66 protein-coding genes, 2 tRNA genes, 1 CRISPR repeat array and 1 riboswitch (2 of these 70 cut by a window edge) are annotated in these 55,145 nt (G+C 46.1%); of the genes, 57 read left to right on the top strand and 11 right to left on the bottom strand.

Going from position 1 to position 55,145, the window contains the following annotated elements:
• The 3 genes from AS006_RS08170 to AS006_RS08180 form a co-directional block, all read left to right on the top strand.
• Window positions 1-455: the 3' portion of a thiamine pyrophosphate-dependent enzyme gene (locus AS006_RS08170; protein WP_101513867.1), read on the top strand. It extends 289 nt beyond the left edge of the window; 455 of the gene's 744 nt are visible here — the last part of the coding sequence; the start codon falls outside the window, past its left edge; it ends in the stop codon at window positions 453-455.
• A 1-nt stretch (window position 456) separates the two neighbouring features.
• Window positions 457-1,011 (top strand): 2-oxoacid:acceptor oxidoreductase family protein, encoded by a 555-nt coding sequence (locus AS006_RS08175; RefSeq protein WP_101513868.1) that lies wholly within the window; start codon window positions 457-459, stop codon window positions 1,009-1,011.
• A 38-nt stretch (window positions 1,012-1,049) separates the two neighbouring features.
• Window positions 1,050-1,127, top strand: a tRNA-Asp gene (locus AS006_RS08180).
• Between the two features lie 15 nt (window positions 1,128-1,142).
• On the opposite strand, the gene uvrB is transcribed toward AS006_RS08180, so the two are convergent.
• Window positions 1,143-3,137: an excinuclease ABC subunit UvrB gene (uvrB, locus tag AS006_RS08185; protein ID WP_101513869.1), complete on the bottom strand. Its 1,995-nt coding sequence runs from the start codon at window positions 3,135-3,137 to the stop codon at window positions 1,143-1,145.
• A 116-nt stretch (window positions 3,138-3,253) separates the two neighbouring features.
• Here uvrB and AS006_RS08190 point away from each other — a divergent pair, with 116 nt between their 5' ends.
• The 14 genes from AS006_RS08190 (at window position 3,254) to AS006_RS08255 (ending at window position 18,199) form a co-directional block, all read left to right on the top strand.
• Complete coding sequence (locus AS006_RS08190) at window positions 3,254-5,161, top strand: transketolase (RefSeq protein ID WP_101513870.1); 1,908 nt, start codon at window positions 3,254-3,256, stop codon at window positions 5,159-5,161.
• Window positions 5,162-5,235: 74 nt separating this feature from the next.
• Window positions 5,236-5,793 carry an elongation factor P gene (gene efp, locus AS006_RS08195; protein ID WP_015919446.1) on the top strand — a complete coding sequence of 186 codons (558 nt, stop codon included), beginning with the start codon at window positions 5,236-5,238 and terminating at the stop codon, window positions 5,791-5,793.
• Between the two features lie 16 nt (window positions 5,794-5,809).
• Window positions 5,810-6,163 (top strand): Asp23/Gls24 family envelope stress response protein, encoded by a 354-nt coding sequence (locus AS006_RS08200; protein WP_101513871.1) that lies wholly within the window; start codon window positions 5,810-5,812, stop codon window positions 6,161-6,163.
• 24 nt (window positions 6,164-6,187) lie between these two features.
• The gene (gene nusB, locus AS006_RS08205; protein ID WP_101513872.1) at window positions 6,188-6,616 is read left to right on the top strand and encodes a transcription antitermination factor NusB; all 429 of its coding nucleotides are present in this window, start codon (window positions 6,188-6,190) and stop codon (window positions 6,614-6,616) included.
• A gap of 11 nt (window positions 6,617-6,627) precedes the next feature.
• Window positions 6,628-8,256 carry a formate--tetrahydrofolate ligase gene (locus tag AS006_RS08210; RefSeq protein WP_233185702.1) on the top strand — a complete coding sequence of 543 codons (1,629 nt, stop codon included), beginning with the start codon at window positions 6,628-6,630 and terminating at the stop codon, window positions 8,254-8,256.
• 13 nt (window positions 8,257-8,269) lie between these two features.
• Window positions 8,270-9,085 (top strand): bifunctional 5,10-methylenetetrahydrofolate dehydrogenase/5,10-methenyltetrahydrofolate cyclohydrolase, encoded by an 816-nt coding sequence (locus AS006_RS08215; protein ID WP_101513874.1) that lies wholly within the window; start codon window positions 8,270-8,272, stop codon window positions 9,083-9,085.
• Window positions 9,082-10,263, top strand: coding sequence for an exodeoxyribonuclease VII large subunit (gene xseA, locus AS006_RS08220; RefSeq protein ID WP_101513875.1), 1,182 nt, complete (start codon window positions 9,082-9,084; stop codon window positions 10,261-10,263). Before AS006_RS08215 ends, xseA begins: the two co-directional genes overlap by 4 nt.
• A complete protein-coding gene (locus AS006_RS08225; protein WP_199167540.1) occupies window positions 10,264-10,488 on the top strand; it encodes an exodeoxyribonuclease VII small subunit in 225 nt (74 codons plus the stop codon). It begins immediately after the preceding gene.
• Window positions 10,454-12,280: a 1-deoxy-D-xylulose-5-phosphate synthase gene (gene dxs / locus AS006_RS08230; protein ID WP_101513876.1), complete on the top strand. Its 1,827-nt coding sequence runs from the start codon at window positions 10,454-10,456 to the stop codon at window positions 12,278-12,280. Before AS006_RS08225 ends, dxs begins: the two co-directional genes overlap by 35 nt.
• On the top strand, window positions 12,277-12,606 hold the full coding sequence (locus AS006_RS08235; RefSeq protein ID WP_015919454.1) for an Asp23/Gls24 family envelope stress response protein: 330 nt from the start codon (window positions 12,277-12,279) through the stop codon (window positions 12,604-12,606). Before dxs ends, AS006_RS08235 begins: the two co-directional genes overlap by 4 nt.
• Before the next feature lie 16 nt (window positions 12,607-12,622).
• The gene (locus tag AS006_RS08240; protein WP_199167542.1) at window positions 12,623-14,209 is read left to right on the top strand and encodes a DAK2 domain-containing protein; all 1,587 of its coding nucleotides are present in this window, start codon (window positions 12,623-12,625) and stop codon (window positions 14,207-14,209) included.
• The gene (locus tag AS006_RS08245) at window positions 14,206-15,822 is read left to right on the top strand and encodes a tetratricopeptide repeat protein (RefSeq protein WP_101513877.1); all 1,617 of its coding nucleotides are present in this window, start codon (window positions 14,206-14,208) and stop codon (window positions 15,820-15,822) included. Before AS006_RS08240 ends, AS006_RS08245 begins: the two co-directional genes overlap by 4 nt.
• Before the next feature lie 2 nt (window positions 15,823-15,824).
• Entirely contained in the window at window positions 15,825-17,030 is a 1,206-nt protein-coding gene (locus AS006_RS08250) for a 2,3-bisphosphoglycerate-independent phosphoglycerate mutase (RefSeq protein ID WP_101513878.1), read from the top strand.
• A complete protein-coding gene (locus AS006_RS08255; protein WP_101513879.1) occupies window positions 17,027-18,199 on the top strand; it encodes a ComEC/Rec2 family competence protein in 1,173 nt (390 codons plus the stop codon). The genes AS006_RS08250 and AS006_RS08255 overlap by 4 nt, the downstream gene beginning before the upstream one ends.
• Here AS006_RS08255 and AS006_RS08260 read toward each other — a convergent pair.
• The 4 genes from AS006_RS08260 to AS006_RS08275 form a co-directional block, all read right to left on the bottom strand.
• Window positions 18,117-18,572, bottom strand: a complete 456-nt coding sequence (locus AS006_RS08260) for a Fur family transcriptional regulator (protein ID WP_101513880.1) — start codon at window positions 18,570-18,572, stop codon at window positions 18,117-18,119. The two genes, AS006_RS08255 and AS006_RS08260, sit on opposite strands and share 83 nt — an antisense overlap.
• 21 nt (window positions 18,573-18,593) lie before the next feature.
• A complete protein-coding gene (nusA, locus tag AS006_RS08265) occupies window positions 18,594-19,628 on the bottom strand; it encodes a transcription termination factor NusA (RefSeq protein ID WP_101513881.1) in 1,035 nt (344 codons plus the stop codon).
• Between the two features lie 12 nt (window positions 19,629-19,640).
• On the bottom strand, window positions 19,641-20,093 hold the full coding sequence (gene rimP / locus AS006_RS08270) for a ribosome maturation factor RimP (protein ID WP_101513882.1): 453 nt from the start codon (window positions 20,091-20,093) through the stop codon (window positions 19,641-19,643).
• Window positions 20,094-20,150: 57 nt separating this feature from the next.
• Window positions 20,151-20,241: transfer RNA gene (locus AS006_RS08275), tRNA-Ser, on the bottom strand.
• Between the two features lie 81 nt (window positions 20,242-20,322).
• A CRISPR array of direct repeats spans window positions 20,323-22,212; the repeat unit is 30 nt; unit sequence GTTTCCATACCTCTAAGGAAGTATTGAAAC.
• 646 nt (window positions 22,213-22,858) lie between these two features.
• Window positions 22,859-23,037, top strand: a riboswitch (Lysine riboswitch).
• An 89-nt stretch (window positions 23,038-23,126) separates the two neighbouring features.
• Here AS006_RS08275 and AS006_RS08290 point away from each other — a divergent pair.
• From AS006_RS08290 to AS006_RS08340, 11 genes are read left to right on the top strand one after another with little or no spacing between them, the layout of a single operon-like run.
• The gene (locus AS006_RS08290) at window positions 23,127-24,104 is read left to right on the top strand and encodes an aspartate-semialdehyde dehydrogenase (protein ID WP_101513883.1); all 978 of its coding nucleotides are present in this window, start codon (window positions 23,127-23,129) and stop codon (window positions 24,102-24,104) included.
• 4 nt (window positions 24,105-24,108) lie between these two features.
• A complete protein-coding gene (gene dapF, locus AS006_RS08295; RefSeq protein ID WP_101513884.1) occupies window positions 24,109-24,822 on the top strand; it encodes a diaminopimelate epimerase in 714 nt (237 codons plus the stop codon).
• Window positions 24,807-25,691, top strand: a complete 885-nt coding sequence (dapA, locus tag AS006_RS08300) for a 4-hydroxy-tetrahydrodipicolinate synthase (RefSeq protein ID WP_101513885.1) — start codon at window positions 24,807-24,809, stop codon at window positions 25,689-25,691. The genes dapF and dapA overlap by 16 nt, the downstream gene beginning before the upstream one ends.
• A complete protein-coding gene (dapB, locus tag AS006_RS08305; RefSeq protein WP_101513886.1) occupies window positions 25,688-26,338 on the top strand; it encodes a 4-hydroxy-tetrahydrodipicolinate reductase in 651 nt (216 codons plus the stop codon). The genes dapA and dapB overlap by 4 nt, the downstream gene beginning before the upstream one ends.
• A 1-nt stretch (window position 26,339) precedes the next feature.
• Complete coding sequence (dapD, locus tag AS006_RS08310) at window positions 26,340-27,041, top strand: 2,3,4,5-tetrahydropyridine-2,6-dicarboxylate N-acetyltransferase (RefSeq protein WP_199167544.1); 702 nt, start codon at window positions 26,340-26,342, stop codon at window positions 27,039-27,041.
• Window positions 27,042-27,055: 14 nt separating this feature from the next.
• Window positions 27,056-28,267: an aspartate kinase gene (locus tag AS006_RS08315; protein ID WP_101513887.1), complete on the top strand. Its 1,212-nt coding sequence runs from the start codon at window positions 27,056-27,058 to the stop codon at window positions 28,265-28,267.
• Between the two features lie 36 nt (window positions 28,268-28,303).
• Window positions 28,304-29,464 carry a diaminopimelate decarboxylase gene (lysA, locus tag AS006_RS08320; protein ID WP_101513888.1) on the top strand — a complete coding sequence of 387 codons (1,161 nt, stop codon included), beginning with the start codon at window positions 28,304-28,306 and terminating at the stop codon, window positions 29,462-29,464.
• Window positions 29,465-30,541, top strand: a complete 1,077-nt coding sequence (locus AS006_RS08325; RefSeq protein WP_101513889.1) for a M20 family metallopeptidase — start codon at window positions 29,465-29,467, stop codon at window positions 30,539-30,541. It abuts the gene before it with no gap.
• Complete coding sequence (locus AS006_RS08330) at window positions 30,538-30,966, top strand: Fur family transcriptional regulator (protein WP_233185703.1); 429 nt, start codon at window positions 30,538-30,540, stop codon at window positions 30,964-30,966. The genes AS006_RS08325 and AS006_RS08330 overlap by 4 nt, the downstream gene beginning before the upstream one ends.
• Window positions 30,963-31,355: a hypothetical protein gene (locus AS006_RS08335; RefSeq protein WP_199167546.1), complete on the top strand. Its 393-nt coding sequence runs from the start codon at window positions 30,963-30,965 to the stop codon at window positions 31,353-31,355. The genes AS006_RS08330 and AS006_RS08335 overlap by 4 nt, the downstream gene beginning before the upstream one ends.
• On the top strand, window positions 31,352-32,629 hold the full coding sequence (locus AS006_RS08340) for a nucleotidyltransferase (RefSeq protein WP_255408731.1): 1,278 nt from the start codon (window positions 31,352-31,354) through the stop codon (window positions 32,627-32,629). Before AS006_RS08335 ends, AS006_RS08340 begins: the two co-directional genes overlap by 4 nt.
• On the opposite strand, the gene AS006_RS08345 is transcribed toward AS006_RS08340, so the two are convergent.
• The 6 genes from AS006_RS08345 to AS006_RS08370 all read right to left on the bottom strand — a co-directional run bounded on the left by AS006_RS08345 (window position 32,599) and on the right by AS006_RS08370 (window position 38,545).
• Entirely contained in the window at window positions 32,599-33,894 is a 1,296-nt protein-coding gene (locus tag AS006_RS08345; protein ID WP_101513892.1) for a 16S rRNA (cytosine(967)-C(5))-methyltransferase, read from the bottom strand. The genes AS006_RS08340 and AS006_RS08345 overlap by 31 nt on opposite strands.
• Window positions 33,891-34,583: a zinc metallopeptidase gene (locus AS006_RS08350; protein WP_101513893.1), complete on the bottom strand. Its 693-nt coding sequence runs from the start codon at window positions 34,581-34,583 to the stop codon at window positions 33,891-33,893. The genes AS006_RS08345 and AS006_RS08350 overlap by 4 nt, the downstream gene beginning before the upstream one ends.
• Before the next feature lie 12 nt (window positions 34,584-34,595).
• On the bottom strand, window positions 34,596-35,816 hold the full coding sequence (locus AS006_RS08355; protein WP_101513894.1) for a DUF1015 domain-containing protein: 1,221 nt from the start codon (window positions 35,814-35,816) through the stop codon (window positions 34,596-34,598).
• Window positions 35,771-36,220 (bottom strand): rRNA maturation RNase YbeY, encoded by a 450-nt coding sequence (gene ybeY, locus AS006_RS08360; RefSeq protein WP_101513895.1) that lies wholly within the window; start codon window positions 36,218-36,220, stop codon window positions 35,771-35,773. Before ybeY ends, AS006_RS08355 begins: the two co-directional genes overlap by 46 nt.
• Window positions 36,201-37,490, bottom strand: a complete 1,290-nt coding sequence (locus AS006_RS08365) for an HD family phosphohydrolase (protein ID WP_233185704.1) — start codon at window positions 37,488-37,490, stop codon at window positions 36,201-36,203. Before AS006_RS08365 ends, ybeY begins: the two co-directional genes overlap by 20 nt.
• Before the next feature lie 80 nt (window positions 37,491-37,570).
• Window positions 37,571-38,545 (bottom strand): PhoH family protein, encoded by a 975-nt coding sequence (locus AS006_RS08370; RefSeq protein ID WP_101513897.1) that lies wholly within the window; start codon window positions 38,543-38,545, stop codon window positions 37,571-37,573.
• A 53-nt stretch (window positions 38,546-38,598) separates the two neighbouring features.
• On the opposite strand from AS006_RS08370, the gene AS006_RS08375 reads away from it, so the two are divergent.
• The 29 genes from AS006_RS08375 to map form a co-directional block, all read left to right on the top strand.
• Window positions 38,599-39,018 carry a DUF1893 domain-containing protein gene (locus AS006_RS08375; RefSeq protein ID WP_233185705.1) on the top strand — a complete coding sequence of 140 codons (420 nt, stop codon included), beginning with the start codon at window positions 38,599-38,601 and terminating at the stop codon, window positions 39,016-39,018.
• A gap of 118 nt (window positions 39,019-39,136) precedes the next feature.
• A complete protein-coding gene (gene rpsL / locus AS006_RS08380; protein ID WP_038067420.1) occupies window positions 39,137-39,520 on the top strand; it encodes a 30S ribosomal protein S12 in 384 nt (127 codons plus the stop codon).
• Between the two features lie 11 nt (window positions 39,521-39,531).
• On the top strand, window positions 39,532-39,999 hold the full coding sequence (gene rpsG / locus AS006_RS08385) for a 30S ribosomal protein S7 (protein ID WP_015919482.1): 468 nt from the start codon (window positions 39,532-39,534) through the stop codon (window positions 39,997-39,999).
• Between the two features lie 4 nt (window positions 40,000-40,003).
• On the top strand, window positions 40,004-42,091 hold the full coding sequence (fusA, locus tag AS006_RS08390) for an elongation factor G (protein ID WP_101513899.1): 2,088 nt from the start codon (window positions 40,004-40,006) through the stop codon (window positions 42,089-42,091).
• An 11-nt stretch (window positions 42,092-42,102) separates the two neighbouring features.
• Window positions 42,103-43,305 carry an elongation factor Tu gene (tuf, locus tag AS006_RS08395; protein WP_101513900.1) on the top strand — a complete coding sequence of 401 codons (1,203 nt, stop codon included), beginning with the start codon at window positions 42,103-42,105 and terminating at the stop codon, window positions 43,303-43,305.
• Window positions 43,306-43,358: 53 nt separating this feature from the next.
• A complete protein-coding gene (rpsJ, locus tag AS006_RS08400; protein WP_101513901.1) occupies window positions 43,359-43,667 on the top strand; it encodes a 30S ribosomal protein S10 in 309 nt (102 codons plus the stop codon).
• An 18-nt stretch (window positions 43,668-43,685) separates the two neighbouring features.
• Window positions 43,686-44,309 (top strand): 50S ribosomal protein L3, encoded by a 624-nt coding sequence (gene rplC, locus AS006_RS08405; protein WP_101513902.1) that lies wholly within the window; start codon window positions 43,686-43,688, stop codon window positions 44,307-44,309.
• 20 nt (window positions 44,310-44,329) lie between these two features.
• A complete protein-coding gene (gene rplD, locus AS006_RS08410; RefSeq protein WP_101513903.1) occupies window positions 44,330-45,037 on the top strand; it encodes a 50S ribosomal protein L4 in 708 nt (235 codons plus the stop codon).
• Window positions 45,009-45,311, top strand: a complete 303-nt coding sequence (gene rplW, locus AS006_RS08415; RefSeq protein ID WP_101513904.1) for a 50S ribosomal protein L23 — start codon at window positions 45,009-45,011, stop codon at window positions 45,309-45,311. The genes rplD and rplW overlap by 29 nt, the downstream gene beginning before the upstream one ends.
• A gap of 13 nt (window positions 45,312-45,324) precedes the next feature.
• Window positions 45,325-46,155, top strand: a complete 831-nt coding sequence (rplB, locus tag AS006_RS08420; protein ID WP_101513905.1) for a 50S ribosomal protein L2 — start codon at window positions 45,325-45,327, stop codon at window positions 46,153-46,155.
• Window positions 46,156-46,168: 13 nt separating this feature from the next.
• Complete coding sequence (gene rpsS / locus AS006_RS08425; RefSeq protein ID WP_015919490.1) at window positions 46,169-46,456, top strand: 30S ribosomal protein S19; 288 nt, start codon at window positions 46,169-46,171, stop codon at window positions 46,454-46,456.
• 11 nt (window positions 46,457-46,467) lie between these two features.
• Window positions 46,468-46,947 (top strand): 50S ribosomal protein L22, encoded by a 480-nt coding sequence (gene rplV, locus AS006_RS08430; RefSeq protein ID WP_199167548.1) that lies wholly within the window; start codon window positions 46,468-46,470, stop codon window positions 46,945-46,947.
• Between the two features lie 9 nt (window positions 46,948-46,956).
• Entirely contained in the window at window positions 46,957-47,586 is a 630-nt protein-coding gene (gene rpsC, locus AS006_RS08435) for a 30S ribosomal protein S3 (protein WP_101513907.1), read from the top strand.
• 14 nt (window positions 47,587-47,600) lie between these two features.
• Window positions 47,601-48,029 carry a 50S ribosomal protein L16 gene (gene rplP, locus AS006_RS08440; protein WP_015919493.1) on the top strand — a complete coding sequence of 143 codons (429 nt, stop codon included), beginning with the start codon at window positions 47,601-47,603 and terminating at the stop codon, window positions 48,027-48,029.
• A complete protein-coding gene (gene rpmC / locus AS006_RS08445) occupies window positions 48,026-48,226 on the top strand; it encodes a 50S ribosomal protein L29 (RefSeq protein WP_101513908.1) in 201 nt (66 codons plus the stop codon). Before rplP ends, rpmC begins: the two co-directional genes overlap by 4 nt.
• 4 nt (window positions 48,227-48,230) lie before the next feature.
• Window positions 48,231-48,569 (top strand): 30S ribosomal protein S17, encoded by a 339-nt coding sequence (rpsQ, locus tag AS006_RS08450; RefSeq protein WP_101513909.1) that lies wholly within the window; start codon window positions 48,231-48,233, stop codon window positions 48,567-48,569.
• Window positions 48,566-48,934, top strand: coding sequence for a 50S ribosomal protein L14 (rplN, locus tag AS006_RS08455; RefSeq protein ID WP_101513910.1), 369 nt, complete (start codon window positions 48,566-48,568; stop codon window positions 48,932-48,934). Before rpsQ ends, rplN begins: the two co-directional genes overlap by 4 nt.
• Window positions 48,935-48,940: 6 nt before the next feature.
• On the top strand, window positions 48,941-49,264 hold the full coding sequence (gene rplX / locus AS006_RS08460; RefSeq protein WP_199167550.1) for a 50S ribosomal protein L24: 324 nt from the start codon (window positions 48,941-48,943) through the stop codon (window positions 49,262-49,264).
• 13 nt (window positions 49,265-49,277) lie between these two features.
• A complete protein-coding gene (gene rplE, locus AS006_RS08465) occupies window positions 49,278-49,832 on the top strand; it encodes a 50S ribosomal protein L5 (RefSeq protein ID WP_101513911.1) in 555 nt (184 codons plus the stop codon).
• Between the two features lie 14 nt (window positions 49,833-49,846).
• A complete protein-coding gene (locus AS006_RS08470; RefSeq protein ID WP_101513912.1) occupies window positions 49,847-50,032 on the top strand; it encodes a type Z 30S ribosomal protein S14 in 186 nt (61 codons plus the stop codon).
• A 15-nt stretch (window positions 50,033-50,047) separates the two neighbouring features.
• Window positions 50,048-50,452: a 30S ribosomal protein S8 gene (rpsH, locus tag AS006_RS08475; RefSeq protein ID WP_101513913.1), complete on the top strand. Its 405-nt coding sequence runs from the start codon at window positions 50,048-50,050 to the stop codon at window positions 50,450-50,452.
• 13 nt (window positions 50,453-50,465) lie between these two features.
• Entirely contained in the window at window positions 50,466-51,020 is a 555-nt protein-coding gene (gene rplF, locus AS006_RS08480) for a 50S ribosomal protein L6 (RefSeq protein ID WP_101513914.1), read from the top strand.
• 14 nt (window positions 51,021-51,034) lie between these two features.
• Entirely contained in the window at window positions 51,035-51,403 is a 369-nt protein-coding gene (rplR, locus tag AS006_RS08485) for a 50S ribosomal protein L18 (protein ID WP_101513915.1), read from the top strand.
• 32 nt (window positions 51,404-51,435) lie between these two features.
• On the top strand, window positions 51,436-51,954 hold the full coding sequence (gene rpsE, locus AS006_RS08490; RefSeq protein WP_199167575.1) for a 30S ribosomal protein S5: 519 nt from the start codon (window positions 51,436-51,438) through the stop codon (window positions 51,952-51,954).
• Window positions 51,947-52,150: a 50S ribosomal protein L30 gene (rpmD, locus tag AS006_RS08495; protein WP_101513917.1), complete on the top strand. Its 204-nt coding sequence runs from the start codon at window positions 51,947-51,949 to the stop codon at window positions 52,148-52,150. The genes rpsE and rpmD overlap by 8 nt, the downstream gene beginning before the upstream one ends.
• On the top strand, window positions 52,147-52,590 hold the full coding sequence (rplO, locus tag AS006_RS08500) for a 50S ribosomal protein L15 (protein WP_101513918.1): 444 nt from the start codon (window positions 52,147-52,149) through the stop codon (window positions 52,588-52,590). The genes rpmD and rplO overlap by 4 nt, the downstream gene beginning before the upstream one ends.
• Window positions 52,591-53,886 (top strand): preprotein translocase subunit SecY, encoded by a 1,296-nt coding sequence (secY, locus tag AS006_RS08505; RefSeq protein WP_101513919.1) that lies wholly within the window; start codon window positions 52,591-52,593, stop codon window positions 53,884-53,886.
• Window positions 53,883-54,545 (top strand): adenylate kinase, encoded by a 663-nt coding sequence (locus AS006_RS08510; RefSeq protein WP_101513920.1) that lies wholly within the window; start codon window positions 53,883-53,885, stop codon window positions 54,543-54,545. Before secY ends, AS006_RS08510 begins: the two co-directional genes overlap by 4 nt.
• Window positions 54,542-55,145, top strand: the 5' portion of a protein-coding gene (gene map, locus AS006_RS08515) for a type I methionyl aminopeptidase (protein ID WP_101513921.1). Its footprint extends 149 nt past the window's final position; only the first 604 of its 753 coding nucleotides appear in the window; its start codon is at window positions 54,542-54,544; its stop codon lies beyond the right edge, outside the window. The genes AS006_RS08510 and map overlap by 4 nt, the downstream gene beginning before the upstream one ends.

Genomic DNA, 55,145 nt, shown 5'->3' on the forward strand with positions numbered 1-55,145 from the left:
TCGCGTCCATAGGCATAGCCGAAACCATCCATGCAGCCAATCGGGGAGAAAAACTGACAACGATATTCGTGAACAACGCGGTGTACGGTATGACCGGAGGTCAGATGGCTCCAACGACACTGTTGGGACAAAAAACCACCACGAGTCCACGTGGAAGGAACGTGGAAAATGAAGGATTTCCGCTCCATGTTTCCGAACTTCTGAGTACGATCCCGGGTGTTGCATACCTTGAACGCACCGCCGTCAGTTCTCCTCGAGACATTCTGAACACAAAAAAAGCCATAAAAAAGGCGTTTCTTGCCCAATTGAAGGGTCTTGGGTTTGGACTTGTGGAAGTGTTGAGTACATGCCCAACCAACTGGAAAATGACACCTGTGGAGGCTCAGAAGTGGCTTTTAGAAAACATGACAAAAGAGTTTCCTCCAAGGCTTTTCATAGATAAGGTGGGGGATTAATATGGGATATCACGCTATGGTGATAGCGGGATTTGGTGGACAAGGGATTATGCTTGCGGGGCAAATCGTAGCCATGGCGGCCGTCATTGAAGGAAAAAACGCCACATGGCTTCCTTCCTACGGTCCGGAGATGAGAGGAGGTACGGCAAACTGCACGGTCATCGTCGATGAAAAGCCTATCAATTCACCTGTTGTTGATCATCCCACGGAAGTGATTGCGATGAATTTTCCATCGATGATGAAGTTCGGTCCAAAATTGAGGCAGGGGGGAATTCTTTTTGTGAATTCATCTATAGTCGAACACGTTCTGGAAAGGGACGATATTGAGATAGTAGAAATTCCTGCAAACGAGATAGCAGAAAAACTCGGAAGTGTAAAAGCAGCGAACATGGTAATGATTGGAGCCCTTCTAGAACTGACAAAAGTGGTGAGCTTTGAGGCCGTCAGAGAAGCTCTCGGTGAGAAAATCACTAGGCAGGATCTTTTGGAGATAGATCTGATGGCGCTTTCGAAGGGAAGAGAGTACATAAGAAAATCACATTGTGGGTCCTCTTGACAAGGTATCCCTTTTCTGAGAAAATAATATTCGGTCCAGGGGACGTGGTGCAGCCCGGTTAGCATGCCGGTCTGTCACACCGGTGGTCGCGGGTTCAAATCCCGTCGTCCCCGCCAGACAACAAAAGGGGCTCAATGCCCCTTTTTCTTTTTCAACACCTCTCTGACCTTGAAGAGCTCATCACGCAAGGCAGCTGCATCTTCGTATCTCAGTTCACTTGCTGCTCTGTACATCTCTTCTTCCAGAAGGCTCATGTACTCCTCCAGAGAGAGACTTTCTTTCATAGAAAAGATATTCTTGAGTGTATCACCGTACTTGGCAGGTTCTTCTTTCACCATGAACTGTTCGAACACCTCTATCTCAAGCGGTTTCACTATGGAGCGTGGTGTGATACCGTGTTTTTTGTTGTATTCAAGTTGTATCCTCCTTCTTCTGTTCGTCTCTTCGATCGCTCTCTTCATGGCGTTCGTTATTCTGTCAGCGTACATGATTACCTTCCCATTCACGTTCCTTGCGGTTCTTCCAATTATCTGTATGAGAGTTGTTTCAGACCGAAGAAATCCTTCCACATCAGCGTCCATGATGGCAACAAGAGAAACTTCGGGAAGATCGAGCCCCTCTCTCAAAAGATTCACCCCAACCACAACGTCTACATCACCGCGCCTCAGTTTTTTCAAGACTTCAACTCTTTCTATCGCATCCAATTCAGAATGAAGATACAGGGACTTTATACCGAGTTCTGTGAGATGTTCGCTCAGAAGCTCTGCTGTTTTTTTGGTGAGAACCGTCACAAGAGCCCTTTCTCCCCTCTGTTTCACCTTCACTATCTCGTTTATGAGGTCGTCCACCTGCCCTTTAGTGGGACGAACCTCCACCTCTGGGTCGACGAGGCCAGTTGGTCTTATGATCTGTTCGACCACCTGTTCAGAAACAGAAAGTTCAAAATCTCCCGGTGTGGCTGAGACGAACACGATCTGCCCCACCTTCTTCAGAAACTCTTCGAAAGTGAGTGGTCTGTTGTCGTAGGCAGAGGGAAGACGAAATCCATACTCCACAAGGTTTTTCTTTCTGGATCTGTCACCGTTGTACATTGCTCTGAGCTGAGGTACCGTAATGTGAGACTCGTCTATGAAGACCACGAAATCATCGTCGAAATAGTCCAGGAGTGTGTAGGGTGGCTCTCCCGGTTTTCTTCCATCGAAGTGTCTAGAGTAGTTTTCTATGCCAGGACAGTATCCCATGGTTTCAAGAAGTTCTATGTCGTTCAGTGTTCTTTGCTTCAATCTTTCGTATTCAAGTAGTTTTCCCTGCTTTTTGAGTTCAGCGAGTCTTTCTCTGAGTTCTTCCTTTATCGATTTAATAGCTCTTTTCAGTTTCTCTTCGGTCGTCACAAACTCCACAGCAGGATAGATGATGATTTTGTCGAGTCTTTCAATGGTTGTTCGATTAAAGCGATCTATCAGAGAAATAGAGTCTATCTCATCGCCGAAAAATTCTATGCGTATACCTTCATCTTGATAGGTAGGATATATCTCCAGCGTATCACCTCTTATTCTGAAACATCCAGAAAGAGATACGTCTTCGGTTCTCTGATATCCTATCTTTGCAAGTTTTTCCGCAAGTTCGAAAACATCCACTTTATCTTCCACAGAGAGTTTTATATTCATCTTGTCGAAATCGTTTGGATCCCCCGTGGCGTAAATACACGAGACACTTGCAACGACAATCACATCTCTTCTGGTTCTGACCGATTTCAGGGTGGACATGCGCATCCTCACGATCACATCGTTTATATCGGCGTTCTTTTCTATGTAGAGATCTTTGGTGGGTATGTAAGCCTCCGGCTGATAGTAGTCGTAGTAACTGATGAAGAACTCCACCCTGTTTTCGGGAAAGAAGGTTTTGAACTCCTGGTACAGTTGAGCGGCGAGGGTCTTGTTTGGAGAGATCACAAGTGTTGGCCTGTTCACACGCGCTATCACGTTGGCCATGGTGAAGGTCTTTCCGCTTCCTGTAACACCAAGAAGTGTCTGGAACCTCATTCCTCTGTTCAATCCTTCCACCAGTTTCTCTATTGCCTGTGGCTGATCACCGGTGGGCTCAAATTCACTCACCAGCTTGAACACAATTTTTTCCTCCTTGAAAACTTTTTAACATCTCAATAATGGTAGAATCTCAGAAGATGGTTGAAAACATTTCCACACATTATTATGACTCAAATCGGAGGAGGTGAGGTTTAACAATGGAAAGATTCCCTTACGAAAAGCTTCCAGAAAGCGAACTCAAAGAATTGAAGGAACTTGGAAGACTCTGCCGTGGAGATATCCTGAAGATGACCTACATCGCAAACTCCGGACATCCCGGTGGGTCCATGTCCTCCATCGACCTGTATCTCACCGTTTTCAAATACGCAAAACTGAAACCTGCCGATGATCCCGCAAGGGATAGGATCGTGATCAGCCACGGACACACCTCTCCCGGCGTCTACGCTGCGATGGCTCGTCTTGGTTTTGTCGACCTCGATGAGGTTCTCACGGGATTCAGACATCCCGCTTCTGTGTTCGAAGGACACGTGACCCGTGGAGTAGGAATAGTCGACTGGACCACAGGAAATCTCGGCCAGGGTCTTTCAGCCGGACTCGGGTTTGCCCTGGCATCTAGGTTCACAGGAAGAGATTACCACGTTTTCGTTCTGATGAGTGATGCTGAGCAGGCAAAGGGACAGGTGGCAGAAGCAAGAAGGGTAGCGAAAAAATACGGTGTCACAAACCTCACCGTGATCATCGACTACAATGACGCCCAGATCAGTGGACGAGCCAGGGATGTCATGCCCGTGAACATAAAGGAAAATTATCTGGCAGACGGCTGGAGAGTAATCGAAATTGACGGTCACGATTACGAACAAATCTACCTTGCCTTGAAAGAAGCGGTTGAAGATGAATTGAATCCAGTTGCCATTCTCGCAAAGACGGTTATGGGAAAGGGCGTCTCCTTCATGGAGAACGAGGTCAAATACCACGGAAAACCTCTGAACAGAGAAGAACTGGAGAAGGCCCTTTCAGAACTCGGCATCGAAAACGACGTAGATGTTTACATAGAAAAGAGAAAGAAACTTCCTGTGGAAAAGCACAGAAAAGTTCACAAAACCTACCCTGTGAAGATCGATACGGGAGATCCCATCACCTACACCGAACCTCTCGACAACAGAAGCGCCTTTGGAAAAGCACTTCTCGATCTGGTGAAGAAGAACGCAGACAACTCTGACGCCACGCCCATCGTTGCTGTGGACTGTGACCTCAAAGGTTCAGTGAAACTGGATCTTCTGGACAAAGAATTTCCAGAAAGGGTTCTAGAAGTTGGTGTTCAGGAACACAACGCCGCTGCTATGGCGGGAGCGCTTTCTGCAGAGGGTGTGATCACATTCTTTGCAGACTTCGGTGTATTTGGAATCTCCGAGACCTACAATCAGCACAGGCTGAACGCCATAAACGGAACAAATCTGAAGGTCGTCGTCACGCACTGTGGTCTCAACGTGGGAGAAGACGGAAAGACTCACCATGGGCTCGATTACATCTCCGGTCCCATGAACTGGTACGGCTTCAAGGTGATCGTTCCCGGAGATCCGAACCAGACGGACAGAGCGGTAAGATACGCCGCAAAAGAATACGGAAACTTCGTGATCGCCATGGGAAGATCAAAACTTCCCATCGTTCTGGATGAAAACGGAAAACCCTTCTTCGGAGAGGATTACACCTTCGAGTACGGAAAGATCGACGTTGTGAGGGAAGGAAGCGATGCTGTGATCGTAACGTACGGATCCACTCTCCATCTTGCGGTGGAAGCAGCCGACGATCTCAGAAAAGAAGGTATCAGAGTCTCTGTGTTGAATGTATCCTGTCCTGTGGATCTTGACATAGAGACACTGAAGGTGCTCGATGGAAAACCCGTTCTCGTGGTGGAGGATCATAACGTCCTCACTGGACTTGGAAGTTATCTTGGAACGGTGCTTCTTGAGAATGGAATCCTGCCGAAAAAATACGTCAGGGTCGGTGTTCCAGAGTTCGCCGTATCCGGAGATTACAAACTCCTCTACAAACTCTACGGTCTGGACAAGGAAGGCATCGTTTCAAGGCTCAAAGAAATGCTCTGAAAACATCGCTGTTATGGTAAAATTCTACGAGGGGAGAGAATCCCCTCGTAGATTTTGTTATGGGAGGTGTTTGCATGATCGAAGTAGGTGACCTGAAAAAGGGCATGTTCATCATCTACGATGGTGAGATATACAGGGTACTCGAGGCAAGCAAACACTTCATGGGAAGAGGAAGTGGACTTGTTAGAACAAAACTTAAGAATGTGAAAACAGGTCTTGTGAGGGAAGTGAACTTCCCGAGTGGTGAAAAGGTACCCGAAGCAGAACTTTCCTTCAGAAAAGCCCAGTATCTTTACAGAGATGGAGACCACTATTATTTCATGACCCTGGACGATTACGAACAGCACGCTCTCAGCGAAGAAGAAATCGGGGATGCCAAGTACTATCTGGTTGAAAACATGGAAGTAGACCTTGTTTTCCACGAGGGTGTTCCTATAGGTGTTGAACTTCCCACCACCGTTGAATTGACCGTTGTGGAAACAGAGCCTTCTTTCAAAGGTGACACCGTCTCCGGTGGCGGAAAACCAGCCGTGCTTGAGACAGGACTGAAGATCACCGTTCCTTACTTCATAGAAACTGGTGATAAAATAAAGGTTGACACAAGAACAGGTGAGTACGTGGGAAGAGCATAAAAAAGGGGGGATTGGCATGGCAGAGGAATACAAGAACATCGAAATATCCGATGGAGTGATAAAAGAGATCGCGATCAGAAGCATTGGAGAGTTTCTCGGAGACGTTGGTTCCAGAGTGATGAAGAAAATCAGAAAGAGTCTGGATGTCACAAGGAACCCAGATGACAGCCTCGTCATCGAGTTCAAAATCGATGTCCCTTACGGTGAACCCATTCCTGAATACGTTTCCAAACTCACCGAGAAAGTGAAACACGATATCGAGATGATGACCTCCATGAGAGTGGAATCCATCAACGTAACGGTGGAGAACGTTTTCGAGAAGGAAGAAGAGATAGAAGAACCCGAGGAGGGTGAAGAGAACCAAGAATGAACATTCAAGAAAGGAGATCCAGACATGAAAACACCGAGGCGAAGAATGAGGCTTGCTGTCTTCAAAGCTCTTTTTCAACATGAATTCAGGAAAGATGAGGATCTTGAGCAGATACTCGAGGAAATACTGGACGACAGTTACGATGAAAAGGCAAAAAAAGATGCAAGACGCTATATTCGGAACATTAAAGCACACCTTCAAACGATAGACGATCTCATCTCCAGGTACCTTGAGCGCTGGACGATAGATCGTCTCTCTGCTGTTGACAGAAACATCCTGAGGCTTGGAACCTATGAACTCCTTTACGAGAAAGACATCCCCATAGAGGTTACGATCAATGAAGCCATAGAGATAGCCAAAAGATATGGTACTGAAAACAGCGGAAAATTCGTAAACGGCATACTGGATAGAATTGCAAAAGAGAACGCTCCAAAGGAAAAATTCGATTTGTGAAGGTGATAAAGTTGATTCCGATAAAAAAGATCGCAGAGAACGTGGGGATAGGCGAAAACCACCTGTTTCCTTATGGCCGATACATTGCAAAGGTAGACCACAGGCTTCTGAAAGAACTCGAGGGTAGGAAAAACGGAAAACTGATTCTTGTGACGGCGATCACACCAACACCCGCAGGTGAAGGAAAAACCACCACCAGTATAGGACTCTCTATGGCATTGAACAGAATTGGAAGCAAATCTTTTGTGACGCTCCGTGAGCCTTCACTGGGACCCACCCTCGGTCTGAAGGGAGGAGCAACTGGGGGAGGAAGAGCAAAGGTCGTTCCCTCCACTGAAATAAACCTGCATTTCACCGGAGACATGCACGCTGTAGCAAGTGCTCACAATTTGCTGTCTGCTGTTCTAGATTCTCATATAAAACACGGGAACGAACTTAGAATAGATCAAACGAAGATCTTCTGGAAACGAACTATGGACATGAACGATCGCTCTCTCAGAAAGATCGTGATAGGCCTTGGCGGTTCGGCAAATGGCATCCCAAGAGAAGATGGTTTCATCATAACCGCAGCCTCCGAGGTAATGGCAATACTCAGCCTGTCTACAGATTTGAAAGACCTGAAGGATCGCCTTGGAAGAATCGTTGTTGCACTCGATTCAAAGGGAAAACCAGTGAGAGCCTCCGATCTTGGTGTTCAGGGTGCGATGACCGCTCTTCTGAAAGATGCTATCAATCCAAATCTTGTTCAGACAACAGAAGGAACCCCCGCCTTCGTTCATGGAGGACCCTTTGCCAACATTGCCCACGGGACTAACTCCGTTATTGCAACGAAGCTAGCTTTGAAACTCAGTGATTATGTGGTGGCCGAAGCGGGCTTCGGTGCAGACCTTGGAGCAGAAAAATTCATTGATTTTGTTTCCCGAGTTGGAGGTTTCTATCCAGGTGCTGTTGTTCTTGTGGCAACAGTTCGAGCGTTGAAGTATCACGGTGGCAGTGAGATTGACAATCTTCATGAAGAAGATCTGGAGGCGTTGAAACAAGGATTCGAAAATCTGAAGGTTCATGCGGAAAACCTGAAAAAATTTGGCCTTCCTGTTGTAGTGGCTTTGAACAGGTTCGAAACCGACACAGAAAAAGAGATCTCCTTTGTGATAAATGAATGTGAAAAACTCGGAGTCAGCGCGGTGGTCAGTGAGGTTTTCACAAAGGGAAGCGAAGGAGGAGTGGAGCTTGCAAAAGCAGTGACCGAAATCATCAAAGATCCGTCTCCTTTCTTTCTCTACGATTGGGAAGATCCGATTGAAAAGAAAGTGGAGATCCTCGCAAGGGAGATCTACAGGGCAAAGGATGTTGAGTACACAGACGAGGCCCGAAAGGCTTTGAAGTTCATAAAAAAGAACAGTTTTGATCATCTTCCCGTGATCGTGGCCAAAACCCCAAAGTCTCTCTCCCACGATCCAAAGCTCCGGGGAGCACCTGAAGGTTACACCTTCGTTGTTCGGGACGCTTACGTTTCGGCAGGAGCAGGTTTTGTTGTTGTTCTAGCAGGAGACATAAATCTCATGCCTGGTCTTCCGAAAAACCCCAACGCCCTGAACATGGACGTGGATGAAAACGGCAACATCATGGGAGTCTCTTGAAGGGGGATCGACCGTGTGGATAGACTGTAAATCCATAGCGAAGTCCATTGAAGAAGACGTCAAAAAGAGAGTGGATCTGCTTTCTTTCACTCCGAAACTTGTCAGTGTGGTGGGAACGGATGATCTTTCTACCGCTTCATATCTCAGATCTCAGAAAAGAAAGGCAGAGAAACTGGGAATAGATTTTGAAACAATCAAAACGTCTCCTGGAGATTTTCTTTCCACCCTGGAGAAACTCGCTGAAGACGAGAATGTGAACGGTGTCTTCGTTGCAAGACCCCTGCCAGAGGGACTGGATGAAAAACGGGTGTTCTCTGCCGTACCCGTCGAAAAGGATGTTGAAGGTGTCAATCCTGAAAACCTAGGATTTTTGCTCTATGGAGAGGAGACCTTCCCACCGTGTACCGCAGAGGCCGTTGTGAAAGTTCTGGAGAGTGTCACTGAGATTTCTGGAAAGAAAGTTACGATCGTTGGAAGAAGCGTTACTGTGGGAAAACCTCTTGCGATTATGCTTCTGAAGAAGGGAAGAGACGCCACTGTCACTGTTTGCCATTCCAGGACGCAAAATCTTGGGGAAATCACAAGGGCCAGTGATATCGTTGTCGTTGCCGTTGGAAAGGCCCATTTCCTGAAAAAAGACATGGTGAAGAACAATGCTATCGTGATAGATGTTGGGATCAACTACGTGGATGGAAAATGGTGCGGAGATGTGGACCCTGCCGTCGAGGAGATAGCACAGGTTACACCTGTTCCCGGTGGTGTGGGGCAGATCACAACCGCCCTTTTGTTTGAACATGTGGTGAGAGCGGCGGAGCGTCAGAAAGTATGAGAGAGATCGTCTACACCGTCACGGAGATAAGCGAGTATATAAAAAAGCTGCTCGAAGAGGATCCTTATCTCGTCAACGTGAGTGTATACGGAGAAGTCACCAATGTGCGCCCTAGAAAGGGCCACATTTTTTTCTCGCTGGTCGATGAAAACGCAAAACTGGACTGTGTCCTGTTCGGTGGGGACAACATGGGAATCCGCCTCCAGGAAGGCAGGATGGCTCTCGTCGATGGCAGTATAAGTGTTTACACACCACACGGAACGTACAGGTTCGTCTGCTCGAACATAAGGTACCTTGACCATATCGGAACTTACCAGATGAAGTTCGAAACGACCTTAAAAAAGCTCCTCGAGGAAGGTCTTCTGTATCGTCCCAAAAGACCACTTCCCAGATTTCCAAAGAGAATCGGTGTCATCACCTCCAGGAGTTCTGCAGCGTTTCAAGATGTGATAAGAACGGCAAAGGAGCGAAAATCCCCCGTTGAGATATACCTGTTTCACACCTCCGTTCAGGGAGATTCTGCGAAGAAAGAGTTGATAGAAGCCTTGAGGAAGGCAAACAAGTACGATCTGGATCTTGTCCTGATAGTCAGAGGAGGTGGATCCAGGGAAGATCTGTGGGTGTTCAACGAAGAGGAAGTGGTGCGAGAAATTCTGAAGATGAAACATCCTGTCGTGACGGGAATAGGACACGAGATAGATCGTGTCATAGCGGATTTTGCGGCAGATGTATCCATGCACACACCAACAGGAGCAGCCGAATACGTCCTTCCTGATTTCAGAGACGTTCATGAAGAGCTGAAAAATCTCTATGAGAGAATGAAAGATACCGTTCTGGAGAAGATAACGCGTGAGGAAGAAAGACTGAACAGACTATTTCATTACATCAAGGCAGCAGCAAAAAGAAAGTATGAAATAAACAAACTGACAGCCGTCAGGGTCAAAGAACTGGCGGGGAAACTCAGGAGTTTGGTGTTGAACTCTGTGAGAAGAAAACATGAAAGGGTGGAACATCTCTTCAGAGTACTTGAGAGTCTGAAACCAACAAGATTTCTTGACAAAGGATTTGTTCTGGTGAAAAAGGAAGGCAAAATCGTGAAAGAGGCCGCATCTTTGAATTCAGGAGACATCGTGTTTCTTATTTTCAGAGATGGTGAAAAGAAGGCGAGGGTGATCTAGGTGGACTTCGAAGAGATGATGAAAGAACTGGAAGAAATCGTCAACAGACTCGAAAACGAAGACCTGTCTCTTGAAGAGTCCATTGAACTCTTTCAAAGAGGTGTGGAACTCTACAAAAAATGCAGGGAGATCCTTCAGAAAAAGCAGTTGAAAATCATCGATGTTTTGAAAGAACTGGAAGGTGATGAAGATGATACTGGACGAAATCAAGAAAATGAGTCATGAAGAACTGAAAAGGCTCGCTGATGAGATAAGACAAAAAATCATAGAGGTGGTTCTGAAGAACGGGGGGCACCTTGCTTCCAATCTGGGAACGGTGGAACTCACACTCGCCCTCTACCGTGTCTTCGATCCCAGAGAAGACGCTGTGATCTGGGACACGGGGCATCAAACGTACACCCACAAAATATTGACGGGACGAGACGAGCAGTTTCACACCATAAGAACTTTCGGTGGCCTGAGTGGTTTCGTCACAAGAAGAGAGTCGCCACTGGACTGGTTCGGTACAGGACATGCGGGTACCTCCATAGCGGCCGCCCTCGGTTTTGAAAAGGCCTTCGAATTTCTCAAAGAGAAAAGGCACGTGATCGTTGTAATAGGAGACGGTGCTCTCACATCGGGTATGGCGCTTGAGGCGCTGAACCAGATCAAAAATCTCAACTCGAAAATCAAGATAATCCTCAACGACAACGGAATGTCCATCTCACAGAACGTGGGAGGACTTGCATATCACCTTTCCAGACTCAGAACAAATCCCATATACCTGAAAGGAAAAAAAGCACTGAAGAAGGTCCTCGAAAAAACTGAGATAGGCTTTGAACTGGAGGAAGAGATGAGATACCTGAGGGATGGATTAAAAGGAATAATACAGGGAACCAACTTCTTTGAAGCGCTCGGTCTGAAGTACTTCGGACCGTTCGATGGTCACAACATAGAACTCCTTGAAAAGGTCTTGAAGAGGGTAAAAGAATACGATTATCCGACGGTTGTTCACGTTGTGACAAGAAAAGGCAGAGGATTCAAAGCAGCAGAAGAGGATCCCACAACGTACCACAGTGCCTCACCTGTTGGAAAACCAAAAAGGCTATCCTACAGTGAGCTTCTGGGGTACACCCTCTCAAAGATTGCAGAGTTCGATGAAAGGATCGTTGCCATAACAGCGGCCATGGCGGATGGGACAGGACTTTCCATTTTTCAGAAAAACCACCCCGAACGCTTCTTCGATCTGGGAATCACGGAGCAGTCGTGTGTTACTTTTGGTGCGGCGCTGGGACTTCAAGGGATGAAACCGGTCGTTGCAATCTACTCCACGTTTCTTCAGAGGGCCTTCGATCAGGTTGTTCACGATGTGGCCCTTCAGAACGCTCCGGTTCTTTTTGCGATAGATCGCTCCGGAGTTGTTGGGGAAGATGGGCCCACACACCATGGTCTCTTCGATATCAACTATCTTCTCCCGATTCCGAACGTGAAAATAGTATCTCCATCTTCTCCTCAAGAGTTCGTGAACGTTTTGTACACCGTTTTGACCAATCTTGATGGTCCTGTTGTTGTTCGCTATCCAAAGGAATCCTTCGAGGCAGATCTCAACTCACTCTTTGAGAACATGAGAGAGATAGACCTTGGCTGGAAGGTGGTCAGAGAAGGAAAAGACGCAGCGGTGATCGTCACCGGGCCCCTTCTAAAAGAAGTACTCAGGATTCCTCTGGATGTTACAGTGATAAACGCCCTCACCGTGAAACCTCTGGATACACGGGTTCTGAGAGAGGTTGCACAAAATCACAGGCTCATATTCACCGTCGAAGAAGCCATGAAGATAGGAGGATTTGGCTCCTACGTTGCTCAAAAACTCTGGGAGATGGGCTGGAAGGGACGTGTGGTGAACATCGGGGTGAACGATCATTTCGTAACCCACGGAAGCAGAAAGGAACTCCTTGAGATGCTAGGACTTGATTCAAAAGGGCTTTCAAAAACTATGCTAACATATATTAAGGTTAGAAGCGAGGAGGGGAAAGCATGAAAATCATGCTTGAACATGGGGAACTCGAAATAACGGTGGAGGCATTGAAGAAAATCGTTTATCTTGCAACGGTTGAAAGTTACGGGACGGTTGGAATCGGAGAATCGCGTTCATTCTTTGAGAGGATCTTTGGAGGGGACAAGGGCATCAAGATCGAAGAACTCGAAGACTCTTCTCTGAACGTCGACGTGTACATAGAAGTTGAGTACGGGGTGAACATCAAAGAGGTTGCCAGGAACATTGCCGATAACGTAGCTCACAAACTCAAGACACTGGCTGGCTGTGAGAATCTGAACATAACCGTTCATGTGGTAGGCATCAAATGAAACGGAGGTAGAGATCTTGAAAAAGATCACCGGAAGGTTTTTGAAAATCATCATAAAGAAAGCAACTGAAAACCTTCTCAGACACAAAGATGAAATCAACGCCCTGAACGTTTTCCCTGTTCCGGATGGGGACACGGGCTCCAATATGTGTTCGACGATGCTGGAGGCATGCAAGTACATAGACAATATCAAAAGTGATGACCTTCCAGAAGTGTGGAAGGCAATCAAAGAAGGAGCCCTGATGGGGGCACGTGGAAACTCCGGTGTCATACTTTCTCAGATATTGAGAGGACTGGCAGACGCTTCTCCAGAGAGCTACATCACCCCAGGAGATTTCATCAAGATGATATCGAACGCAAGGAAAGTCGCGTACAGTGCCGTTATGAGACCCGTTGAAGGTACTATGCTGACGGTGGTGAAGGAACTCGATGAGAAACTGAAGGGACGTTCCTTTGAAACGTTCGAAGAGTTGTTCGACCAGATCGTGGAGATGATAAAGGATACGGTGAACAGAACTCCAAGCATGCTTTCCAAACTCAGGGAAGCTGGAGTTGTGGATGCAGGAGCAAAAGGGTTATACTACCTGTTTGAAGGAATGAGGGATGCGATCAAAGGAGATATAGAAGTGAACCTCGAGCAGGTGGAACAGGCCTCAGTGGAAGATCTCAAGAGAATGGCCTTGGAAGAGATAACGAACCAATACTGTACGGAGGTGGCCGTTCGAAGAAAGCGTGTTTTCGAAAAGTCAGAACTGGAATCCTTCCTGAACGAGATAGGAGACTCCGTTGTTCTTGTAGAGCAGGACGATATCTTCAGACTGCACGTTCACACGAATCATCCGGGTCAGGTGCTTGAAAAGGTGCTGGATTTCGGTGAAATAATAAAGGTGAAAGTGGACAACATGAAACTCCAGCACGAACACATCATATCCGCCCAGGTCGGAAAGGAAATAGGTGTGGTTGCCGTCTCTCCCGGGAAGGGGATTTCAGAGATCCTGAAAAGCCTGGGCGTGGACGAGATAGTTCCTGGCGGTCAGACGATGAATCCCAGTTTTGCCGATCTTAAGACAGCGGTGGATAAGACACACGCGAAGGTGGTCTTTCTCTTTCCAAACAACGCCAACGTTCTTCTCACGGCAAAACAGGTGGCAGAAGCGGTGGACGATAAAAGGGTTATCGTCGTTCAAACGTCACACGTTCAAGAATGTGTTGCCGCGATGGTGGAATACGACCCAGACGAGGATCCTGAAGAACTCAAAAAAAGGTTCGAAGAGGCGATCAACCAGTGTGTTCCTATTTCCATCACAAGGGCAGTCAGAGACTCCAGATACGGAAAAAGGCGTATAAGAAAAGGTGAGTACCTCGTCTTTGTGAGAAAAGAGCTTTTAGCGCACGGATTCAACCTCGTGAAGGCACTGAAGGACGTTCTGGAAAAGGAGGACGCAAGAGAAAAAGAGATTCTCACTGTTTTTCTTGGTGACAATTATCGAAAAGTAGAACTCGAAAAGATACAGAATCTCATAGGAGAGGAATTCCCGAACCTCGATCTTGAAATCCACGAGGGTGGACAACCCCATTATCCGTTTTTGATGCTTTTGCAATGAGGGGTGAAAACATAAAGGCAATCGTCTATCTTCCGCTCGATCCGGATAAAGCAAAGCAAAACAATCTTCCGGTGAAACTTCCCGTTCTTGCAGAAGATCTTCCCAGAATAGTGGAAGAAGACCGTATTCCTCTCGATGTTGTCCTGAGAGGGCTTGAGGCACAGTACGAAGTATCAAAGGATGAGTATTACAGGTCCTACTACGTGTTCTTCCTCTACGAAAAATTCAAGGAGCTTCTTCGCGAGCAAAGGTTCGACGAGGCAGAAAAGATCCTGGAAAAAGCAAGGGAAGTTCAATACGATTATCGCTACCACTTTTACAAAGGACTCCTTCTCAAGCACAGAGGAAATCTTGGCGAAGCCGAGGTTGAAATGAGAATAGCAACATCCATGAAGGAAGACTTCGCACCGGCTTACTTTGAACTCGCGAACATACTGAAAGAAAAGGGTGAAATAGAGGACAGTCTTCGCTTCTACGAAAAGGCCCATGAAATCAACAGAGAGTTTCTTCTTCCACTTCTGAAGAAAGGAGACCTTCTTCTCGAAGAAGGAAGATTCGAAGAAGCCCTTGAAGAGTACAGAAGAATCCTCGAAAAGGATCCGAACTTCACAGAAGTGTACGAAAGACTCGGGGTCATCTACAATCAGCTTCAGCGTTTCAAGGAGGCAGAAAAATTCTTCAGAAAAGCGCTGGAAGCAGAGCAAAAGGATCATGTAGAGTTCAACCTCTCCTACACCTTGGTAAAACTCGGCAGGTTGTTCGAGGCACTGGGCATTCTGAAAAGACTCTACGAGAAGGCACCCGACGATCCCATGCTGGCAAACGAGTACGGGCTTCTTCTCAAAACACTCGGCCTGTACGAAGAAGCCCTCGAAGTGTTTGAAGAGGCTTACAGCAGGCACAGAGACGAAGAAATCTTGAAATACAACTACGCTACGATTCTTCTTCACTTCGATAGGGAAAAGGCTATCTCTGTCTTGTCGGAGATCACAGGAGAACTCAAAGAAAGGGCAGAACACATGATCGCTCTTGCAGAGAGCAAGGTGAAAATACCAACCTTTGAAGAATTCGAATGGTTGAAAGATTACTTCGATGAAGATGGCATCATCGATGTGGTCTCCCTGGCGGAGGATCTGGTCTCTTCAAACGAAGAAGTCCAGGAGAGGATCGATACACTCAGAAAAGGGCAGTTTCCCTTTTACGATACGACGATCGACACATCAGAAATGATCGAAACCATGATGGGTATCATCTTCGTGTCACCTGACATATTCAAAATGGAGGAAAATGTCGTGAAGTTCACTTCGGCTTTCTCTGGCAGTTCCATCATGATCGCTTCGGGTCTTGTTCTGGTTCGAATCGTGCAGCATCTTCTGGTGTTCGAAGATTTGCTCATGGATGATCTTTTGAGAGAACTTGTGGCAGAAACTCAGGATATAAACTGGCGATTTGCTTTGAGAATAGCCAGATTCAGGCACGCAGACAAATTCGATTTCGAGAGGCTCTCCGATCTCGTGGTGGCACTTCTGCAATCTCTGGAGCAGGGTATTCCCGTTGCCGACGATGACAGACTGAAATACGTGATGGAAAAACTACACATAAAGGAGGGATGACGATGCTTGATAAACAGGAGTTCGTCTCAAAACTTGTAACGACAAACGATACGAAGATAGTCCTGCTTGTGATGGACGGCCTTGGAGACATTCCAGTGAACGGCAAGACTCCCCTTCAGGCAGCCAGCACACCAAATCTTGACAGCTTGGCAAAAGAGAGCGACCTTGGCCAGACCGTTCCCGTTCTTCCCGGCATCACTCCTGGAAGCGGTCCTGGACACCTTTCTCTTTTTGGATACAACCCCATAAAGTATCAGATAGGAAGAGGCATTCTTGAGGCGCTGGGTATAGGTGTTGAAGTTGGTGAAAAAGATGTTGTTGCCAGAGCGAACTTTGCAACCTGGGACGGGAACGTGGTGCTCGACAGAAGGGCAGGAAGGCCTGCCACGGAAGAATCCGCGAAGGTGGTTCAGCTTCTTTCAGAAAAGATCAAGAAGATCGAGGACGTAGAGATCACGTTCTATCCCGGTAAAGAACACAGGTTCGTGGTGAAGTTCACCGGTGAAGGTCTTGGTGACAGGGTAACGGACGCAGATCCCCAGAAAGAAGGGCATCCGATGGTCTGGGCAGAAGGACTGGATGAACCTTCGAAGAAGACGGCAAGGATCGCCAACGAACTGATCAAGAAGATAGCAGAGGTTCTGAAAGACAACCCGAAGATAAACTTTGCCCTCATCAGAGGATTTTCCAAATATCCTGATCTTCCCAAATTCCCGGAGATCTACAAGTTGAGGGCTGGAGCCATCGCAACCTATCCGATGTACAGGGGTCTTGCGAAACTTGTGGGAATGGAGATAATTGAAACAGGACAGACCGTCGAAGATGAAATCAACACTCTGAAAGAAAAATGGAACGATTTCGATTTCTTCTACGTCCACGTGAAGAAAACGGACTCTTACGGCGAAGACGGAAAGTTCGATGAAAAGGTGAAGGTGATAGAGGAAGTTGACAGGGTGATACCGGAGATCCTGACACTGAAACCAGATGTTCTTGTGATCACAGGAGATCATTCCACACCCGTTCCACTGAAGGCCCACAGTTGGCATCCCGTTCCTCTTCTCATCTGGTCCAGATACACAAGAAGAGGCTTGTCTCAGGCCTTCAACGAATTCGAGTGCGCAAGAGGTACCCTTGGAACGATACATGCCAGCGACGTCATGACACTCGCTCTTGCGCACGCTGGAAGGCTGGAAAAGTTCGGAGCATGATATTGGTCTTCTTTTCTCTGTGTCTGGGGGCGCTTCTGGGCGCCCTCTTTCGTTTTCCCTGGTATGTGTTCTTTCCCGCTACAGTTCTACTCTGGAGAAAAAACAAAGGGGTTTCCATTGCTGTGTTCTTCATCCTTTCTGGTGCTTTTCTGTATTCACTTGGAACACTTTCACCTGGAAATTACGAACTTGTAGGACTTGCGGAAGGATCCCGTGTGACACATGTGAAGGTGTTTCAGGGAGAGTGGAAAAAAGTCCACTCTATCAGAATGAGAACCTCCAAAGATGGGTACATCTACGCGATAGGACATTACGATGGCAGCATCTTTTATCCATCCTACTTGAGAGATCTGGAGAAACCCTCTCCGAGGAGGTTGAGAGAGCAATTTTCAAAAGAAGTGAAAGGAACAGCCTTTTCTCTTCTCTTTGGAGAGAAAGATAACGCCGTGTACAGAAGTGGACTTGGTCATTTTTTTGCTGTCTCGGGTCTTCATGTGGGAATTGCCTTTTCCCTGTACACAACGCTTATTTCCCTTTTCACATGGAGAAGAACGTATCAGGAATTTGTGGCTCTCCTTCTTCTGATTCCATACGTGCTTTCCGTGAACACCCCCTCTGTTTTGAGAGCCTATCTGACCATACTGCTCTGGAAAATTCTCAGGACGCTTGGTTTCAAAACAACTCCCTCTTATATAACGGCAACGGTGGGGTCTTTGATGATCGTTTTTGACCCCACCGTTCTTTTCACTTCCTCTTTTCTTTTGTCCTTTTTTGTGACACTGAGTATCCTGAACTCAAAGAACATTTTTGAACTCGTCGTGAAAGCCTACCTTTCTTCTCTTCCATTTCTCTGTCTTTTCTTCGGAGAAACGAACATTTCGGCACTTCTTTTCTCCATTCCGATGTCTTTTGCCGTGATACCTGTTACATGGGTTTCTCATCTTTCCTTCCTTCTTTTTCTGCTGGGGCTGAAGGCTTCATCGATGGTGGCAGCAGACGTGGCAAACATCATATCTTTTCCTGTGGATGTACTCATAAAACTTTCGAACATGATGCCCGTCATTCCTCTTCCGAAGTTTCTGTTCTTTATCCTGATTCCGGTTCCTTTGATTCTTCTCTTTGACATTCGGGGCATAATCCGTAGAACTTCAGATCGTGCCATTTTATGACGTACCCCGTCTTTTCTGAAATGTCCGACACGATCTTTTTGACCTGCTCTGAGTTGATCTCGACTATTTTTCCACATCTCTGACAGATCACATGCTGATGCGATTCACGTGTGCTTCGATCTATGAGTTCATATCTGTACAGTCCTTCTCCGAAGTTTAACTTTCTCAAGAACCCAAGTTCGACCAGAAGTTCCACCGCTCTGTAAACTGTGGCTTTGCTTATCCTGACGTTTCTGTTCAAAAGTTCCCGATAGACTTCATCCACACCCAGATGCCTTCCTTTGGACTCGAGAAAGATCTTGAGGATCATTTCCCTCTGAGCGGTGATTCTGTATTTCCTTTTTTTCAATTCATTTCTCAGTTCTTCGTACATTGAGGCACCTCCTTTTCTGCTTCATAGGTTCATAATGGGTTTGATATCTATCTTCCATCCTGTGAGTTTTGCTGCGAGTCTGGCGTTTTGACCACCTTTTCCTATGGCAAGAGAGAGCTGCGTTGGCGGTACAAGTACACGCGCTGCTCTGTTTTCTTTGTCGAGGATCTCCACTTCTATGACGGTGGCAGGAGCTAGGGCGTTCGCTATGAGCTGCTTTGGATCGTCTGACCATTTCAATACGTCCAGTTTTTCGCCTTTGAGTTCTCTGAGTATGGCTGCGATCCTGGAGCCACCCTCACCTATGCACGCACCTATCGGATCGACATTTGGATTGTTGGATATCACGGCAACTTTCGTTCTCACACCAGGTTCTCTGGCGATGGCTTTTATTTCCACGATGCCATTTTCTATCTCCGGAATTTCCAGTTTCATGAGTCCGATGACGAACTCAGGCATCCTTCTGCTTACGAGAATCTTTGGGCCTTTTGTCGTTTTCACCACGTCGATGATATAGACCTTCACCAGGTCTCCCGGCTTTATTTCCTCACCGGGGATCCATTCTTTCCTTGGAAGCCTGGTTTCCAGTTTTCCAATTCGGATGTCTGCCCAATCGCTCGTGACCCTTATCACTTCAGCAGTTGTAACCGTTCCTTTGAGTTCTGAGTACTTTTCGAACTGTTTTTCCTTCTCCAGTTCTCTGATCCTCTGAATGAGCACCTGTTTTGCGGTTTGGGCTGCGATCCTTCCAAAGTTTCTAACATCAAGTTCTTTTCTGATGATCGAACCTATCTCCACTGTTGGGTCGAGTTTCTTTGCCTCTTCCAGAGATATCTGAGTGGTCGGGTCTTCCACGTTTTCCACCACTTCGAGTAACTGATACACCTTTATGTTTCCGGTGTTTCGGTCTATCACTACTTCGACATTTTTTGAACTTCCAAAATTCTTCCTGTAGGCGCTCACCAGGGCCTTTTCCAGAATGGGAATAACCTCTTCTTTGGATATTCCTTTCTCCTCCTCAAGCTGATCCAGAGCCTCGAGTAAGCCTATATTCATGGGAACACCTCCTTAAAATTCTATTTCCAGATTTGCCTTCCTCACATCTTCGATGTTTATCTCGTGTTTCCCCCTTTCATCGGAGATGGTTATTATTCCATCAACGAAGGATTCGATTCTTCCTATGAACGTTTTTCCATCTTTTGTGATGATTTTCGCAAGTTTCCCGGTGAATCTCTGATAATCTTTCGGACCCCTCAAGGGTCTGTCGAGTCCAGGAGAAGACACTTCAAGAGTGTACGAATGCTCTATAAGATCTTCTCTATCCAGAAACCTCTCCAGTTCTCTGGAAAATAGTTCGCAGTCTCTCACGCTCACGTATCCCACCGGGTTGTCTATCACGACCCTGAGAACCCAACCTCTGCTTTCTCTTCTGTACTGTATGTCGAAGATTTCCAGTCCTTGCTTTTCAGCAATTTTTTCCGCTTCTTTTCTAACCTTTTCTACAATCATCTCCTCGAACATACTATCACCCACCCCCTAGTGAACGAAAAACCGGGACACAAAGTCCCGGCCTTTCTCTGGCGGAGAGGGTGGGATTTGAACCCACGGGTGGCTTTTGGCCACCACACGCTCTCCAGGCGTGCGCCTTAGACCCCTCGGCCACCTCTCCTCTCCGTACCAAAAAAGTATTATACACTTGTTTTTTCAATAGTTCAAGAGGAGCGTGTTTGTTTTCTTAATTTCATGTGGAAGATTGTATCAAAAGAGGAAGTATTGAAACTTTCTGTATCCGCAGGATGTATGGTACCTTCCAGGGATTTCCATAATTCAAAGGAAGTATTGAAAATCAATCTCTCGTGCTCTTCAGGGGGAGGGCAAATCGTTTCCATACCTCTAAGGAAGTATTGAAACTTTCCACGCAAACGACACAAAGAAAGAGGGAAGAAGCGTTTCCATACCTCTAAGGAAGTATTGAAACAAAAGAGGGGTAACACCGTTTCACTAAAGCCTACGAGTTTCCATACCTCTAAGGAAGTATTGAAACAAAGAGGAGGGTGATGAGGATGATAAGAGTGATTGGGTTTCCATACCTCTAAGGAAGTATTGAAACTATATCGGGCAGGTGTTTGGTGTGACTCTGGATCAGTGTTTCCATACCTCTAAGGAAGTATTGAAACTGAGTCGAAAGGAATCTTCAAGGATTCCACTCAAGCATGGGGTTTCCATACCTCTAAGGAAGTATTGAAACTTGAGTATGATCGAATCATTCGAACCGAATACCCTGAAGTTTCCATACCTCTAAGGAAGTATTGAAACACAAGAAAATTCTAAAAGAGGGGAAGACTTCTATTTGTTTCCATACCTCTAAGGAAGTATTGAAACGGTGGCTAGAAGAAGCAGATATCGTTTTTCATCGTACCGATGTTTCCATACCTCTAAGGAAGTATTGAAACCGAAGAAGACGCTTTCGAGTGGTGGTTGATAACTTAGTTTCCATACCTCTAAGGAAGTATTGAAACTTACAACGGTTGAAAACACCTGTTTGGAATGGAGCATGTTTCCATACCTCTAAGGAAGTATTGAAACGAAGAAGAGATTCATAAACTCTGTAATCCAGAAGGGTTTCCATACCTCTAAGGAAGTATTGAAACTCGAAAGCGGATATGGCGACTTCTGTTATTATCTTATGTTTCCATACCTCTAAGGAAGTATTGAAACTCTCGAACGAAAAGACGCTGTAGTTTATTCTCGCTCAGTTTCCATACCTCTAAGGAAGTATTGAAACAACTCTTCCAAGAACCCTCGTGCATTTTCGAGGATGTTTCCATACCTCTAAGGAAGTATTGAAACTTGGGAAGGCGGAGTATTGTGGGGGCTCCGGGAGAAGTTTCCATACCTCTAAGGAAGTATTGAAACCTTCAGTCACAGTATATCCACTTGCATCAGGTAGTTTCCATACCTCTAAGGAAGTATTGAAACTAAAATCATTGAATTAATAACGGAAGGACTCACAAGTTTCCATACCTCTAAGGAAGTATTGAAACTATACTCTCGAGGGGCAGATCCGGAAGATGTTATGTGTTTCCATACCTCTAAGGAAGTATTGAAACGCATACACGGAAAAATAGATTACTCAAAAGAGGAAGTGTTTCCATACCTCTAAGGAAGTATTGAAACCTGGCACAGGAAAAACCACATTTGTAGGTCGTCTCTGTTTCCATACCTCTAAGGAAGTATTGAAACGGTCTCTTACAAACCAGTAAGGGTTGTAAGATATCTTGGTTTCCATACCTCTAAGGAAGTATTGAAACATTTTTTCTAGAACTAAATGTAAATTAATATATTCAGTTTCCATACCTCTAAGGAAGTATTGAAACTCGAAGATCTTGAGGACTTCGAAACGGTCGAACCTGGTTTCCATACCTCTAAGGAAGTATTGAAACGGGGTAACGGTCGGGGAGGGAAGGGTGGGAAAAAATGTTTCCATACCTCTAAGGAAGTATTGAAACTCTTTTTCTTTTTGCAACAATGTGGGGTTTGTGATAGTTTCCATACCTCTAAGGAAGTATTGAAACAATCGAGGTATTCTTTCTTTTGTTGCTGCTTCATTGTTTCCATACCTCTAAGGAAGTATTGAAACCCGTTGGATTTCAAAGAAATTATACCACAGAACATATCAGAAAGCAAGAGTATATAAAAAGATAGAGAGGGTGTTTCATCATAAGTGATTCTAACACACAGAAAGGGTCAGTCAAGTACTGTTTGGAAAAATGGAATAATTGCATAGTCAATGAAAAGCCTAAACCATGGCAAAAACAAAAGATAAATTACCCTAACCTAGGTCAGGCCATTTTGGGGTGTTTCAGGGGAAAATCAACTAGTTCTTGTTTTCACAAATTCTCGTAAAAAGGTCTACCTTAAAGTGTTAAAGGATAAGTATGTCGCTTCTTTATTTGTCGTCAAATCATAAGTTCATGTTCAAGTTATTTCTGAGTAGTTGTTTTCCTTTTTCGCTCATTATTCCTTTTTTATTGCATAGCTTCCGGTACCACAAAGGCGCATGAAATTTTCCGTTACCGGTAATTGCATACTCCCTATCTACCTTCTCATGCCAGATACCTCTTACACCCACTTTGTGAATAAATGGAACTTACCGTGCTTTAGTGAATAAAAAATAGTTATTGCCTTCTTATATATTTTCTTCTAAGTTTCCATGGAGTTCAATGTTAACCTTCTCTTAATTGTTCCCGTTTCAAAACACTGGTACAATAGATCTAGAATGAATAAGACCCGACGGAGGAGCGCCCGAGATGAGTAGGCTGTCCCTTCAGGGGAGGAATTGGGGACAGTTGAAAGGCGAGGGCGCCGAAGGGTATAGGGTTCCTCCCGCCCTATACGCCTGGGGGTATGGGGAACACCCATGCCACTGTCACGGAGATCTCTCCGTGGAGAGCCGATCGGGTCTGGAATCGAAAGAATGATTTCAGACCTGATTTGGCGTCTCTTCGGGGAGCGAAGAGACGCTTTTTTTATTAAGACCAGGGAGGGAAGAAGATGAAAGTAGGAGTGGTAGGTGCTACGGGAGAAGTTGGACGAGCGATGGTAAAGGTTCTTGAAGAGTTCAACGTTCCGGTTACAGAACTCAGGCTGTTTGCTTCCGAAAGATCCGTGGGAAAAGAGATTGAGTTCAGAGGAGAAAAGATAAAAGTAGAACTCCTCACAGAGGAAGCGATGAAGTGGAATTGTGATTACTTTCTGTTCTCGGCGGGTGCAAGCGTTTCACGAAAATTTGCACCCATAGCCGCTGAAAACGGAGTTACGGTGATCGACAATTCTTCTGCTTTCAGAATGGAAAAGGACATACCCCTCGTTGTTCCCGAAGTGAACGCTCATCTACTCAAGGGGTACACCGGTATAATAGCAAATCCCAACTGTTCCACGATACAGATGATCTTGTCCATATACAAGTTGCACGAAGTTTATGGAATAGAAGAGATCTTTGTGGCGACATACCAGTCTGTTTCTGGAGCAGGTCACAAGGGTATCGAAGAACTTCTGTCCCAGGAAAGAGGCGAGAGTGTTGTTAGGGTGTTTCCAAAGCCGATTCACAGAAATGTCATTCCCCTCATAGGGGATGTTCAGGACAATCTCTTTACGCAGGAAGAGATGAAGATGATAAACGAAACAAGGAAGATCCTCAACGATTACTCGATAAGGGTTTATCCAACAACCGTAAGGGTTCCTGTTCTTTACGGTCACTCCGAAGCGGTTATGGTGAGGTTGAAGAGACCGTTTGAGTCACTGGAGAAGGTGAAAGAGATCATAGCATCGGGAGAAGATGTTGTTGTGACGGATGATCTGGTGACTGCCGTTGACGTTGCCAGAAAGAACGAAACGTATGTCTGCAGACTGAGGCAGGGAGATGAACGTTCCATCTTGTTCTGGAACGTGGCGGACAACATCCGTGTGGGAGCCGCAACCAATGCAGTGAGGATCTTACTGAAGCACGCTGAAATGAACGGAAGGATGTGAAAAAGTGGTTTGCTATTCTGCGAATGGGAACACCTTCCTGATGGTAGACAACACCGAAAAAAGGATCTCCGAGAACGAAAAACCAGATTTTGTACGAAACCATGCGGGAGATCTGGATGGTGTGATATTCGTAGAAAAGTTGGGTGAGAAGTTCTTCATGGATTATTACAATCGCGATGGAAGCATGGCAACCTTCTGTGGAAACGGTGCCCGGGCTTTTTCGCAGTATCTGATAGACAGAGGATGGGTGAAACAGAGAAGATTCACCTTTCTTTCAAGAGCGGGGGAAATAAAGGTTTTCCTGGACGATGGAATCTGGGTGAGGATGCCTGACGTTTCGGAAGTGAAAGAACTCGAAGTGGACGGTTACAGGGGACATTTTGTGGTGGTGGGGGTTCCCCATTTCATTTTAGAAGTGAGAAACGTGGATGAAGTGGATGTGGAAAAACTCGGAAGGTTCTTGAGGCACAAAACCAATGCCAACGTCGATTTTTATGAGGTTGCCCAGGGCTTCCTGAAGGTAAGAACGTACGAACGTGGTGTGGAGAGGGAAACGAAAGCCTGTGGAACCGGTGTAACGGCCGTTTTCTTCGTGCACCATAGCAGAACGGGTTCTAAGGAGATGAGAGTTCTGGTACCCGGAGGAACACTTTTTCTCAGAGAAGATAATGGGGAAATCTATTTGAAGGGGGATGTGAAAAGATGTTCAGAGGAGTAGGAACTGCGATCGTCACACCTTTCAAAAACGGAGAACTTGATCTGGAGGCTTACGAGAGACTGGTCAGGTACCAACTTGATGGTGGCGTGAGTGCGCTGATCGTTCTTGGAACGACAGGAGAAGCTCCCACGGTGAACGATGACGAGAGGGAAAGACTTGTCTCAAAAACTCTCGAAATCGTTGATGGAAAGATTCCCGTTATTGTGGGTGCTGGGACGAATTCCACAGAGAAAACCCTAAAACTTGTCAAACAGGCAGAAAAACTCGGAGCCGACGGTGTGCTCATAGTCACTCCCTATTACAACAAACCCACTCAGGAAGGGATCTACCAACACTACAAATACATCTCAGAAAGAACAGACCTGAAGATCATCGTCTACAACGTTCCAGGAAGAACAGGGGTGAACGTTCTTCCGGAAACCGCTGCAAGGATAGCATCCGATCTCAAGAACGTTGTCGGAATAAAAGAGGCTAATGGAGATATCGACCAGATAGACAGAACAGTCACCCTTACCAAGAGCGCAAGAAGTGATTTCATGGTTTGGTCTGGAAACGATGACAGAACGTTCTATTTGCTGTGTGCAGGTGGAGACGGTGTGATCTCTGTGGCCTCCAATGTGGCGCCAAAACAGATGTCTGATCTTTGTGCCGAGTTCTTCGGCGGAAACATCGAAAGGGCAAGGGAGATCCACAGAAAACTCAGACCGCTCATGAAGACCCTCTTTGTGGAAACGAACCCAATACCTGTGAAGGCCGCTCTTTCTCTCATGGGTTACGTGGAAAACGAGTTGAGGCTACCTCTTGTTTCTGCAAGTGAAAAGACGGTGGAGCTCCTCAAGGGAGTCCTCAGGGAGAGTGGTCTGTTATGAAGTATGGAATCGTGGGGTACTCCGGGCGCATGGGGCAGGAAATTCAAAAAGTCTTTTCCGAGAAGGGACACGAACTCGTCTTAAAGGTAGATGTGAACGGCAAAGAGATAAAAGACTCACCCGACGTGATCGTGGACTTTTCCTCGGCGGATGCTTTACCAGGAACCGTTGATCTGTGTAGAAGATACAAATCTGCCCTTGTTCTGGGGACCACTGCCTTGAAGGAAGAACATTTCGAGATGCTGAAAGAACTTTCAAAAGAAGTTCCCGTTGTTCAGTCTTACAATTTCTCCATAGGGATAAACGTTCTGAAAAGGTTCCTTTCAGAACTTTCGAAGGTTCTTTCAGATTGGGACGTGGAGGTTGTGGAGGCGCACCATCGCTTCAAGAAGGACGCCCCCTCCGGAACAGCGATCCTTCTGAAAAAAGCTCTGGGAAAGGAAGTTCCCATTCACTCTTTGAGGATCGGAGGAATCCCCGGTGATCATGTGGTCGTGTTTGGAAACGTGGGTGAGACGATAGAGATAAAGCACAGGGCGATCTCCCGAACAGTTTTCGCCATAGGAGCATTGAAAGCCGCTGAATTTCTTGTTGGAAGAGAACCTGGTTTTTACAGTTTCGAAAAGATCGTGTTTGGAGGTGAATGAAATGGATGCAAGAGAGATCATAGAGATGATAGCAAAGTCAAAAAAGAAAACCCCCATTGTTGCCTACATAAAGGGAAAACTCGATGGGGTAGATTTCTCTAAATTCAAGTTCTTCGGTAACGATCAGTTTGGAGTTCTTTTTGGAGAGTACGAAGATTTCAGAGAGTTACTCGAAAAGTATGGTGAAAAGATAGAAGACTACCATCTGGAAGTGAAGGCAAGAAACTCCGCTCTTCCTCTTGCAGACATCACCAAGTACAGGGCTCGAATCGAACCGGGTGCGATCATAAGAGACATGGTGGAAATCGGCGAAGGTGCTGTAATCATGATGGGCGCAGTAATAAACGTTGGAGCGGTGATTGGTGAGGGAACAATGATAGACATGAACGCTGTCGTAGGTGGAAGGGCTATCATAGGAAAGAAATGCCATATTGGAGCGGGTGCGGTTATCGCTGGTGTTATAGAACCTCCAAGTGCAAAGCCGGTGGTAATAGAGGATGAGGTGGTCGTTGGAGCAAACGCTGTGATACTGGAGGGTGTCACGGTTGGAAAAGGGGCTGTAGTGGCTGCCGGGGCCGTTGTAACAAAAGACGTTCCACCGTACACCGTGGTTGCGGGTGTGCCTGCGCGTGTGATAAAGCAGATAGACGAAAGAACAAAGAAAAAGACCAGGATCGTTGACGAACTCAGAAATTTGGAATGATGGAGGTTGTAGAGATGAAACTGGTGGTACAAAAGTACGGTGGTAGTTCAGTTGCCACTCCAGAGAGGATAAAAAACGTTGCAAGGAGGATAAAGAAAAAGATTGAAGAAGGTTTCAAAGTGGTCGTTGTGGTCTCTGCCATGGGAAAGACAACTGACGAACTCATAAAACTTGCAAAAGAGGTTTCACCAAAACCTGACGCAAGAGAACTCGATATGCTCCTGGCAACGGGAGAGCAGGTTTCTGCCGCTTTGCTTTCGATGGCTTTAAAGGATCTCGGCGTGAAAGCAAAATCTTTGAACGCCTTTCAGGTGAAGATAAAAACCACACCGCATCACACGAGTGCTCGCATCATGGACATAGATGATAGTGTGATCATGGAAAACCTCAAGGAGCACGATGCTCTGGTTGTAACCGGCTTTCAGGGAGTGAACGAGAGGGGGGATCTCACCACGCTTGGACGTGGTGGATCGGACACATCGGCGGTTGCCCTCGCTGCAAAGCTGAGAGTTCCCTGCGAGATCTACAGCGACGTGGATGGTATCTACACGTGCGATCCCAGACTCATTCCGGGGGCAAAAAAGTTGAAGTACATAACTTATGACGAGGCTCTCGAACTCACCGCACTTGGGGCGAAGGTGCTTCATTCCAGATCCGTTGAAATCGCCAAAAAGTACAGAATACCCGTGTACTGCGCTTCTTCTTTTGTTGAAGAGGAGGGAACCATGGTGGTGGAAAGACTTCCCGAATGGCTGGAGGAACCCGTTGTGACGGGTGCAACAATTTCGCATGGACAGATAAAAGTTTCGATCTCTTTCCTTCCAAAAGAGGCAGAATACATCACTGCCATATTCGAAGAGGTAGGGAAGCGTTCTCTGAACGTCGATATGATCTCTCTTGTTCCATCGAACGGAAAGGTGTTTTTGTCTTTCACAATACTGGAAGATCACAAAGACGATCTTGACGAGGCGCTCAGAAATGCTCTGAAAGATGTTGAAGGTTGGAAATCCTCCTACGAGGAAGGTTTTGCCAAACTCTCGATCGTCGGTGTCGGAATGAGAACAAGCCCTGGGGTTGCGGCAAGGTTTTTCAGTGCTTTGAAGAGGATTGGTGTTACTCCAGAACTTGTCACCACATCTGAGATAAAGATCTCCTGCCTTGTTCCAGAAAAAGATGCTGAAAAAGCTTTGAAAGCGGTGGTTGACGAGTTTGGTCTGGCCGAATGATCAGGGGAGGTGTGTGTCATTAAAACGTCGAGCACAATGGAGACACTGAAAAAAGCAGCGGAGATCCACGGTACACCTCTTTATGTGTATTTCGAAGAAACAATACGTGAGCGTGCCAGAAGGGTAAAAGAGGTTTTCCAGGGGATAAACCTTCTTCCCACCTTTGCCGTGAAGGCAAACAACAATCCCAATTTGCTTGCAATTCTAAAAGAAGAAGGCTTTGGAATGGATGTGGTGACAAAGGGAGAACTCTTCGCTGCCAAACTTGCCGGAGTGGCTCCTTTTCTGATCGTCTGGAACGGAAACGGAAAAAGCAAGGAAGAGATGCTTCACTTTTTAAAAGAAGGAGTAAGAACGATAAACGTTGACTCCTTTGAGGAGATGGAGATGTGGGAAAGTCTGAGTCCAGAAGACGTGAACTTTTTTGTCAGGGTGAATCCAGAGGTGGATGCACGAACTCATCCTCACATCTCCACCGGACTCAAAAAACACAAATTCGGTATCCCTCTGAACGCACTGGACAGTTTTATGAAGAGATTCAAAGGAATGAACATAAAAGGCCTTCATGTTCACATAGGTTCTCAGATAACGAAAGTGGATCCTTTCCTTGAAGCCTATGAAAAGGTTGTAGAAGCTTCAAAAAGATACAGTTTTGAAGAGATCAACATAGGAGGAGGATGGGGAATAGACTATCAGGGAGAAGAACTGAACGTTCAAGAGTATCGGGAAAAGGTTGTACCACTTCTTGATGGATTCAAAAGGGTGTTCGTTGAGATCGGAAGATACATCATCGCTCCTGCCGGCTTTCTCGTACTGAAAGTCATTCTCGTCAAAAGAGGAGAAAACAAGGTGTTCGTTGTTGTGGATGGTGGAATGAACACACTCATAAGACCTGCCCTGTACTCTGCCCATCACAGGATCTTCGTCTATGGAAAAGAAGGATCAGACATAAAGGCAGATGTTGTAGGTCCCCTGTGTGAGAGTGGAGACGTTATAGCGTACGATCGGAATCTTCCAGCAGTTGAACCGGGAGATTTCCTGTTTGTGGAAAACGCGGGTGCGTACGGTTACACCATGGCGAACAACTACAACTCGACCTCAAAGCCCGCAGAGGTACTGGTGAAAAAAAGTGGCGAACTGGTACTGATAAGAAGAAGGGAAAACATGATGGACATCTTCAAGGATGTGGTGATGTGAATGGGCGAAATAGAACTGAGACATCTCCTCCACATGAATCCAGAACCCTCCTTTAAGGAATTCAAGACCCGGGAGATTCTCAGATCGGCGATCCAAAAGATCGGCTACGAAAGGATAGTGGAGGTTGCCGGAACGGGTCTGGTCGTTGAGAAGAAAGAAACAGAGGGGCCTTACGTTTTGTTAAGGGCGGAAATGGATGCCCTCCCCATCAGAGAGGAGACAGGATGGGAGTTTGCCTCAAGAAACGACTACATGCACGCCTGTGGGCATGACTTTCACATGAGTGCCCTCTACGGTGCAATGAAACGGTTGAAGACTGTACGAAAGAATTTCCTCTTTGTTTTTCAGCCTGCCGAAGAAACCGGTGGTGGTGCAAAGGAGGTTGTCGAGTTCCTCAGGAAAAACTACATCATCAAGGCTGCTGTTGGATTCCATGTAACGGACGAATACGACGTGGGAACGGTGGCGTCGAGGGTCGGGGTGCTGTTTGCTTCGGCGACGGAATTCGATGTATACTTTAAAGGTGTCCCCGCTCACATTGCCTTTGCCGAAAAAGGGAAAGATGCGTTGAAAGTAGCCGTCTCTTTCCTGCACTGGCTTTACGGCAGAAAGTGGGATGCCCTTGTTGGTGTTGGGAAAATCGTTGGTGGCCGGGTGAGAAACGTGGTTCCTTCAGAGGTGAAGATAGAAGGTACTATAAGGGCAAAGACTTTGAAGATAGCAGAGGAAATATTGTCGGAGATGAAAAACCAACTTTTGACTCTCAAAGACAGATCTGGTGTTGATTTTTCTCTCGAAAAGGGAAGTGTCTATCCGGAGGTAAAGGTCGACGCAGAGCTTCTGGAGATATTGAAGAAAAACTGCGAAAAATTGAACCTCAAGTTCATCGAATGCGAAATGAAGAAGACTGGGGAAGACTTTGGATACTTCACACAGGTGTTTCCATCTCTTTCCTTCTGGTTTGGTGTGGGAGAAGGGGAAAGGAGAGTGGGACTTCATCATCCCTGTTTTCTACCAAGGGACGAGTACATACCTCTGGCATCTGAACTTCTTGCCTCCCTTGCGGTGGCAATATGAGGAGTGTGAACGAGATGAATCTGGAAGAGATTGTTGAGCAGTTGAAGGCAAAAAAAGTCAAACTGACGACACAGAGAATGGAAATCATAAAGTTCGTATCGAAGATGGAAAAAGGACACTTCGAAGCAAAAGAACTGTTCTCTGTTCTTTCAAAAAAGATTCCATCCCTTTCCATAGCGACGCTGTACAGTACCCTGTACCTTCTTGTGGATCTCGGTGTGATATACTCATTCAGCTATGGGCAGAAAACTATCTTCGACTTCAACCCTGTACCACACGGACACTTCGTGTGCAAGGTCTGCGGAAAAATAGAAGACATCGAGATAAAAAAACTGGATCTTGGAAAGGTCAGGGGAAAGAGAGAGAAGATAGAAATCGTAATACGTGGTGTGTGTGAAGATTGTCTGAAGAGGGTGAAAGATTGAGGTTTTTCACCCAGTTTTTATCCATTCTTCTGATAGTTGTGGGCACAATCGGACTTATGGGATGGGTGGTTTTCTATTACCTTGAGCCCTACATCTCCACTTTTCTGGGGGTTAGCGTTCCGGAGAGCTTTCTTGCGGTGTTGCTTTTTTTGTTTCTTCCGTTTCTCTTCTCGGGAATCTCCTTGAACTATTACACTTCTTCTGGAAAGAAATGGCTTGTGGTGTTAGGCTTTCTTTTTCTTTTTCCTTCCCTGGGGGCCCAGCTCTATGGACTCTACATCTTTGGAAGCCTTGTTTCCAGAGTTATTGGTGTATACGTTCTCTTTTTACTCTTCACCATGGTGTTGCTTGCCTTCTTTCTGACCGTTATCAGGAGGGATGAACCCTGAAGGTCCTTGGTGTTGTGGTCGAATACAACCCGTTTCACAACGGGCACCTCTATCATCTGACACAGGCCAGAGAGATCGTAAAACCTGAGTATACGATTGCTGTGATGAGCGGGAACTTCTGCCAAAGAGGGGAACCCGCTGTGATAGATAAATTTGCCCGCACCGAGATTGCCCTGAAGATGGGGATAGACGTTGTTCTGGAGCTTCCGACGGCTTTCGCCATCCAGGATGCGGGTGGTTTTGCATTCGGTGCTGTGAGTTTACTCGATTCGACGGGTGTTGTCACAGACGTTGTCTTTGGAAGTGAATCCAACGACATAGATTTCCTGTGGCAGGTGGCGAAGATCCTTTTTGAACAGCCCGAGGAATACAAAGCGCTTCTGCACGAAGAATTGAAGAAGGGCTATTCCTTTCCAAACGCTCGTAAATTTGCTTTGATGAGGTATTTTTCTCTCAAAGGATGGAACGAAAAGAACGTTCTGAGACTCGAAAAGTCCAACGACATCCTTGGAGTTGAATATCTGCACTCTGCTCTTAGAATAGGGTCTTCGATCAGGTTTCACACGATAAAGAGAGTGGGGGCAGAAGAAAAGGATATTTCTTTCAAAGGAAAATTCTCAAGCGCCACAGCGATCAGAAATCTTTTGAGAGAAGAAAAGTGGAGCGAGGCCAGAGAATCCCTTCCCGAGGCGTCTTACGAGATCCTGATGAGAGAGTTCAAAGAGGGAAGAGGACCTGTTTTTCTGGAGTATATGGGAGATTTCATGCTGGCGTTTTTCCGGTTGAAAGAAAGGGAATACTTTGAGAAAATACACGGGTTTTCCGAAGGACTTGAAAAAAGATTTCAGGTGTGTGCCAGACAGACAGGGTCGTACAAGGATTTTCTGGAGTGCGTCAAGGCGAAAAGATTCACTTTTTCACGAATAAGAAGACTGTCTCTCTTCTCTGTTCTGGAGATGAGTAAGGAATTCGTTGAAGAAAGCAACGAAAAGGGCCCTCAGTACATCAGAGTGCTCGGTTTTACCGAAAAGGGAAGAGAGATCCTGGCGATCATGAGAAAGAAAGCAAAACTTCCCATTGTAACCAACATGTCTCTTTACAGAAAGGTGCTGGAAAAAACAGAACTGCCTGTGGATAGAAACCTTTTCGTCGAGCAACTGAAACTCGATGTGAAGGCAACCAACTTCTACTCCACGTTCTTTCCGTCGAAGGAAGAAAGATGCAGAGAAAGAGACTTTGCAATTCACCCGGTTTTTTTGAGAACAGAGACATAGAACGATGTGAGAGTCTCGTCTGGTAGCATCAGAAATCCAAAGCCATCCCACACCCCTTCTACTCTGTAATCTTTCAATCTTTCTCTCAAATCAATCACATCAACATCGGGGGTTTGCTCAACGAAGATCTTTATGACCTCTGTGTTTTCTTCTTTAGTTATGGTGCATGTACTGTACAGCAAAATGCCGCCTTTCTTCAAGAGTTTCCACGACTGAGAAAGTATTCTAAACTGTTTTTCCGAAAGTTCTTTGAACTCTTCTTTTTTTGCTCTTCTCAACACCTCTGGATGGTTTCTTGCCGTCCCAAGAGAAGAACACGGTGCATCCACAAGGATTCGATCGAACTCATCTTGAATGAACTCTATAAGGCGCTCCGCATCTGCGAGTTTGATCTTCACAGAAGAAAGTTTCAGGCGTTTTACGTGTTTTTCGACCAGTTGCAACCTTTCCATACTCACGTCTGTTGCCAGAATTTCTCCTTTATCCTTCATCAGTTCAGCAATGAAGGTTGTCTTTCCACCCGGAGCAGAGCATGTGTCCAGTACTTTCATATTCGGTTCCAGATCCATAAGAAGCGGTACGATCTGGGAAGATTCTCCCTGAACCGTGGCGAGACCCTCCGTTATGACCTTCGAATCGTTCAGAGGAACTCCCAGTTTCTTTATCACAACAGAAAATGGAGAATGTTTCCCATAAATAGCCTCTGTTCCCTCTTTTGAGAGGATCTCTATGACTTCGTCTCTGGTCGTAACAAGTGAGTTCACGCGAAGCACGGTTGGAAGTGGTTTTTGGTTCCACTCCATGATCCTCAGCACGGCCTCTTCTGGAAGAAAGGAATTCCAGTAATCGACTATCCACTTTGGATGTGAGTAAACAAGATGAAGATCGTTGGGAGGTGGTACACTCTTTACTCTCCTCAGCACAGCGTTGACGAGTTTTCTGAAGTTTTCGTTCTTGATCAGCTTTACCGTTTCACTCACTGCGGCGTAATCTGGTACACCATCCATGAAGAGAAGTTGATAGACTCCCATTCTCAGTGCAACCCTCACGGCTGGTGGAATATCTGGATTTCTGAGAAGTTGATTTATATACCAATCCAGGAGCTCTTCCTTCCTCATGACTCCCCACACGAGTTCCTTGAGGAATCTTCTGTCTTTATCGTTCAAAACAGAGAGGACGCTGTCCACGTCCTCTCTGTCCAGAAATTTTTCCTTTTCGCACTTTCGAAGGAGCCTGTAAGCGAGCAATCTCACGTTTGTTCTCATCTTCTATCACCGAAAAGCCCTGCCAGAGCTATCATTCTGAGAAGCTGAAGGAACGCTGTCAAAGACGAGGCAACGTATGTGAGAGCCGCTGCGTTCAGAACCTCTTTGACACCTCTCAGTTCGTACTCGGGCATCAGCATCGAGGTTTCAAGGAGTTTCACCGCACGCCTGCTGGCGTTGAACTCTACAGGAAGAGTGATCAGTGTGAAGAGAACAACCAGTGAAAACAGAATTATACCCAGCCTTATCAAAAACGGTGTGTAGAAGATGAGACCGAAAAGGAAGATGAACCACGAGAGGTTCGATCCCAACGCGGCTGCCGGTACCATCATGTTTCTCAGAGCAAGCAGAGGATATTTCTCAGCGTCTTGTATGGCGTGTCCCACTTCGTGAGCCACAACTCCAAGAGAGGCGACAGAAGTTCCTTTGAAGTTCTGTGGAGAGAGCCTGAGAACTTTCTTCACAGGATCATAATGATCGGAGAGAAACCCCGAAACGACTTCTATCTTCACGTTGTAGATACCGGCATTTTCGAGCAATCTCCTTGCGAGTTCGTACCCTGTGAGTCCCAGAGAGGATCTCACCTGTGAATACCTGGCGTAAGCCGTCTGAACCCGTATCTGCGCCCAGAGTGCCAGTAGCAAGCCCGGAATGAGTATGATGAAGGTTGGATCAAAGAAGAAGAACACACTATCACCTCCTCAGCCAAAGACGTGGACCACCAGACCGCTCAGAAGTTTTGGTTCAAACCAGGTGGACTTTGGTGGCATGGTTTTTCCTTCATCTGAGACTCTCATCAGCGTTTCTATGTTCACGGGATATAGAGCAAAGGCCACATCGAATTCTCCTTTGTCAACGATTCTTTCCAGTTCACAGAGCCCTTTTATCCCACCTATGAAGTCTATTCTCTCGTCCTCTCTTGGATTGGAAATACCAAAAACCGGTTCAAGAAGCTCTCGCTGGAGTATGTTCACGTCTAGACTTTCGACAACGCCTTCAGGAATTTCCCTGGGAATTAACACATACCACTTACCGTTTCCTACGTACATCGCGATCTCGTGTTCTCTTGAAGGTCTTGCGGGAACGACATAGGACCTGTAAATGTCGAACTTTTTTGAAACTTCCTCCAGAAGTTTTTCCACGGTGAGGTGAGAACGAACAACCCTGTTGTAATCGAATATCCTGAGATGGTTATGGGGAAAAACCGTAGCCATGAAATAGTTATGTGGTCCCTTTCCTACTTCCCTATCGAGAATATCACTCACCCTTGCAGCTGCAGCTGCTCTGTGGTGTCCATCTGCTATGTACAGGTTTTCTATGTTTTTGAAGAGATTCTTTATTTCTTCGATCTCTTTTTCATCGGAGACAACGAAGAACTCGTGAACCACATCCAGGTCGTCCGTTAGCCTGTAAATAGGTTCCAGAGAGTCGGCAAGTTCCATCAGTTTCCTGTCCAGCACTTCCATGGATCTGTAGAAGAGGAAGACCTGCCCCGTGTGAGCCCTTGTTGCCAGGATGTGCTGAACCCTTTCCTCTTCTTTCTTCTTTCTGGTGAGTTCGTGTCTCTTTATGTGACCTTTTTTGTATTCTTCCACAGGGAACAAAGCCACAAGACCCGTCTGTATATGATCTCCCATCTTTTGACGGTATATGTATAGGGCTTCTTTTTCTTCCTGAATCAGGATGCCTTTTTCTATGAAATCCTCAAGGTTTTTTCTAGCTCTCTCCATGTCTTCAGGGGTAGGATCCATTTCTATTTCATGCGTTTCTGCCTCAACCCTTGTCACTCTGAGGAAACTGAGCGGGTTGCTTTTGATGGTCTCTTTGGCTTCGACAAACGACACCACGTCATAGGGTTTTGCCACGAACTTTTCAACTACGTCCTTTCTTGGCCGATACCCCCTGAAAGGCTTGATCTCCATTCGTTCCATACCTCCTCTACATAGATATGTTGTTTTTCGAACATCTCTTTTGCGTTCTTATCTTCAAATTCGTGGTCGTATCCTGCAAGGTGAAGTATCCCGTGTATTACAACCTCTATCAGTTCTTTCTCAAAAGTGTTGTTGTATTCCTTTGCATTCTCCTCAACAACCTCGGGACAGATGTAGATTTCTCCGTAAACTTCCTCGAGGAGAGGAAAGGTAAGCACATCTGTTGGGAAGTTTTCACCACGGAATTCTCTGTTCATTTCTTTTATTTGATCTTTACTCACGAGTATCACGTTCGTGTTGACGTTTCCTATCTCCTTCTTTACGATTTCGTCTAATTTTTCACTCAAACTTTTCAAGATCTCTTTTCCTTTTCCTTCACCCAGAATTTTGACCATCTATTCTTACCACCTTCTGCAATTTTGCCTCTTCTGGGTATTCTATCCTGGAACTGAATATGTTAACGAGCACCTGTAGAAAGGCGTCTGAGATCTTTTCTAGCTCACTCAGGGTAATACCAGATTCATCGAGTTGCCTTTCGAAGAAGATGGAGGAAATGACATCCTCCACGCATTCTTTTATCTGAGTAACGGAAGGATTCTTCAAACTTCTGGATGCTGCTTCCACAGAATCAGCCAGCATTATGATGGCAGCTTCTTTGAACTGTGGTTTTGGTCCCGGGTAGCGAAATTCTTCCTCTGGTATGTCCTCAAACTGCTGTTTGGCTTTGTAGTAGAAGTACTTCTGTGATCTTGTTCCGTGATGCTGCGGGATGATGAATTCCACGAGCAAAGGAAGGCGATGTTTACGAGCAAGTTCTATTCCGTACTTCACGTGCTCGTTTAGAACAAGATGGCTCAGAGAAGGTGTTATGTCTTCGTGAGGGTTCTTACCGTCCCTTATGTTCTCTGTGAAAAAGTGGGGCCTTTTCATCTTACCTATATCGTGATAATAAGCACCAATTCGAGCCAGGACGGGATTTGCGCCTATCTTCTCTGCGGCTGCCTCTGCCAGATTTGCTACGATCACGCTGTGATAGTACGTCCCCGGTGCTTTCATGGCAAGCATCTTCAGGAGAGGATGGTTCAGGTTTCCAAATTCGATGAGACCGAGGTTGGAATAAAGACGGCTCGTGTACTCCACATATGGAAGAATACCTAATACCATCACACCCGAGAGAATCGGATTGAGAAGGGCTGCTAGAAGATCGTACGAGGTGTACTCAATGTTCAAACCAAATCTCATGAAGAGGTGAGTTCCTGTAAGTGCCAGTGACGTCAGAGCAGACGATTTCATAACATCGAGTCTTCTGTCAGCGTTTGAAAGGGTTTTTGTGGCGATCAAAACCGTCAGAAGAAAAGGCATGATCAGATTTATATCGTAATACCATCTGTACATGGAAATGATGGAAAGAAGAACACCACTTGTGAGGGCAACCTCAAAATTGAACAGCAGACTCATCAGCGCAACCGGTATGTAGAGTGGGGTCATGAAAGGGCCAATTTCTGGAAGGGAAAATCCTATGAAAACAGTCCCCAGCAGGATCAAAGAAAGGTGTGTGTAAGTGTAAACCTGGCTGAGAGAGTATTTTCTGAAATGCCTGACGCTTGTTTCTACCAGTGAAAACCAGATTGCAAGAGTGACAATGCCTTCAGAGATCAAATTCATAGGTTGAAATCCTGTGCGAATATGTGCCATGAACAAAGATAAAAAGATGGTCGCTACTACGGCAAACAATCGCTTTCGATTCATGACTTTCTCGACCTTTCGTATTCTTCGTAGGCTTTTATGATCTTCTTCACGAGAGGATGTCTCACAACATCACTTTCATCAAGATACACAAATTCTATTCCAGGTATGCCCTTCAGTATCTTCTGACACTCTATTAGACCGGATTTCCCTTCTTCTATATCAACCTGTGTGATATCGCCGGTCACAACCGCCTTTGAATTGAACCCGAGCCTGGTCAGAAACATCTTCATCTGCTGATAAGTGGTGTTCTGCGCTTCATCCAGAATTATGAAGGAGTTGTTCAATGTACGCCCTCTCATGTAGGCAAGTGGCACGATTTCTATGATTCCCCTTTCACGATAACTGTTGAATTTATCTGGAGAAGTGATGTCAATTATGGCATCGTACAGAGGCCTCAGGTAGGGCTCTACTTTTTCTGTCAAATCTCCTGGTAAGAATCCTAACTTTTCTCCTGCTTCAACCGCTGGCCTTGTCAGAACAATTCTGTTCACTTTACCCATTTTCAGGTAATCAAGAGCGATAGCCACTGCCAGGTACGTTTTCCCTGTACCAGCTGGTCCTATCACGAAAACCAGGTCGTTTTTCTCGACAGCTTCTAGATACCTTTTTTGGCCCAAAGTTTTGGGTTTTACCTTTCTTCCAAGAACAGGGCCTCCGTTGTTTTTCGAGTAAACATCCTTCACACTTTCCGCGTTTGAAACCTTTTCCACTAAATACTCGAATTCGGTCCAGTCCAGTAAATGTCCGTCTCTTGTTATGGATATGATCTCGTCCAGGACGCGGTGTGCTGCTTCTACACTCCTTTCGTCTGAACCTTTTATGAGAATTTCACTACCTCGGACTGCGAGATCCACGTTGAACGTTTTCCTGAGGTATCTTGCTCTTTTATCGTACTGACCGAATATCTCCAACACGCCCACATCTTCGGGAATCCTGACTTTCCTAACAGTGATCGTGGTTCCCACCTCCAGACCTGTTATACTTTTTCAAGGAAATTATACTACACATCAGGAGAGTGAAAGTTGTGAAAGATACTGTTGAAAGAGCAAAAAAACTCATCGAGGAAAGAGGTTTGAGTTTGATCGTGATAAGAGACGATCAGGCGATCTTTGAAAGCACAGAAAGCGGTTTGAAACCCCTTGTTAAGGTTTATACGATCTTAAAAGATCTGTCTGGATGTGTGGTGGTGGACAGACTCGTCGGAAGGGCAGCAGCCTTCTTTTTTGTGGAAATGAGGCCTTCTTTCGTTCACGCCTTTGTCATCAGTGAAGGTGCCATCGGTCTGTTGAACAAACACGGTGTGAAGTTTTCCTATGAAGAGGAAGTACCTTTTGTGTTATCAAGGAATGGAAAAAACATGTGTCCCTTTGAGAAAATGCTCCTGGATGTGAATGATCCGAAAGAAGCCATAGAAAGAATTCTCTCAAAGTTCACCTTATCTTAAACAAACCCTCAAGCTACTTGTGGTAAATTGTTCAGAGGTCTCTTGTGTTGACAATCTTCTGTTTGAAGAGTAAAATAAAACCCTGGCTTGGTCTGAACGAAAGGAAGGGAGGATGAAGATGCCGACCATTAATCAATTGATCAGGCATGGAAGGAAGCCTAAAAAGAAGAAATCTAAAGCTCCTGCTCTTCAAGGAAACCCTCAAAAACGAGGTGTCTGTATAAAGGTTTCCACCATGACCCCGAAGAAGCCGAACTCTGCTCTCAGAAAGATTGCTAGGGTAAGGCTTTCTAACGGTATAGAAGTCACAGCATACATACCTGGTATAGGCCACAATCTTCAGGAACACTCGGTGGTCCTCGTAAGAGGCGGAAGGGTGAAGGACCTTCCTGGTGTCAGGTACAAGATCATAAGAGGTGCCCTGGATGCGGCTGGAGTTGAAGGAAGAAGGCAGTCCAGGAGTAAATACGGTGCCAAGAGGCCCAAGGACCAAAAAAAGTGAGGTGACTGCGGGTGCGTAGAAGAAGAGCTGAAAGAAGACAAATACCGCCTGATCCAGTTTATGGAGATGTTCTGGTAGCAAAGCTGATAAACAAAGTGATGTGGGATGGAAAAAAGACGATCGCCCAGAAGATCGTCTACGGTGCTTTCGATATCATCAAGGAGAAGATGAAGAAAGATCCTCTTGAAGTCTTCAGACAGGCTGTGGAGAACGTAAAGCCCGTCCTTGAGGTGAGACCAAGAAGGGTTGGAGGTGCAACGTATCAGGTTCCCATTGAGGTTCAGGAACCAAGAAGAACCTCTCTTGCTATAAGATGGATAGTTGAGGCTGCAAGAGCTAAGAAAGGACGCCCTATGAAAGAAAAACTGGCTGAGGAGATAATGGCAGCCTACAACAACACGGGTACGGCCATCAAGAAAAAGGAAGACACCCACAGGATGGCAGAAGCAAACAGGGCCTTTGCACATTACAGGTGGTGAGAGTATGCAGAGTGTAGAAGCGAGGTATGTTGACCTGGATAAGATTAGGAACATCGGTATAATGGCTCATATCGATGCCGGAAAGACGACCACAACGGAAAGAATCCTTTACTACACAGGAAGAAAACACTTCATAGGAGATGTGGATGAAGGAACAGCAACCACAGACTGGATGCCCCAGGAGAAGGAAAGGGGCATTACGATACAGTCCGCCGCTACAACGTGCTTCTGGAAGGGATACAGGATCAACATAATCGATACACCCGGGCACGTTGACTTCACGGCTGAGGTTGAGAGGGCACTTAGAGTGCTCGATGGAGCGGTTGCCGTTTTCGATGCAACGGCAGGTGTCGAGCCACAATCAGAAACCGTCTGGAGGCAGGCAGATAAATACAACGTTCCCAGAATAGCCTTCATGAACAAGATGGACAAGGTCGGTGCAGATTTTTACATGGCAGTCGAAACACTTATTACAAAACTCAAAGCCAATCCCATACCTATTCAGATGCCGATCGGGAGTGAAAAGGACTTCCAGGGAGTAATAGATCTTATAAAGATGAAAGCGCTCTACTGGACCAGCGAGGATGGTTCTGTGTACGAAGAAAGAGAAATTCCGAACGAGTTGAGAGAAGAAGCAGAACTCAGAAGAGAAGAGATGCTGGAAAAACTGGCAGAACTGGATGAAGCGATACTCGAGAAATACCTCGAGGGAGAGGAAATCACCGAGGAGGAAATCAAGAAAGTTCTGAGGAAAGCCACCATAGAGAATAGAGCGGTTCCCGTCCTGTGTGGAGCGGCGAAAATGAACAAGGGAATACAGCCATTGCTGGATGCCGTAATAGACTATCTCCCGTCTCCTCTGGATCTTCCTCCTGTTAAGGGATGGAGACTCTCAGATGGCGAGGTCGTCTACAGGAAACCAGACGAGAACGAACCGTTCACAGCCCTTGTTTTCAAAGTTCAGGTGGATCCGTACATAGGAAAACTGGTGTACTTCAGGGTTTACTCTGGAAGGCTGGAAAAAGGAAGCTACGTCTACAACTCCACCAAGGGTCAGAGAGAGAGAATCTCAAGAATCGTTTTCATGCACGCAGACAAGCGCGAAGAGGTTGATTATGTAAGACCCGGTGATATAGCCGCAGGAGTTGGATTGAAAGTGTCTCAGACGGGAGACACTCTTTGTGATGAGAAAGAGCCAATCGTCCTGGAAAAGATCGACTTCCCAGAACCAGTCATATCTCTTGCCATTGAACCGGCGACGAAGAGCGATGAGGAAAAACTGGTGAAGGCACTCCTGGCACTGTCTGAAGAGGATCCTACTCTTCAGGTGAAGGTGGACAAAGAAACTGGCGAGACGATCATCTCCGGTATGGGTGAACTCCATCTTGAAATAATCGTCGACAGATTGAAGAGAGAGTTCGGCGTGAACGTCAGAGTTGGTCAACCTCAGGTTGCCTACAGAGAGACCATCAAAAAAGCCGCTGAAGCAGAAGGAAAGTACATCAGGCAAACCGGTGGTAGAGGCCAGTACGGTCATGTGATACTCAGGATAGAGCCTATTCCAGAAGAGGAAGGTAAAAACTTCGAATTCATCGATAAAACCGTTGGTGGTGTGATACCAAAAGAGTTCATGCCGGCCATAGAAGCGGGAATCAAAGAAGCAATGATGTCCGGTCTTCTTGCTGGCTATCCTGTCGTGAGAATAAGAGCGACTGTGCTCGACGGATCGTACCACGAAGTAGATTCTTCAGAGATGGCGTTCAAAATTGCAGCCTCTCTGGCGTTCAAGGAAGCAATGAAGAAGGCACAGCCAGTTCTTCTTGAGCCGATCATGAAGCTGGAGATCACAACTCCAGAAGAGTACATGGGCAACATCATTGCCGATCTCAATTCCAGAAGGGCAAAGGTGGAATCTCTCGAAACAAGAGGCCATTTGAAAGTCATAGTGGCAAAGGTCCCACTCTCTGAAACGTTTGGATATGCTACAACACTGAGATCTCTGAGTCAGGGAAGAGCAAGTTACATCATGCAGTTCTCTCACTATCAAGAGGTTCCGGAGAAAATCGCCGAGAAGATCATTAAAGTTGTTTAAGGAGGGAGAACATGGCAAAGGAAAAGTTTGTAAGAGCAAAACCCCATGTTAATGTTGGAACCATCGGGCATATCGACCACGGAAAATCCACACTGACGGCCGCTATAACAAAGTACCTTTCTCTGAAAGGGCTTGCGAAATACGTGCCTTACGATCAGATCGACAAGGCTCCTGAGGAGAAGGCAAGAGGTATCACCATCAACATCACGCACGTTGAGTACGAAACCGAGAAAAGACACTACGCCCACATCGACTGTCCCGGACACGCTGACTACATTAAGAACATGATCACCGGTGCTGCTCAGATGGATGGAGCCATACTCGTTGTTGCTGCAACGGATGGACCCATGCCCCAGACAAGAGAACACGTGCTTCTTGCGAGACAGGTTGAAGTTCCTTACATGATCGTTTTCATCAACAAAACAGATATGGTTGACGATCCTGAGCTTATCGAACTCGTTGAGATGGAAGTGAGAGATCTTCTGAGTCAGTACGAATACCCCGGTGACGAAGTGCCCGTTATAAAAGGATCTGCCTTGAAGGCCATTGAAGCTCCAGACGATCCGAATCATGAAGCATACAAACCCATTCGGGAGCTGCTCGATGCTATGGACAGCTACATCCCAGATCCTCAGAGGGAAGTTGACAAACCGTTCCTCATGCCCATCGAAGATGTTTTCTCCATCACAGGAAGAGGAACGGTTGTCACTGGAAGAATCGAAAGAGGAAGAATCAGACCTGGTGACGAGGTTGAGATCATAGGACTCAGTTATGAAATCAGAAAGACAGTCGTCACAAGTGTTGAGATGTTCAGAAAAGAACTCGATGAAGGTATCGCTGGTGACAACGTGGGATGTCTGCTCAGGGGAATCGACAAAGACGAAGTCGAAAGAGGTCAGGTTCTTGCAGCTCCTGGTAGCATTAAACCCCACAAGAGGTTCAAAGCAGAGGTCTACGTTCTGAAGAAAGAGGAAGGTGGAAGACACACACCGTTTACAAAGGGTTACAAACCTCAGTTCTACATAAGAACGGCTGACGTTACTGGTGAAATCGTGGGACTTCCGGAAGGAGTCGAAATGGTCATGCCTGGAGACCACGTCGAGATGGAAATAGAGCTCATCTACCCCGTTGCTATTGAGAAAGGTCAGAGATTCGCTATAAGAGAAGGCGGAAGAACAGTTGGAGCTGGCGTTGTCACAGAAGTTATCGAGTGAGGGGGAGTTGTTCTCCCCCTCCTTCTTGAGAGAAGAGGGAGGGTGCTTAGAATATGCCTGGACAGAGGATAAGGATAAAACTCAAAGCCTATGACCACGAACTGCTAGACGGGTCGGCAAAAAAGATCGTTGAGGTTGCAAAATCAACGAATTCCAAAGTGTCCGGTCCAATTCCTCTCCCAACGGAGCGGACGCTTTACTGTGTGTTGAGATCTCCTATGAAGCACAAAGACTCCAGAGAACATTTTGAGAAGAGAGTACACAAGAGACTCATAGACATTATAGATCCGTCTCCAAAAACCATTGATGCCCTGATGAGGATAAACCTCCCAGCAGGTGTCGACGTTGAGATCAAACTGTAATCCCTGGAGGTGTCTTTGATGAAGATGATAATAGGAAGAAAAATCGGTATGACAAGGGTTTTTATTGGTAATGAAGCGGTCCCGGTTACCGTCATAAAAGCCGGGCCCTGTGTTGTCGTGCAGAAGAAAACGGTTGAAACGGACGGTTACAACGCCGTACAACTTGGATTTGAGAAAGCAAAAAAAGTGAACAAGCCCCTTGCTGGTCACTTCAAAAAATTCGGTGTTGAACCGATGAGAGTACTCAGAGAATTCAGGGTGGACAACCCCGACGAGTACGAACCTGGTCAGGTTATAAAGGTTGATATATTCGAAAAAGGCGAATACGTGGATGTCACTGGTTGGTCCAAAGGAAGAGGATTCGCAGGAGCAATGAAAAGATGGGGGTTCAGTGGAGGTCCAAAAAGCCATGGTTCCAAATTCCATAGAGAACTCGGATCCGTAGGTCAGCACACCGAACCTGCGAGGATATGGAAAGGCAAAAAGATGCCGGGAAGATATGGGAATGAAAGGGTAACTGTTAGAAACCTGCAGGTTGTAGATGTCGATCCAGAAAACGATCTGATAGCGGTCAAAGGTGGTGTCCCTGGAGCGAGGGGCGGGCTCGTTTTGATCAGGAGCGCCAAGGCCCCGAAAAAGTAACAGTGGAGGAGGAATAGAAAATGGCTCAGGTGGATCTTCTCAATGTGAAGGGAGAAAAAGTTGGTAGCCTTGAGATCAGTGATTTTGTTTTCAACATCGATCCTAACTACGATGTGATGTGGCGATACGTAGACATGCAGCTCTCCAACAGAAGAGCGGGCACCGCTTCCACAAAGACAAGAGGAGAGGTTTCCGGAGGCGGTCGAAAACCCTGGCCACAGAAACACACGGGAAGAGCCAGACACGGATCCATAAGATCTCCTATCTGGAGACACGGAGGAGTTGCCCACGGTCCAAAGCCCAGAGACTGGAGTAAGAAACTCAATAAGAAGATGAAGAGACTCGCTCTCCGTTCCGCACTGTCTGTCAAGTACAGAGAAAACAAACTTCTGGTGCTCGAAGATCTAAAACTTGAAATACCAAAAACAAAATCCCTGAAGGAAATCCTTCAGAACCTCAACCTTGCTGACAAGAAAGCGTTGATCGTTTTACCTTGGAAAGAAGAGGGTTATGTCAATGTGAAACTCTCTGGAAAGAATCTTCCAAACGTAAAGGTGATAATAGCGGACAACCCCAACAACAGTAAAAATGGTGAGAAAGCCGTAAGGATAGATGGTCTTAACGTTTTCGACATGCTCAAGTATGACTATCTGATCCTCACCAGGGATATGGTTGCTAAGATAGAGGAGGTGCTCGGAAATGAAGCAAGAAAAGCTCTCACTGCATGATGTGCTGGTCAGACCCATAATCACAGAAAAGGCTCTCAGACTTCGCGAGCAGAGGAAATATGTCTTTGAGGTGAACCCTCTTGCGAACAAAAACCAGATAAAAGAGGCCGTGGAGAAGATATTCAACGTCAAAGTGGAGAAGGTCAACGTCATCAACATGAAGCCCAAACCGAAGAGAAGGGGAATATTCGAAGGAAAGACCCGCAGTTGGAAGAAAGCGGTGGTAACTCTCAAAGAAGGCTATACCATTAAAGAACTGGAAGGCGAACACTGAGAGGGGTGAAGTTATGGGACTCAAAAGATTCAAACCAGTTACCCCGGGCAGGCGTTTCATGGTAATCTCCGATTTTTCTGACATCACGAAAACAGAACCGGAAAAATCTCTGCTTGCGCCTCTCAAAAAGACCGGTGGAAGAAACCATCATGGAAGGATTACGGTAAGGCACAGAGGTGGCGGACACAAGAGAAGGTACAGGATCATAGATTTCAAAAGGTACGACAAAGCAGGCATTCCTGCAAAAGTTCTGGCCATCGAATACGATCCAAACAGATCCGCAAGAATTGCCCTTCTCCTCTACGCAGATGGAGAAAAGAGGTACATTCTCGCTCCAAAAGGAATAAAGGTTGGAGATACACTCATGAGTGGTCCTGATGCAGAAATAAAGCCCGGGAACGCTTTGCCACTGGAAAAGATTCCTGTTGGAACACTCGTGCACAATGTTGAATTCACTCCTGGAAAAGGAGGACAAATCGCAAGAGCGGCCGGGACCTACTGTCAGATCATGGCAAAAGAGGGAGATTACGCCCTTCTTAGAATGCCATCTGGAGAACTGAGAAAGGTGCATATCAAATGTTACGCAACGGTGGGTGTTGTTGGAAACGAAGATCACAAGAACGAAGTGCACGGAAAAGCAGGAAGGGTGAGGTGGCTTGGCAGAAGGCCTCATGTCAGAGGTGTTGCCATGAACCCGGTGGATCATCCACACGGTGGTGGTGAAGGAAGAGGTAAAGGACACCATCCAACCAGTCCATGGGGTCTGCCTACCAAAGGTTACAAGACAAGACGTGGAAAGAGACCTTCTGACAAGTTCATTGTCAGAAGAAGAAACGAGGTATAAGGGGGTGAACTGAATGGGTCGTTCCAAGAAAAAGGGCCCCTATGTAGATAGAAAACTTCTGGAAAAGATCAGAAAACTCAACGAAACTGGAGAAAAGAAAGTCATAAAGACCTGGAGCAGGGCTTCAATGATCATCCCAGAAATGGTCGGACACACGATTGCTGTTTACAACGGTATGAAGCACATACCGGTGTACATCACGGAGAACATGATAGGGCACAGACTGGGAGAGTTCGCTCCAACCAGAAGGTTTGGGGGTCATGCCGATAAAAAAGCCAAAAAAGGCGAGTTGAAGAAGTGAGGAGGGAAACGATGAAACTCCAGATACCAAGGAACGGTCTGAAGCGTTCTCTTTTCCATAAAAAAAGAAAAGAACTTCTGGATTCTCTTCCGAAGATAGAGGCCAGGGCCGTTGCAAAATACATCCGCATTTCTCCAAGAAAGGCAAGGGCTGTTGCGAACACGATAAGAGGAAAGTCTGTTGAAGAGGCGTTCAGAATACTCGCCTTTTCACCGAAGAAGGCTGCCAGGATCATCGAAAAAGTCCTGAAATCGGCTGTTGCGAACGCTGAAAACAACTTCGGGCTCGATGCTGCCAATCTTTACGTTGCTGAGTGTTATGTGAACGACGGGCCAAGACTGAAGAGAATCTGGCCCAGAGGGCGAGGAAGGGCGGACATAATCAAAAAGAGAATGTCCCATATCACCGTCGTTGTAAGAGATCGCACCAGAGAAGAAGAGTACAGAAAGGCTCTGGAAGAACTGGAAAAAAGGATATCATCAGAAGAGTGAGGTGATAAAGTGGGTCAGAAGGTGCACCCTCGAGGATTCAGGCTCGGGCTGAGCGCCGATTGGCAGGCAAAATGGTTCAACGAAAAAAACTACAAAGAATGGCTTCTTGAGGATGAAGAGATCAGAAAGATAATAAAAAACAAGTACTACCACGCTGGAATCAGTGAAATATACATAGAAAGACCCGATGCTGAAAGGGTCAACATCACGGTGAAAACCGCAAGACCTGGTATCATCATAGGAAGGAAAGGAGCAGAGATCACAAACCTGAGGGAGGAATTGGAGAAGAGGTTCAACAGAAGGATGGTCATCAACATCGAAGAAATAAAAACGCCCGAGCTCGATGCACAGCTTGTTGCCGAATCCATTGCTTCTCGTATAGAAAAGAGGGCATCGTACAAGGTGGCCATGAAGAGGGCTATCATGAACGCTATGAGGAAAGGTGCCCAGGGAATAAAGGTGATGGTTGCTGGAAGGCTTGGTGGGGCAGAAATAGCAAGGAGAGAGTGGTACCTCAGAGGAAGACTGCCCCTTCAGAAGATAAAGGCAATAATAGACTACGGAACTGCTGTTGCCTGGACGAAATACGGAACCATCGGTGTCAAGGTGTGGATTTACAAAGGAGACGCTGATATTTAAAGGAGGTAATCACCATGTTGATGCCAAGAAGGGTCAAATACAGAAAGCAACAGAGAGGAAGAATGAAAGGAAAGGCAAAGGGAGGAACTCTCGTTCAGTTTGGTGAGTGGGGCCTCAAAGCGCTTGAGCCGGCCTGGATAACGGCCCAGCAAATAGAAGCCTGCAGAATAGCAATGATGAGGGTTATGAAAAGAGCCGGAAAGATCTGGATAAGGATATTCCCCGACAAACCTTACACGAAAAAACCCGCTGAATCCAGAATGGGTAAGGGAAAGGGCAACGTGGAAGGTTGGGTTGCCGTTGTGAAACCCGGAAAGATTCTCTTCGAAATAGCCGGGGTCGACGAAGAAACAGCCCATGAAGCTCTCAGATACGCTGCCAGCAAGTTACCGATAGCTACAAAGGTAGTACCCCGTCACCACATTGGGGGTGAGGCAGTATGAAGGCTTCTGAACTCAGAAATTACACAGACGAAGAACTGAGAAGTCTTCTCGAAGAGAAAAAAAGGCAGTTGATGGAGTTGAGGTTTCAGCTGGCCATGGGGCAACTAAAAAATACATCTCTTATAAAACTGACAAAAAGGGACATCGCACGGATAAAGACCATATTGAGAGAAAGGGAGCTAGGTATAAGGAGGTGAAACCATGCCCAGGAAACGAATGATAGGTGTAGTTGTGAGCGATAAAATGGATAAAACAGTCGTTGTGGCAGTAGAAAAACACGTGCAGCATCCCCTCTATAAAAAATACATCAAGAGAACCAAAAAATATCACGCTCACGATGAGAAGAACGAATGTAAAGTAGGGGACGTTGTTGAAATAGAAGAAACCAGACCTCTCAGCAGGACCAAGAGATGGAGAGTTGTGAGGATCATAAAGAGGTTTGAACCTGAGAGAATCCTGAAGGAAAAAGAAGAAGTTCAGGACGAACTTGAAGAAATCGAAGAGGAAGTGGTTGAGGAAAAAGGAGGGGCTGAGTCATGATCCAGCAGGAAACCTATCTCAACGTGGCTGACAACTCCGGGGCCAAAAAACTCAGAGTGATAAGAGTTCTTGGTGGTTTTCATAAGAAGTACGGAACGGTTGGGGACATTGTCGTGTGTTCCGTCAGGGACGCTATTCCCAACTCCGATGTGAAGAAAGGAGACGTAGTAAGGGCAGTCATCGTTCGAACAAAGAAAGAGATCAGAAGAAACGATGGTACCTACATCAGATTCGATGACAACGCTGCCGTTCTGATCGACAAGTTCAATGCCCCAAGGGGAACGAGAATATTCGGACCCGTTGCGAGAGAACTTCGTGAAAAAGGTTTCATGAAAATCGTATCTCTTGCACCAGAAGTTTGGTGAGGTGATATGAAGATGAGGATAAAAAAGGGAGACTTGGTTGAGGTAATCTCCGGGAAAGATAAAGGTAAGAGAGGAAAGGTGCTCAGGGTTTTGCCGAAGGAGGACAAGGTGATAGTTGAGGGTGTGAACATGGTAAAGAGGCACCAGAGACCCATTCCGCAGCTTCGAGAAGGTGGAATCATAGAAAGAGAAGCACCGATTTATGCCTGCAAAGTTATGGTTGTCTGTCCTGCCTGTGACAAGAGAACAAGGGTGGGATACAGGTTTACCGAAGATGGAAAAAAGGTGAGATACTGTAAGAAGTGTGGTGAGATCATTGACAAAGACTGAGGGAGGAATCGGTATGAGATTCGAATACGTTCCTCTGAAAGAAAAGTATGAAAAGGAAATTGTTCCGGCTTTGATGAAGGAGTTCAACTACAAGAATATTCATCAGGTGCCCAAACTGGTCAAGATTGTTGTTAACATGGGAATCGGTGAAGGATCCAGAAACTACGACATCATAGAAAAACACGCAAACGAACTTGCAAAGATCACCGGACAAAAGCCCGTTGTTACCAGGGCAAGAAAGAGTATATCCAATTTCAAGATAAGAAAGGGAATGCCCATAGGTCTCAAAGTCACCCTCAGAAAAGCCATGATGTACAACTTTCTCTACAAACTCATAAACATCGTTCTTCCAAAGGTGAGAGACTTCAGGGGACTGGATCCGAACTCTTTCGATGGAAGAGGGAACTACTCCTTTGGTCTCTCTGAACAGCTGGTGTTTCCAGAACTGAGCCCCGATGAAGTGAGAAGGATCCAGGGAATGGATATAACCATAGTCACAACTGCCAAGACGGACCAGGAAGCCAGAAGACTGCTTGAACTCTTTGGAATGCCTTTTAAAAGAGGATGACGGAGGTGAGATGAATGGCTAAAAAAGCGATGATAGAAAGATGGAAGAAACCCAAAAAATACAGGGTTCGTGAATACACCAGATGTCACATCTGTGGACGTCCAAGGGCAGTTTATCGAGAATTCGGTCTTTGCAGGATTTGCTTTAGAAAACTTGCTCTGGAAGGAAAGCTCCCTGGTGTTCGGAAGGCAAGCTGGTAAGGGAGGGATGATGCTGTGTGGAGTGACCCAATCGCCGATATGCTAACGAGGATCAGAAATGCAAACATGGTTTTCAAAGAATACACCGATATACCTGCTTCCAATCTCAAAAGGAGAATATGTGAAATCTTGAAGAGGGAAGGTTTCATAGCAGATTACAAATACATCGAAGATGGCAAACAGGGTATACTGAGGGTTTATCTCAAATACAAAGGTGGCAGGAAAAACAGAGAAAGAGTTATCCATGGGATCGTCAGGGTTTCTCATGCAGGAAGGAGAGTCTACGTTGACAAAGACCATATACCCAAAGTGAAGAACGGTCTTGGAATAGCCATACTCACAACTTCTAAAGGTGTTCTCACGGACAAAGAAGCACGTCAACTTGGAGTCGGCGGAGAAGTAATCGCTTATGTCTGGTGAGGAGGTGTCTTGAATGTCTCGACTCGCAAAAAAGCCTATAGACATCCCCCAGGGTGTCACTGTGGAAGTAAACGATGGTACTGTTAAAGTGAAGGGTCCTAAGGGAGAACTGGTACAAGACTTTCTCCCTTACGTGAAGATAGAAATTGAAGATGGAAAGGTATGGATAAGGCCGAACGAAGCTCAGGTCAGAAGAAAGTCCGACTGGAGAAAGGTGAAGATGTTCCAGGGGACTTACTGGTCTCTCATCAGGAACATGGTGATCGGTGTTACGGAAGGATACAAAAAGGAGCTAGAAATAGTAGGAATAGGTTACAGGGCCCAACTTCAGGGAAATACCCTTGTAATGAATCTTGGTTATGCACACCCTGTCGTCTACGAGATTCCGAGCGATGTGAAGGTAGAAGTTCCGGCACCGAACAGAATCGTTGTCTCCGGCATAGACAAACAGAGGGTAGGACAGGTGGCGGCCGAGATAAGAGCGTTCAGACCACCGAACGTTTACACTGGCAAGGGTATCAGATACGTTGGTGAAGTGGTGAGACAGAAGGAAGGTAAGAAAGCATAAAAGGGGGTTGTTGTATGATAAAGAAGGAGTCCAGGAACGAGCGAAGAATCAGAAGACACAGGAGAGTCAGAAAGAAGGTCTTTGGCACTCCCGAAAGACCCAGACTCTGTGTGTTCAGGAGTAACAAGCACATATACGCTCAAATCATAGACGACACGATAGGGCACACCCTTGTTTCCGCCTCAACGCTCGACCCTGAACTCAGGGAAAAACTTCAGAAAACATGGAACATCGAGGCAGCAAAAGAGGTTGGGCTTCTCATAGGAAAAAGAGCCATCGAGAAGGGAATAAAGAAAGTCGTGTTTGACCGGGGAGGATACAAGTATCACGGCAGAATCAAGGCTCTGGCGGATGGTGCCAGAGAAGCCGGACTCGAATTCTAAGGGAGGGTGATACTGTGGAAACACAGGAGGTCATGAGGGAAATCCAATACGAAGAATTTGAGGAAAAGATAATAGAGATCAGAAGAACTTCCAAGGTTACAAAAGGTGGAAAGAATCTCAGTTTCAGGGTGGTTGCTATTGTCGGAAACAAGAACGGTAAAGTTGGTCTTGGAATAGGTAAGGCCCGAGAGGTCCCAGAAGCCATAAGAAAGGCAATAGCTGATGCAAAAAAGAACGTTATAGAAGTTCCCATTATCAACGGTACTATTCCCCACGAAGTGATCGGAAGACAGGATGCTTCCAAAGTCCTTCTGAGACCTGCCGCACCAGGTACAGGTATCATAGCGGGTGGAACAGTCCGAGCAGTTGTTGAGCTTGCCGGGATTCAAAACATTCTCACAAAGGCACTTGGCTCTACAAATCCTTTGAACCTAGCAATGGCCACGATAAACGGATTGAAAGAACTTCTTGATCCAAGAAAGGTAGCAAAACTCAGAGACATCACAGTCGAAGAGGTCTACAAAGGTGTAAGGAGGGAGGGCAATGCCTAAGAAGTTGAAAATAAAACTTGTGAAAAGCCCTATTGGTTATTCTTGGGATCAAAAAGACACGGTGAAAAGACTGGGGCTTAAGAGGATGAATCAAGTTGTTATCAAAGACGATTGCCCACAGATCAGGGGAATGATTAGAAAAGTAAGGCACCTCGTAGAGGTGGAAGAGATCGAGGAAGGGGGTAACGAAGCATGAGGCTCGAGGATCTGAGGCCAACTCCCGGTTCAATGAAAAAGAGAAAGAGAGTGGGAAGAGGACCGGGCTCTGGTCATGGAAAAACCAGTGGAAGAGGACACAAAGGTCAGAAAGCAAGGGGAACAGGAAAGGTTCATCCTTGGTTTGAAGGAGGGCAGACACCTCTTCAGAGAAGGCTTCCAAAAAGAGGTTTCAAGAATATAAACAAGAAAGTCTACGCTGTTGTGAACGTCAAGGTACTTGAGGAAAAGTTTGAGGCAAACGAAGAAGTTACTCCTGAAAAACTCCTTGAAAGAAAAATCGTAAAGGATATGAAGGATGGAATAAAGATACTCGGAGACGGAGAACTCACCAAACCTCTCATCGTCAAGGCCCACGCCTTCAGCAAGAGTGCACTGGAGAAGATAGAAAGCGTCGGTGGTAAGGCTGAGGTGATATAAATGTGGCAAGCCCTTAGAAACGCTTTCAAGATACCAGAGCTGCGAAGCAGGATAATCTTCACCTTTCTTGCTTTGATCGTCTTCAGGATGGGGATCTATATCCCCGTTCCTGGTTTAAACCTGGAAGCGTGGGGGGAAATCTTCAGGAGGATAGCAGAAACAGCTGGTGTTGCCGGTATTCTCAGCTTTTACGATGTGTTCACCGGGGGTGCTCTGAGTCAGTTTTCTGTTTTCACCATGAGCGTCACACCTTACATCACCGCATCGATCATACTTCAACTCCTTGCGTCTGTTGTGACTTCATTGAAAGAGATGCTCAGAGAGGGTGAAGAGGGAAGGAAGAAATTCGCAGCCTACACAAGGCGTCTCACACTTTTGATAGGAGGTTTCCAGGCATTCTTCATATCATTTTCCCTTGCCCGATCTAACCCGGATATGGTGGCTCCAGGTGTGAATGCGCTTCAGTTCACCATCCTTTCCACCATGTCCATGCTGGCAGGAACGATGTTTTTGCTCTGGCTCGGTGAGAGGATCACTGAAAGAGGAATAGGTAACGGTATCTCCATTCTGATATTTGCCGGGATAGTGGCAAGATATCCAAGTTACATCAGAAGGGCATATCTTGGCGGTCTCAACATTTTGGAATGGATCTTTCTGATAGCGATTGCTCTCATAACCATATTTGGTATCATCCTTGTTCAGCAGGCAGAAAGGCGTATCACCATCCAGTACGCAAGAAGGGTCACTGGAAGAAGGGTTTATGGAGGAGCGAGCACTTATCTGCCCATAAAGGTGAACCAGGGCGGAGTGATACCGATAATCTTTGCCAGTGCCATTGTTTCGATACCATCGGCGATAGCTTCTATCACAAACAGCGAAACACTTAAGAGCCTTTTTAGAGCAGGAGGATTCCTTTATCTGCTCATCTACGGTTTGCTTGTTTTCTTCTTCACCTACTTCTACAGTGTTGTGATATTCGATCCCAGGGAAATATCCGGCAACATTCAAAAATACGGAGGATACGTTCCTGGTTTGAGACCAGGAAGACCAACCGAACAGTACCTCCACAGGGTTTTGAACAGAGTAACGTTCATTGGAGCGGTTTTTCTTTTCGTTATAGCGCTTCTTCCGTATCTGGTTCAAGGAGCCATAAAAGTGAATGTCTGGATCGGAGGAACGTCTGCTCTGATCGCTGTTGGAGTTGCCCTGGACATAATTCAGCAGATGGAGACACACATGGTGATGAGACACTACGAAGGTTTCCTCAAAAAAGGTAGAATAAGGGGGAGAAGATGATGGCATACCTGGTGTTTCTTGGACCTCCAGGTGCTGGAAAAGGCACGTACGCAAAGCGAATCCAGGAAAAGACGGGGATTCCCCATATATCCACCGGTGATATCTTCAGAGATATTGTGAAGAAGGAAAACGATGAACTTGGAAAGAAAATAAAGGAGATAATGGAAAAGGGAGAACTGGTTCCTGATGAACTGGTGAACGAGGTTGTTAAAAGAAGACTTTCAGAGAAAGACTGTGAGAAGGGATTCATCCTGGATGGGTATCCAAGAACCGTAGCCCAGGCAGAGTTTCTCGACTCTTTCCTGGAATCCCAAAACAAACATCTCACAGGTGCTGTTCTCTTTGATGTTCCAGAGGACGTGGTTGTCCAGAGGCTTACCTCGAGAAGAATCTGCCCAAAGTGCGGTAGAATCTACAACATGATTTCACTTCCACCAAAAGAGGACGAATTGTGTGATGACTGTAAGGTGAAACTTGTGCAGAGAGACGACGACAAAGAAGAAACTGTGAGGCACAGATACAAGGTTTACCTCGAGAAAACACAGCCCGTGATAGACTATTACGAGAGAAAGGGTATCCTCAAAAAAGTGGACGGTACAATAGGAATCGACAACGTGGTTGCCGAGGTACTCAAGATAATAGGGTGGAGTGATAAATGATAAGGATAAAAACGCCCTCAGAGATCAAGAAAATGAAGAAGGCCGGAGAAGCAGTAGCGGTTGCTCTGCGAGAGGCAAAAAGAGTGCTCCTTCCTGGAAAGACAGCGTGGGACGTTGAAAGGGTTGTTCTGGATGTCTTCAAAAAGTACAGGGTGAAGCCGGCTTTCAAAGGATACAACGGGTACGAATATGCAACCTGTGTGTCGGTGAACGAAGAGGTCGTTCATGGTCTACCGCTGAAGGAGAAGGTTTTCAAAGAGGGAGACATTGTGTCGATCGATGTAGGAGCATTGTATCAGGGACTTTACGGAGATGCAGCCATCACCTACATAGTCGGCGAAACTGATGAAAGAGGAAAGGAACTAGTGAGGGTGACAAAAGAAGCCCTCGAAAGAGCCATAAAGATCATAAAGCCTGGAATCAGACTGGGAGATGTGTCTCATTGTATACAGGAACTCGTTGAATCAGCAGGCTTCAACGTTATAAGGGACTACGTGGGGCATGGAATAGGCAGAGAACTCCATGAAGATCCTCAGGTTCCAAATTACGGTACACCGGGAACGGGGATCGTTCTTCGAAAGGGAATGTCACTGGCCATAG

It is taken from the genome of Thermotoga sp. SG1, assembly GCF_002865985.1.
GTDB lineage: Bacteria > Thermotogota > Thermotogae > Thermotogales > Thermotogaceae > Thermotoga.

Excerpts from the sequence above, each read along its gene's own strand:
- rplX (WP_199167550.1), top strand. The coding sequence starts at position 48,941 with ATGAAGATGAGGATAAAAAAGGGAGACTTGGTTGAGGTAATCTCCGGG.
- AS006_RS08260 (WP_101513880.1), bottom strand. The coding sequence starts at position 18,572 with ATGTACGAAGAACTGAGAAATGAATTGAAAAAAAGGAAATACAGAATC.
- secY (WP_101513919.1), top strand. The coding sequence starts at position 52,591 with ATGTGGCAAGCCCTTAGAAACGCTTTCAAGATACCAGAGCTGCGAAGC.
- rplN (WP_101513910.1), top strand. The coding sequence starts at position 48,566 with ATGATCCAGCAGGAAACCTATCTCAACGTGGCTGACAACTCCGGGGCC.
- ybeY (WP_101513895.1), bottom strand. The coding sequence starts at position 36,220 with ATGGTCAAAATTCTGGGTGAAGGAAAAGGAAAAGAGATCTTGAAAAGT.
- nusA (WP_101513881.1), bottom strand. The coding sequence starts at position 19,628 with ATGAATATAGGCTTACTCGAGGCTCTGGATCAGCTTGAGGAGGAGAAA.
- dapD (WP_199167544.1), top strand. The coding sequence starts at position 26,340 with ATGGATGCAAGAGAGATCATAGAGATGATAGCAAAGTCAAAAAAGAAA.
- rplC (WP_101513902.1), top strand. The coding sequence starts at position 43,686 with ATGAAGATGATAATAGGAAGAAAAATCGGTATGACAAGGGTTTTTATT.
- AS006_RS08355 (WP_101513894.1), bottom strand. The coding sequence starts at position 35,816 with ATGGAGATCAAGCCTTTCAGGGGGTATCGGCCAAGAAAGGACGTAGTT.
- efp (WP_015919446.1), top strand. The coding sequence starts at position 5,236 with ATGATCGAAGTAGGTGACCTGAAAAAGGGCATGTTCATCATCTACGAT.
- xseA (WP_101513875.1), top strand. The coding sequence starts at position 9,082 with ATGAGAGAGATCGTCTACACCGTCACGGAGATAAGCGAGTATATAAAA.
- AS006_RS08470 (WP_101513912.1), top strand. The coding sequence starts at position 49,847 with ATGGCTAAAAAAGCGATGATAGAAAGATGGAAGAAACCCAAAAAATAC.
- lysA (WP_101513888.1), top strand. The coding sequence starts at position 28,304 with ATGGAGACACTGAAAAAAGCAGCGGAGATCCACGGTACACCTCTTTAT.
- rplW (WP_101513904.1), top strand. The coding sequence starts at position 45,009 with ATGAAGCAAGAAAAGCTCTCACTGCATGATGTGCTGGTCAGACCCATA.
- rpsQ (WP_101513909.1), top strand. The coding sequence starts at position 48,231 with ATGCCCAGGAAACGAATGATAGGTGTAGTTGTGAGCGATAAAATGGAT.
- AS006_RS08175 (WP_101513868.1), top strand. The coding sequence starts at position 457 with ATGGGATATCACGCTATGGTGATAGCGGGATTTGGTGGACAAGGGATT.
- tuf (WP_101513900.1), top strand. The coding sequence starts at position 42,103 with ATGGCAAAGGAAAAGTTTGTAAGAGCAAAACCCCATGTTAATGTTGGA.
- AS006_RS08365 (WP_233185704.1), bottom strand. The coding sequence starts at position 37,490 with ATGAATTTGATCTCTGAAGGCATTGTCACTCTTGCAATCTGGTTTTCA.
- rplR (WP_101513915.1), top strand. The coding sequence starts at position 51,035 with ATGATAAAGAAGGAGTCCAGGAACGAGCGAAGAATCAGAAGACACAGG.
- rpsJ (WP_101513901.1), top strand. The coding sequence starts at position 43,359 with ATGCCTGGACAGAGGATAAGGATAAAACTCAAAGCCTATGACCACGAA.
- rplO (WP_101513918.1), top strand. The coding sequence starts at position 52,147 with ATGAGGCTCGAGGATCTGAGGCCAACTCCCGGTTCAATGAAAAAGAGA.
- AS006_RS08330 (WP_233185703.1), top strand. The coding sequence starts at position 30,538 with ATGAGGAGTGTGAACGAGATGAATCTGGAAGAGATTGTTGAGCAGTTG.
- rplB (WP_101513905.1), top strand. The coding sequence starts at position 45,325 with ATGGGACTCAAAAGATTCAAACCAGTTACCCCGGGCAGGCGTTTCATG.
- rpmC (WP_101513908.1), top strand. The coding sequence starts at position 48,026 with ATGAAGGCTTCTGAACTCAGAAATTACACAGACGAAGAACTGAGAAGT.
- AS006_RS08345 (WP_101513892.1), bottom strand. The coding sequence starts at position 33,894 with ATGAGAACAAACGTGAGATTGCTCGCTTACAGGCTCCTTCGAAAGTGC.
- rimP (WP_101513882.1), bottom strand. The coding sequence starts at position 20,093 with ATGTTCGAGGAGATGATTGTAGAAAAGGTTAGAAAAGAAGCGGAAAAA.
- AS006_RS08250 (WP_101513878.1), top strand. The coding sequence starts at position 15,825 with ATGCTTGATAAACAGGAGTTCGTCTCAAAACTTGTAACGACAAACGAT.
- AS006_RS08510 (WP_101513920.1), top strand. The coding sequence starts at position 53,883 with ATGATGGCATACCTGGTGTTTCTTGGACCTCCAGGTGCTGGAAAAGGC.
- rplP (WP_015919493.1), top strand. The coding sequence starts at position 47,601 with ATGTTGATGCCAAGAAGGGTCAAATACAGAAAGCAACAGAGAGGAAGA.
- rplD (WP_101513903.1), top strand. The coding sequence starts at position 44,330 with ATGGCTCAGGTGGATCTTCTCAATGTGAAGGGAGAAAAAGTTGGTAGC.
- nusB (WP_101513872.1), top strand. The coding sequence starts at position 6,188 with ATGAAAACACCGAGGCGAAGAATGAGGCTTGCTGTCTTCAAAGCTCTT.
- fusA (WP_101513899.1), top strand. The coding sequence starts at position 40,004 with ATGCAGAGTGTAGAAGCGAGGTATGTTGACCTGGATAAGATTAGGAAC.
- rplF (WP_101513914.1), top strand. The coding sequence starts at position 50,466 with ATGTCTCGACTCGCAAAAAAGCCTATAGACATCCCCCAGGGTGTCACT.
- AS006_RS08255 (WP_101513879.1), top strand. The coding sequence starts at position 17,027 with ATGATATTGGTCTTCTTTTCTCTGTGTCTGGGGGCGCTTCTGGGCGCC.
- AS006_RS08290 (WP_101513883.1), top strand. The coding sequence starts at position 23,127 with ATGAAAGTAGGAGTGGTAGGTGCTACGGGAGAAGTTGGACGAGCGATG.
- dapB (WP_101513886.1), top strand. The coding sequence starts at position 25,688 with ATGAAGTATGGAATCGTGGGGTACTCCGGGCGCATGGGGCAGGAAATT.
- AS006_RS08200 (WP_101513871.1), top strand. The coding sequence starts at position 5,810 with ATGGCAGAGGAATACAAGAACATCGAAATATCCGATGGAGTGATAAAA.
- rpsE (WP_199167575.1), top strand. The coding sequence starts at position 51,436 with ATGAGGGAAATCCAATACGAAGAATTTGAGGAAAAGATAATAGAGATC.
- rpsS (WP_015919490.1), top strand. The coding sequence starts at position 46,169 with ATGGGTCGTTCCAAGAAAAAGGGCCCCTATGTAGATAGAAAACTTCTG.
- AS006_RS08235 (WP_015919454.1), top strand. The coding sequence starts at position 12,277 with ATGAAAATCATGCTTGAACATGGGGAACTCGAAATAACGGTGGAGGCA.
- AS006_RS08245 (WP_101513877.1), top strand. The coding sequence starts at position 14,206 with ATGAGGGGTGAAAACATAAAGGCAATCGTCTATCTTCCGCTCGATCCG.
- rplV (WP_199167548.1), top strand. The coding sequence starts at position 46,468 with ATGAAACTCCAGATACCAAGGAACGGTCTGAAGCGTTCTCTTTTCCAT.
- AS006_RS08315 (WP_101513887.1), top strand. The coding sequence starts at position 27,056 with ATGAAACTGGTGGTACAAAAGTACGGTGGTAGTTCAGTTGCCACTCCA.
- dapA (WP_101513885.1), top strand. The coding sequence starts at position 24,807 with ATGTTCAGAGGAGTAGGAACTGCGATCGTCACACCTTTCAAAAACGGA.
- AS006_RS08190 (WP_101513870.1), top strand. The coding sequence starts at position 3,254 with ATGGAAAGATTCCCTTACGAAAAGCTTCCAGAAAGCGAACTCAAAGAA.
- AS006_RS08325 (WP_101513889.1), top strand. The coding sequence starts at position 29,465 with ATGGGCGAAATAGAACTGAGACATCTCCTCCACATGAATCCAGAACCC.
- dxs (WP_101513876.1), top strand. The coding sequence starts at position 10,454 with ATGATACTGGACGAAATCAAGAAAATGAGTCATGAAGAACTGAAAAGG.
- rplE (WP_101513911.1), top strand. The coding sequence starts at position 49,278 with ATGAGATTCGAATACGTTCCTCTGAAAGAAAAGTATGAAAAGGAAATT.
- rpmD (WP_101513917.1), top strand. The coding sequence starts at position 51,947 with ATGCCTAAGAAGTTGAAAATAAAACTTGTGAAAAGCCCTATTGGTTAT.
- rpsL (WP_038067420.1), top strand. The coding sequence starts at position 39,137 with ATGCCGACCATTAATCAATTGATCAGGCATGGAAGGAAGCCTAAAAAG.